Source organism: Candidatus Halocynthiibacter alkanivorans (assembly GCF_003333265.1).
Lineage (GTDB): Bacteria > Pseudomonadota > Alphaproteobacteria > Rhodobacterales > Rhodobacteraceae > Halocyntiibacter_A > Halocyntiibacter_A alkanivorans.
Window position 1 is genome coordinate 1 of record NZ_QOLB01000061.1, and the last position, 48303, is coordinate 48303.

Below are 48303 nucleotides of genomic sequence, written 5' to 3' on the forward strand. Positions count from 1 at the left end.
GCTCTCTGTTCATGAGGACGGTGGCGCAATTGTGCGCCTCAGCTGGGAGGGCGCAGAGGCTGGGGCAGGGCAGGATGACACCCCACTGCTGCGCGAGGCGGTCAGCCAGCTCGCGGCCTATTTCGACCACCGTCTGACCAACTTTGATCTTCCCCTCCGTGTGGCGGGCTCTGATTTCCAGCGCGCGGTTTGCGCCGCCATGAGCGCAATCCCCTTTGGCGAAACCCGCACCTATGGCGACATTGCCCGCGACCTTGGCCGGCCGGCGCAGCCCGTGGGCAACGCCTGTGGCGCCAATCCGATCCCGGTGATCATCCCCTGCCACCGCATTCTGGGTGCCAGCGGCCTGGGCGGGTTTTCCGGTCAGGGCGGGGTCGAAACCAAAGTCATACTCTTGCGCCATGAAGGCGCCGCCAGCCTGCTGATCTGAGAACGGTCAGGTCTCGGACTGATCGTCGTCCAGCGCACTCTGAAACAGGTTCTGGATGATGTTGTCGACATTCGCATTGCGCGCAGCCGACGTCGCCGGCCCGTCCATCGGAATATATTCGCCGCTTGCCTGTTTGGCGCTCCTGTAGTCCGCGAATTCCTGCTCCGAAATCTCACCATCCCCGTCGCTGTCCAGCTCCTGCAGCACTTGCGAAAAATCAAGCGCCGATGTGTCACCAAGCGCAAATGTTTCGGTGACGGTTTGTGACTGCGCGGCGGCGGCGGCGTTGCAGCCGGATGATCCGGTTGCCATTGATGCGGCAATATCCACTGTCTATCCTTTCTGGATTAAAACAGGGCCATTGCGCATGGGGTGGATTAACAGGGGGTTTCCGAGCCAATGCAAGTTGCATCTAATTTTAGCGATCTGTCACCGCTGGCAGATCCTGCATATTCCGCCGGGTTCACATCCGTTCCGGTTTTTGCACAACTCAGCCGGTGAATTGTGCAATTTTCATATAAGTTCTGGGCGCTTAACCGGGATTAACTGCTGCAGCATGCCGGCAAACAACAGGTAGACCGAGGTCACCGCCAGCCCCCAGATCGCCCAGCTTTGTGGGTGAAAATCACCCCAGGCTGCCCAGCCGGCAAAAAAGGTCCAGGCCAGCGCCATGGGCATCGTCACCGTCCGCCAGCGTGCCGTGCGCACCGGATGTACGAATCGCAAAGGCAGAAACATCGCCACAGCCAGTGCTGAAATCAGCGCCAGCATCACCCAGAAATTGGGCTGCAGTGCGAACAGGACCAGCACCAGCATATTCCAGCAACCTGGAAAGCCGGAAAAGCTGTTGTCCTTTGTTTTCATGCGGGAATCCGAAAAATACAGCGCCGAAGCAAAGGTGATCAGGATGATCGACACCCAGCCGGTCCAGCCTGGCAGCAACCCGGACTTAAACAGCGCGAATGCGGGAATAAACACATAGGTCAGATAGTCGATGATCAGATCAAGCAACACGCCATCAATGAGCGGAGCGTTTGTTTTTACGTTATATTTTCGCGCCAGCGGCCCATCAATGCCATCGACAGCAAAGGCCACAACCAGCCACAAAAACATCAGGGACCACTTTCCATCTACCGCTGCCAGCATTGCCAGCATCGCCAGAACCGCTCCGGTTGCAGTGAGCAGATGTACAGAATATGCGCGCATTTTTATCATCCGCCCTACATGCCTGAGCAGGGTTGGAAATGCAATTGGGTCGCCTCCGGCACGCTACGCGCGGCGGTGACTTGCCTGATAGACTTCCATCAACCGGCCAGCATCCACGCTGGTATAGATCTGGGTGGTGGACAGTGAGGCATGGCCGAGTAATTCCTGGATCGTGCGCAGATCGCCGCCGGCAGATAACAGATGAGTGGCAAAGCTGTGACGCATCGCATGTGGTGTCACAGTGGCGGGCAATCCCAACTGAGTCCGGGCCTGTTCCACCACTTTGGCAATCAGTCGCGGGTTCAGCGGCCCGCCACGTGCTCCCCGGAATAATGGCTGATCTTTCATTGGCTTATAGGGCGACAGCCGGATGTATGCCGCCACCGCATCTGCCGCGACAGGCAGCACCGGCACCAGACGTTCTTTGCCGCCTTTGCCGCGGACGCGCAGCACGTCAGACAGCGGAAAATCCTGCCCCTGCAGCGCCAGCGCTTCTGATCTGCGCAAGCCACAGCCATAAAGCAGGGTCACAACCGCCACATCGCGCGCCGAAATCCACGGCGTCTCCGATTGCAGTGCAACACAGTGCAACAAAGCCACCGCATCCACTTCACTCACCGGGCGCGGCAGTTTCGCCTGAAATTTCGGGCTGCGTGCCGACAGGATTGCGGTGGCATCAAAGCCCTGGCGTTCGGCCTGCCAGCGGGCAAACATACGCACCGCGGAGAGTGAGCGCGCCAGGGAGCGTGACGCCACGCCGCGCGCCCGTTCATGCGCCATCCAGGCCCGCATATCAGTGATCGATATATCGCCCAGCACCGCAATGCCTTTACCGCCGCCGAAATGCCCGTTGATAAAGGACAAAAATCCCAGAACATCGGTCTGATAAGCGGTGATTGTGTGCGGGCTCGCCCCGTCCAGAGCGCGGATGTGATCCAGCCAGCGCGCCACAGTGTCGCTGAGGCCAGCTGGCAACATCAGTCCAGCCAGCGGCGCATGGAACGTTCAAAGACGTCGGCGAAAAAGGACAATAAATCAGTGCCCTGGGTCGGCTGGAACTGGTGCGGGTCTTCGGCCCCCATCACCAGCATCCCCGGCAGGCGTCCGGAGCCGAAATCCAGCTTGAGACAGGCTTCCGAATGCACCCAGGACGCACGCTCGCCGTAAATCCGGTTGTTGTCGGGATGGGTCTGGCGCAGCGTCACCTGCCGCACCGGTATATTGCGCCCGCCGCTCAGATATTCGTCGATAAAACCGGGTTGCGCCGTCACCAGAACATCGCTCAACCGCGACACAACCGGATCTTCGCTGCTTTGCAGCGTCTCCAGCACCAGCTTGATTGAATCCACCCGCAGTACAGCGGCGACATCGCCACCAAGGTCACGTAAAAAGCTTTCGAAATCAGTTGGGTCCAGCATTTTCAGGATCGCACGATGCACCTGATTGGTTCCGGCAAGATTTTCATAAGCCGCTGCAATCACCCCACGATGGGTGTCTTCCAGCCGGTCCAGCCGGGTCTCCAGCCGTTCCATCGCAATGCCGCGCAGATCGACAATATTGCCGCCAAGTGCTTTTTCGTTGGCCGCAATCAGCGCCCGCATGACATCATGGTCATCCAGCACCGATTCCGGGTCGGAGATAATCCGCTCGCGCAGATCTTCTGCCATCAGGGCGATTTCGTTCATGCCTGCCTCATTTTTGCTCTTGGTTTCAATATATACACTGAAACCCGAAATTTTTCTGCAATTTCTTATCGGGGTTTTTAGAGCCAGAAGCCGTCCTGTTCAAGCCATATCAGAGCTGCGGAACGCATCGGAGATATGCGCATCAACGTAAAAAAGCAGCCCGGGCGGGCTGCTTTCCTGATGTTTCTTAACTGTTTACGCGTGACGCGCTTACAGGATTTTTTGACCGGTTTTTGCCCAGTCGGCGTTGAACGCGTCCAGACCTTTGTCGGTCAGCACGTGGTTTGCCATCGCTTTGATCACGGCAGGCGGCGCGGTCACAACATCGGCGCCGATGATCGCACAATCTTTCACGTGGTTGGCGTTGCGGATCGAAGCAGCCAGAATCTGGGTTTCGTAACCGTAGTTGTCATAGATGGTGCGGATGTCTTCGATCAGCTCCAGACCATCAAGGTTGATGTCGTCCAGACGGCCGATGAAAGGCGAGATAAAGGTCGCGCCGGCTTTGGCGGCGAGCAGCGCCTGGTTGGCCGAGAAACACAGCGTTACATTGACCATACGGCCTTCGCCGCTCAGCACTTTACAGGCTTTCAGACCGGCCCATGTCAGCGGCACTTTGATCGCAATATTGTCAGCGATTTCAGCCAGTTTACGACCTTCGGCAATCATGCCTTCTGCGTCAGAGGCAACCACTTCGGCGGAAACCGGACCGGAAACAATGGAACAGATTTCTTTGGTCACTTCGACGATGTCGCGGCCGGATTTCATAATGATCGACGGGTTGGTGGTGACCCCATCAACCATGCCCAGGTCGTTAAGTTCGCGGATGGCGTCTACGTCGGCGCTGTCGATAAAGAATTTCATGTAAGCAGTCCTTGGTTCTGGCAGGGGTTGCCGCTTCATACCCTATGGCGGCGCGGCCCGAAAGCCCCTAAGGATAAGCTATGGCAGAGCAGATGTTTTTCAACCAGGGCGATCTTGTCGGCGTGCTGACAACCCAGCCGCTGGACCGGTTACTGGACTACAAAGCGCCCGAGGGCGGCTGTGAGACCGGCGCCTTTGTCGAAGTGCCGCTGGGGCCGCGCAAAGTGTTGGGCGTGGTCTGGGGGCCGGGGCAGGGCGATTACGACCGTGCCAAAATCCGCTCTGTAATCCGCGTGCTGGACGTGGAACCAATGCGCGACGAGATGCGCCAGTTTCTCGGACGCGTCGCTGATTATACGCTGACGCCGATGTCGGCGATGCTGCGGCTGGCGACCCGCGCACCGGGTCTTGGCGGCGCGGTGTCGATGCGCAAAATCTATCGCCGCGGCAAGGGCGAGCCCGACCGTCAGACCGACGCGCGCCGCAAAGTGCTTGAAGTGCTGGAACAATATGGCGGCCTCGCGTTCACTCTGAAAGAACTGGCGGATTATGCCGGTGTCACCTCCTCGGTGATCAAAGGCCTGGTGAAACAGGGTGTGGTGCGCGAAGAAGATGCGCCGCGCGATCTGCCCTACCCATATCTGGACCCGAAATATGCTGGCAAAGAGCTGACGGAGGATCAGGCCGAAGGTGCTGAAAAACTGCGTGCCAGTGTCGCCAGCGGTAAATATGGCACCACGCTGCTGAAGGGCGTCACCGGCTCCGGCAAAACCGAAGTCTATCTGGAAGCGGTGGCCGAATGTCTGGCCCAGGGGCGTCAGGCGCTTGTTTTGCTGCCGGAAATTGCGCTGACCGCTGAGTTTCTGACCCGGCTTGAGGCCCGATTTGGCGCCCAGCCTGCTGAGTGGCATTCCGGTGTTACCATGACCGAGAGGCGGCGTTGTTTCCGTATGGTTGGGCAGGGCGCGGCTCAGGTTGTGGTCGGGGCCCGCTCGGCCCTTTTCCTGCCATTTCAAAATCTTGGCCTGATCGTGGTCGATGAGGAACACGACACATCTTATAAACAGGATGACGGGGTGCTCTATTCCGCCCGCGACATGTCGGTGATGCGGGCTCTGTGCTGTAGCGCCCAGGTGATCCTGGCCTCCGCCACCCCTTCGCTGGAAAGCTGGGCCAATGCTGAGGCCGGGAAATATGCCCGTGTCGATCTCGTGTCCCGTTATGGCGCGGCGCAGATGCCCGATATGGGCGCGATCGACATGCGCGAGGAAAAGCTGCCCTCCAACCGCTGGGTGTCTCAGCGGCTGCAACGCGAAGTGAACAAGCGCATTGAGGCCGGCGAGCAGTCGCTGTTTTTCATCAACCGCCGGGGCTATGCGCCGATGACGATCTGCCGCGCCTGTGGCCATCAGATCGCCTGCGATCACTGTGATGCGCGTATGGTGGAGCACCGGTTCCAGAAACGGCTGATGTGCCACCAGTGTGGCGAAAGCAAACCTGTGCCTGATGCTTGCCCGTCCTGTGAGGTCGAGGGTAAACTGGCGCCGGTTGGCCCGGGGGTGGAACGGTTGGCGGAAGAAATCAAAGAGTTGTTCCCGGACGCGCGCGTTGCGGTGCTGTCATCAGATCTGTTTGGCTCGGCGCGGGCGCTGAAAGAACAAATCGAAGCCATTGCGCGCGGCGAGGCTGATATCATCATCGGCACGCAACTGGTGGCAAAAGGTCATAACTTTCCGCATCTTACCCTTGTCGGGGTGATTGATGCCGACCTTGGGTTGCAGGGCTCGGATCTGCGCGCGGCAGAACGGACTTTTCAGTTGATGCGCCAGGTGGCAGGGCGTGCCGGGCGTGCAGCGAAAAAGGGCACCGCCCTGCTGCAAAGCTATCAGCCGGAACACCCGGTGATCCGCGCCATTCTGTCGGGTGATGAAGAAGGCTTCTGGCAAACGGAGGCGGCGGAACGCAAGGCCGCAGGCGTGCCGCCTTACGGGCGCATGGCCGGCATTGTGATATCCAGCCCGGACATGCAGGCGGCCTTTGATCTTGGCGCCAATATGGCACGTCAGGACCGGGTGTTGCGCGACATCGGTGCCCAGGTATTTGGCCCGGCCCCGGCGCCCATTGCACGGGTGCGCGGCCGCCACCGGGTGCGCCTGTTGGTCAAAGCCGACAAAGCGGCGCCCTTGCAGGCGGCGCTGGCACGTTGGTCCGCACAGTTCCGCATTGGGCATAATGTGCGGCTGTCGATCGACATTGATCCGCAGAGTTTTCTGTAAAATAAGCAGGTTGCTTTCAGTTTGCTAGATGCCGGAACGAAGATGCGCCCGGCGCGGACCCGGCAATGCGAGTCTGGAATCCTGGCTGATCCGGCACTTGGGGCGCGACCCCGGCCTGCCGCATCGTGGGAAACGCAGCGGCAAACACAACTGAAGCTCTGGCATTTGTGGCCGCAAAGCCTTAGCCAGAGAGCATGTTTCATATTGTTAAAACCCAGGAGGCTGCGCGCCTCCCTTTCTGGCGCCGCCCTATCGCGCTGCTGGTTGTTATGGCATTTGCTATGCCGATTGCGTTTTCCACCTGGTCTGCGCTGCTGAATAACTTCGTGATCGAGTCCGCAGGCTTTACCGGCATTGAGATCGGCTGGTTGCATACGGTGCGCGAAATTCCGGGGTTTCTGGCGGTGGGTGTTATTGCGCTGCTGATGCTGTTTCGCGAACAAGTGCTGGGCCTTGTTGCCCTGGCGATGCTGGGGGTGGCGACGGCTGTGACCGCCTATTTCCCCTCGTTCTACGGCATTCTGACCGTGACCATGCTCAGCTCGATCGGGTTTCATTATTATGAGACCGTGAACCAGTCGCTACAACTGCAATGGATCGAAAAAGACCGCGCGCCCCAGACGCTTGGCTGGCTGGTCGCCACCGCCTCTGCGGCGTCGCTGATCGCCTATGGTCTGTTGATGCTGACCTGGAAGACGCTGAACCTGTCTTATGAGATGGTGTACCTGATCTCGGGTGGTTTTACCGCTGTGGTCGCCCTGTTTTGTCTTTTTGCCTATCCCCAGTTTGAAGCGCCACATCCGCAGAAAAAGCAGTTTATACTGCGCAAACGCTATTGGCTCTATTATGCGCTGCAATTCATGTCCGGGGCGCGGCGGCAGATTTTTGTGGTTTTTGCGGCCTTTATGATGGTCGAACGCTTTGGATTTGAGGTCCAGGAAGTCACCGGGCTCTTGATGCTGAACTTTGTGGCCAACATGATATTTGCGCCAATGATGGGCGGTGCGGTCGCGAAATTTGGCGAACGCCGGGTGCTGATGTTTGAATATCTCGGGCTGATCGGCGTGTTCCTCGCTTATGGCGGTATCTATTATTTCGGCTGGGGCGTGGTGCTCGCGGCGGCGCTATATGTGATTGATCACATGTTCTTTGCGCTGGCTTTCGCATTGAAAACCTACTTTCAGAAGATCGCCGATCCGGGGGATATCGCGCCGACCGCCGCCGTGGCCTTTACCATCAATCATATTGCGGCGGTGTTTCTGCCGGCGCTGCTGGGCTATCTCTGGGTCACATCGCCCGGATCTGTCTTTGTGCTGGCGGCGGGCATGGCCGCGTTTTCGCTGTTGCTGGCAATGCTGATCCCGCGCCACCCTTGCAAGGGCAACGAAACCCGGTTTGCAGCGTTAAACCCGGTCGCGGCAGAGTGATCGCAGTTTATGACTGCGGGGCCTCGCCCTCCCGGGGCGGGCTGCCTATATGATGTGATGAATTGATCAAACAGGAGGCGCTGATGTTTGGGTTGGGCAACAAAGATAAATCGCAACTTCCGGACCTGGGCGCGGCCTTAAAGGGCCGTCCGGATCCGATTGCAACCGCTGAGCGTCACTTCCTGTCGGGACGCCCGCTTAAGTCCCGGGTGCCTGAGGGCATGCAGGAAGCCATGTTCGGCATGGGCTGTTTCTGGGGTGTCGAGCGCATGTTCTGGCAACTTGGCGACTGCATCTGGCTGTCCATGGTGGGCTATGCCGGCGGCGAGACGCCAAACCCGAGCTATGAAGAGACCTGCACCGGCAAGACTGGCCACAACGAAGTGGTGCGGGTGATCTTTGACCCTGCAGTGATCTCTTATGAGGCGCTGCTGCAAACGTTCTGGGAGGGCCACGACCCTACTCAGGGCATGCGCCAGGGCAATGACCGGGGCACCCAGTACCGTTCTGGAATCTACACGTATTCTGACGATCAGAAAGAGGCCGCTGAGGCCAGTAAGGGGCAATACGCCACCCGTCTGGCCGCTGCCGGTCTTGGCGCGGTCACCACAGAGATTCTGTCGGCACCAAAGTTTTTCTATGCTGAGGATTATCACCAGCAGTATCTTGAGAAAAACCCGTCCGGATATTGCGGCATTGGTGGCACCGGCGTGACCTGTCCGATCGGCACTGGCGCGGCCTGATGGCTGCGACACCTCTGGAGCTGATGCGCAGCGGGGGCTGGTACAGTTGCCTGCTGCCGGAACTGGATGATCTGAGGTGTGCCGCGCGGCGTGCCTGCCATGCCCATGCGACACAAGACCCGGATCAGCGCGGCCCCTTTGCAGCTGAACTGGGCGCCTTGTTTGCTGCAGTCGGCGAGAACGTATTTATAGAGGCGCCGTTCCACTGTTCTTACGGGCTGAATCTGCATCTGGGCGATGAGGTCTATATCAACGCGGGCTGCACGATCCTTGACAGCGCACCGGTGCGGATTGGGGCGCGCTCCATGCTGGGGCCGCATGTCACCCTCGCCTGTGCCGACCATAACCGGGACATCAAACAACGCGCCAGAGGCATTGAACGCGCCCTGCCCGTGACACTTGGCGAAGATGTCTGGATCGGGGCAGGGGCAACAGTGCTGCCCGGGGTGACCATCGGCGATGGCGCCATCATCGCAGCCGGGGCGGTGGTGACAAAAGACGTTGCCAGCGGTTCGCGGGTTGCAGGCGTACCAGCGCGGGCGCTATAGCGGGGCAACCCCTGTCCTGAAAGGCTACGCCATGCCCACCTTTACCGCTCTGACCTCGCTGCCAGGAAAAGCACCCGCCGAAGCGCTGGGCGAAGCGCTGGAGCGGCTGGAGCCGGCGCCGACCGGTGTGGGTGTGAGTGAGATTGAGGACGGCTCTGGCCTGTGGGAAGTCGGTGGCTATTTTATTGAGCAGCCCGATGAAGTGGCGCTGTCGTTGCTGGCAGCGGCGTTCGGGAGCAAAGATTTTGCGGTGTCTGAATTGCCCGACACCGACTGGGTCGCCCATGTGCGCCGCGAATTGTCGCCGGTCGAGGCCGGGCGCTTTTTTGTGTACGGCAGCCATGATGCGGACAAACTGCCCGAAGCCTCCATCGGCCTGCTGATCGAAGCGGCGATGGCCTTTGGCACCGGCCACCATGGCACCACGCTTGGCTGTCTGCGGGCGCTGGACCGGCTGATCGATGCGGGATTTGTGGCAGAGAGCGTTGCCGACATCGGCTGTGGCACCGCGGTGCTGGGCATGGCGGCGGCGAAAGTCTATCCCAATGTGGTGATGGCCTCTGACATCGATCAGGTCGCAGTGGATGTGGCCGAGGTCAATGTCTCCTGCAACGGGCTTGCCGGCCGGGTGAAATGCATTGAAGCCGCCGGTTTTGAGCATCCTGAACTTGCTTCTGCTGCGCCGTTTGACCTGATCTTTGCCAATATCCTCAAAGGCCCGTTGATTGATCTGGCGCCCTCAATGTCAGCCGCCTGCGCGCCGGGCGGCTATGTGATTCTCTCGGGCCTGTTGAATGAACAGGCGGCCGAGGTGATCGGGGTTTATACGCAGAACGGCTACAATCTTATTCAACATGACGAGATTGTTGAGTGGTCCACGCTGACGCTTCGCAAAAAAGAAGGTTAACCGGCGCTTAAGGTTTCGTTTCCCTTGTTTCCAGGCCTCAAGTTCAGGACACTGAAGGGGTAGTGTACAAGTGAAGATGGGAGCCAGTCATGCCGGTCACCGGGTTTCAGAGTTTTGACAACCGTATCAGACGGATCAACCGGCGGCATCGCAAAATGACGCGCGGCTGTGAAGGCCGGCTGACGCAGGACGGTCTGGTGGTGGCGGTTTCTGTGGATCCGCCCCGTCGGTTTCCCTGGGCGCCACTTCTGGCTCTTGCGCTGGTTTTCCTGCTGTTTAAATCAATGGTGTTCACCAGCCTGGGCGCCGCTGAGTATCGCAACCGGGTCGATCTGATGGCGCGCGGCACTGTGGTTGAACAGGCCGGCGCATGGCTGCTGAGCCCGGATGTCACAACGCTTTGGCTCGCAGATCAAATCCGTATCGGGCTTCCCGGTCTCACGGCCTCCCGCTGAAACCCCGTCGCGCAAACACAGGTCCGCTGGCTGTGGCCAGATCGTTCTGCTGACTGTTATGTGTTGGCAACGGAACGCGCCCGTGCCGGGACCGCTGCAAGCGCTCTCTGTTTAAGCCTGGCAAAACAAAGGCCCGGAACACACATTCAGTGTCTTCCGGGCCTGACTATTGCAACGCTCCGGCGCAACCGGTGCAGGCGTTTCAAATCCGCTTAGCGGTACAGCTTCATCGTGTCGATATCGGCGCGCGACAGGCCGATGTCTTCCAGCGCAATATCGGATAATTTGTTCAGCTCACGACGGGTGGCCGTCATCGCGCGCCAGGCGGAGAACGACACCACCAGGCGCGAGATTGCAGTTGAAATTGTAGAATGCCCGATATGGGCGTTTGCGTGTACGAGAGTTGTCATATCAGCCATCCTTGTGAGCTAATTTCAGATCTGAGTTTCTGAAAGCCGCTGTAGACGCGCCGCGGGCGGGCCGCCAGACCCCTTTTTTGCATGGCTAATATGCGCGTTTCACATGGCCAGGAGGGAATGTTCCAGCCCCGGCATCTCCGGGTCTGAAAGCGACTTTTGTGCTCTGTGGCAGGGCTGATGTGCGGGTTATCTGATGCCGGTGACGGTGACAACATGTCGCGGAGGCGCGGCAGTTTCAGGGAAATTACAGCACGGCATTGTTTGAAAGCGCCTCGCCGGCTTCGACCCTGCGGCTGTGCGCCCCTGGTGGCACAAAAAAACCCGGTGAGTCGGAAGAGACACACCGGGTTTCGTTCTGGGCCGCGTCGCAGAGGGAGGACTGCTTGCGGACCGGTCTGAACTGCCGCTTAGCGGGACAGGTTCAGAGATACGATATCGCCGCGGGTCAGACCAATGTCTTCCAGCACGGTGTCGGACAATCTGCCCAGCGCACGACGGGTGGCAACATCGGCGCGCCAGTCGGAGAACGCCACAACCATGCGGTAAAACGCTGTCGAAATTGCTGAGTTGCCAGTGTTGGCATTTGTGTAAACGAGAGTAGTCATATCAGCCATCCTTGTGAGCTAATTTCATGATTGTGTGTCTTGACCCCGATGTAGGGCCGCCGCTCTCATGGCACCAGACCCCTTTATTGCATGGCACATATGCGCTTTTTGCATAGCGATCGCGGCGTGGTCCGGATGCGTCAGGCACTGGTCTGAAAACGACGCTGCTGTAATCGCGCTGGTGGATGTTCGCGTTTCGTGCTAATCCGGAAAAAACATAACGAGCAGGAAAAACTATGCGTGTATTGGGAATCGATCCCGGGCTTCGCAATATGGGCTGGGGAATCATCGATGTTTCGGCAGGGCGGATGAAACATGTGGCCAACGGCACCTGTCATTCCGGTGCCGGTGATCTGGCGCCGCGGCTGTTGTCGCTGTTTGAGCAGCTGAGCGCAGTGGTGGCGCGTTACGCCCCGACCACGGCGGCGGTGGAACATACATTCGTGAACAAAGACGGTGCGGGCACCCTGAAACTGGGTCAGGCACGCGCAGTTGCGCTGCTGGTGCCGGCGCAGGCAGGACTCGAAATTGGCGAATACGCCCCCAACAAGGTCAAAAAGGCCATTGTTGGTGTTGGTCATGCCGATAAAAAACAAGTGGAACATATGGTGCGGTTGCAATTGCCGGGTGTGGTGCTGGACAGTGCCGATGCCACTGACGCGCTGGCCATTGCCATGTGCCACTCCCATTACGCCGCCTCAAAAGGCCGCCTTGAAGACGCATTAAGAAAGGCCGGCGCATGATTGGTAAACTGACAGGCCGGGTGGATTACCGCGGCTCCGACCATGTTCTGATCGATGTGCGCGGGGTCGGTTATATCGTGCATGTGAATGACCGCACCCTTGCCAGCCTGCCCGGGCCGGGCGAGCCGGTGACGCTTTATACCGAGATGCTGGTGCGTGAAGACCTGCTGCAGCTGTTCGGATTTACTTCGCTGCTGGAAAAAGAATGGCACCGGCTGCTGGTCTCGGTGCAGGGCATTGGCGCCAAAGCCTCGATGGCTATTCTTGGCACCCTGGGGCCCGACGCCACCAGCCGCGCCATCGCGCTGGGCGACTGGGCTGCAATCAAAGCCGCCCCGGGTGTCGGCCCAAAAATCGCCCAGCGGGTGGTGAATGAGCTGAAAGACAAAGCACCCAATGTGATGGCGATGGGGGCGGCACTTGGCGAAGTGCTTGGCACCGTGCCTGAGTTTGATGATGCGGTGATCGAAAGCCCGGCGCCCGCCGCCACAGGCGGCACTGCGCCTCCGCGCCCGCGGCGTCAGTCCAGTGCCACTGCCGAAGCGCTCTCAGCCTTGCAAAACCTGGGGTATGCGCCCTCGGAAGCCGCCTCGGCTGTGGCCGAAGCCTCCGGCAGTGATTCCGAGGCGACCACGGCGGCTCTGATCCGGGCTGCGTTGAAACTTCTGGCTCCGAAAGGCTGATCGATGCAGGATTCTGACCCCGATCTGCGCCCCGAAGTACGGCCTTCTGACCATGACCGGGCACTTCGACCCCAGGGGCTTGATGAGTTTATCGGTCAGGCCGAGGCGCGCTCCAACCTGAAGATCTTTATCGAGAGCGCCCGCATGCGTGGCGAAGCGATGGATCACACCTTGTTTCATGGTCCGCCCGGGCTGGGCAAAACCACCCTGGCTCAGATCATCGCCCGCGAACTGGGGGTGAACTTCAAAATGACCTCTGGTCCGGTGCTGGCCAGGGCCGGTGACCTGGCGGCGATCCTGACCAACCTGGAAGCGCGCGACGTGTTGTTCATCGACGAGATCCACCGGCTCAACCCGGTGGTCGAAGAGGTGCTTTATCCGGCGCTGGAGGACTTTGAGCTTGATCTGGTGATCGGCGAAGGCCCGGCGGCGCGCACCGTGCGCATTGAATTGCAGCCTTTCACCCTGGTGGGTGCCACAACCCGGATGGGGCTGCTGACCACACCTCTGCGCGACCGCTTTGGCATTCCGATCCGGCTGCAGTTTTATACCGTTGAAGAGCTGAACGAGATCGTTACCCGCGGCGCCCGCCTGCTTGGGGTGCCGGCGGATGCCGGTGGCGCGCTGGAAATCGCCCGGCGCGCCCGTGGCACGCCGCGTATTGCCGGGCGCTTGCTGCGCCGGGTGGTGGATTTTGCCGTGGTCGAAGGTGACGGCAGCATCACCCGGGAAATCGCCGACAATGCTCTGACCCGGCTCGGGGTGGATCATCTGGGGCTGGACGGTGCCGACCGCCGCTATCTGCGCTTGATTGCAGAAAACTACCAGGGCGGGCCGGTGGGGGCGGAAACCCTGTCGGCAGCGCTGTCGGAAAGCCGCGATTCGATTGAGGATGTGATCGAGCCCTTTTTGTTGCAGCAGGGGCTGATCCAACGCACCCCGCGCGGCCGCACCCTGGCGCAAAAGGCCTGGAGCCATCTGGGGCTGGCGGCGCCGGTGCCACCGGGGCAGGGCAATATGTTCGACGGCTGAGACTTGTTCCTGAGCAAAGATCCGGGTTAAGTCCTGCACAAGTGAGAAACCTGGAAAATTCCTCTCTCGCAGACCACGAAAACAGAAAGACATGTCGTGACCCCAGAGCAGACAGAAGCCCATTTCACCGGCGCCTCCGGCTATGCGTTTTCGCGCTGGGGGCGGCCGATCGCGCCGATTGTGTTTGGGGTCGATGACGCCACGCTGCAGGTGGTCAAAAGCGCAATTGAAGCAGTGGTGGCCATCGCAGGCCACCAGATGACCGATCTGGACCCGGAACTGGGTGGCAATCTGATGATCTTTTTCCTGCGCGACTGGGACGAACTTCGCGCGGTGTCGGATCTGGGCGAAATGATCCCGGAGCTGGACGCGACGGTTGCCCGGCTTCAGGCGGCGGACGCCAGCCAGTACCGTGCGTTCCGCTTTGATGGCAACGACGCGATTCAGGCCTGTTTTTCTTTTGTGCGCATGGATGACGCGATGGCCGCGCTGCCAGCGGAAACCATCGCTTTTGGTCAGGCGGTGCAGGCGATCCTGCTCTGGGCCGAGGGCGCTTTTGCACAGCAGTCGCCGCTGGAGGAGCTGCCCGACGGGCAGGGCACCATCGTGCGCGGTGACATCGCCAATCTGATCCGCGCTGCTTATGATCCGATGATGCCGGTGGCCGCGTCAGACCCCAGCCACGCGCTGCGCCTGTTTGCCCGGAGCCAAATTAAGTGAGCCAGATCACATGAGCCATACGTTTTCGCTGCGGGTCTATTATGAGGACACTGATCTCGCCGGTATCGTCTATTATGCCAACTATCTGAAATTCATCGAACGCGCCCGCACTGAATACGTGCGCGCGCTTGGCATCGACCAGGTGGCGCTGAAAGAGGAGGGCATCGTCTTTGCGGTGCGCCGGGTCGAAGCGGATTACCTGGCCCCGGCGCGGTTTGATGATGAGCTGGTGGTGGAAACCACACTGCTGGCGGTCACCGGAGCGCGTATCATCTTGCAACAAAAGGTGAATCGCGGCGAAATCGTGCTGTTTTCAGCCGAAGTCACGGTGATTGCACTGCAGGATTCCGGCCAGCCAGCGCGACTTCCGGCAAATATTCGCCTGCTTTTACACTAACGCGCTCATTTTTTTGCCGATCACGCGCATTTGTTGGATTTTTTCCTGATCATCCGTTAGCTTCTCGTTAAAGAGAGCCGCGATGACGTGGCCAACATGGATGAGCAGGCATATGGAAACCGAAACCCTTGCACTGGCACAGGAGATTGATTTCTCCTTTCTGGCGCTTTTTATGCGTGCAACCCTGACGGTGAAACTCGTCATGGGCTTGCTGATCGTGGCCTCCTTCTGGTCCTGGTCAATCATAATTCAGAAACATATCACTTATCGCAAATCCCGGCGTTCGGCAGAGGTGTTTGACCGCTCTTTCTGGTCGGGCGACCCGCTGGACACGCTGTTTGACAAAATTGGCAATGAGCCCAAGGGACCGTCAGAAACCGTATTTGTCGCCGGCATGCAGGAATGGAAGCGCTCGCACCGCCAGGATGGTGGTCTGATTGCCGGGGCCCATGCCCGCATCGACCGCACCATGGATGTGGCCATCGCCAAGGAATCCGAGGTTCTGAACCGGGGACTGTCCTTCCTCGCCACCGTGGGCTCCACCGCGCCGTTTGTCGGGCTGTTTGGTACGGTCTGGGGCATCAAAAACGCCTTTGAACAGATCGCCATGCAGCAATCCAGCAATCTCGCCGTTGTGGCCCCTGGTATTGCCGAAGCACTGCTGGCCACCGGGCTGGGCCTGCTGGCGGCGATCCCGGCGGTGGTGTTCTACAATAAATTGTCCGCCGACAGTGACCGCATTCTGGGCGGGTATGAATCTTTTGCCGACGAGTTCTCCACCATCCTCAGCCGTCAGTTGGACAGCTGACATGGGGGCAGGTGTAGCGCAAAGATCTGGTGGCAGACGGCGCGGACGGCGCGGCGGTAAATCGCGCCCGATGGCCGAAATCAACATCACCCCCTTTGTGGATGTGATGCTGGTGCTGTTGATTATCTTTATGGTGGCCGCACCGCTGATGACGGTTGGCGTGCCGGTCGAACTGCCAAAAACCGCCGCCACCGCGCTTGATTCGCCGGACGAAGACCCGCTGTCGATTACGCTGACTGCTGACGGGCGGGTGTTGCTGATGGACAATGATACGCCAGAGGTCGATCTGATCGGCAAGCTGCGCGCCATCGCCAGTGAACGTTCGGACGACAAGGTGTTTCTGCGCGCCGACGGGGCGATTGCCTATGAGCGGGTGGTCCAGGTCATGGGCGCACTCAATGCCGGCGGGTTTAACAATATCGGTCTCGTGACGGACACTGGTGGTCCGACACTTGATGGCCGGGACGGATAAGGCCGCGGCCGTGAATACGGGCACCTTCATATCTGGCGCAGCACATGGCGGGCTGGTGCTGTGGGTTCTTGTCGGCGGGGTGTTCCTGCGCGCCGAGGATCCGCTGCCGGTGCAGTCCAGTGACGTCTCGCTGATTTCAGAGCAGGAATTTGCCGCGCTGATGTCGCAACAACCCCAAGTCATCCCGCTGCAACAAGCGCCGCTTGCGCCTCAGCCTGAGACCGCTGCACTGGTGGCGCCGACGGTAGAAGCAACGCCACCGCTGCTGCGCCCGCAACTGCTGCAACCCGAAGCGCCACAGCCGGAGATGGCGCCGGAGCCGCCACAGCCGCTGGCGGCGATCCCCGACGAGGTGGTGGATACCGCGCCCGTGCTGCCGCAGCCGCCGGCCATTGATGCAGGCGCAATGGAACGCCCCAAACCGGACGCGGAAGCCAAACCGGCGCCTGCCCCCCGGGTGGCGCCGGTCCCGGTGATGGAAAAACCTCCCAGCAGCGAAATCGCTGAAACCGCAACACCCGAGGTCCGGCCTGATGAACTGGCCACAGAGCAGTTGCCCGAACGCCCGGCAGCTGCGCCGGAGCAGGCCAGTACGGAAATCGTCACCGAAGCGGAGCAACCGGCCGGTCTGATGGCAACGCCGCGGCCGCGCCTGCGTCCCAACCGGCCAAAACCGGTGCAGAAAGTCGCCGAGGCGCCCAAACCTGAGCCCAAGCCCAAACCGGTTCCAAAACCCGAGCCGGAACAGGTCGCGGCTGATCCGGCAGCGAATGCCGCCGCAGACATTCTGGCCGCACTGAGCAGCCCCGACACCGCTGTGGAAACACCCGTCGCCGTGCCCTCCGGTCCACCTTTGACCCGGGGTGAAAAAGACGCGCTGCGGGTGGCGGTGCAGCAATGCTGGAACGTCGGTTCGCTGTCCTCCGAGGCCTTGCGTGTCACCGTGACCGTTGGCGTGCGCATGGCGGAGACCGGCCGTCCCGAAAACGGCTCGATCACGCTGCTTGGCTTTCGGGGTGGCAATGACGCCGCCGCGCAAAAAGCCTTTGCCGCTGCGCGCCGGGCGGTGATCCGTTGTGGTCAGCGCGGCTTTAATCTGCCAGCGGAAAAATATGCCCGCTGGCGCGACATCGAAATGACCTTCAATCCCGAGAATATGAGGATCAAATGAGAATATTTCAGGCCCTGACCCTTGCCTCGACCCTGGCGCTGGCGGCGCTCATCCAGCCCGTTTCCGCCCAGGAAAACCGAGGCCCTCTGCGGATTGAAATCACCGAAGGGGTAATCGAACCGCTACCCTTTGCGGTGGCTTCTTTTGTGGCGGAAAATGCGGCGGCAGCGGAATTTGCCAGCCAGATCAGCCAGGTGGTGGCTGCCGATCTGACCGGCACCGGTCTTTTCCGCGAAATTCCAGCCGATGCTTTTGTCACCCAGATCACCAATTTCGCGTCGCCGGTGGAATATGCCAACTGGAAGGCGATCAAAGCCCAGGCGCTGATTTCCGGGTCGGTCTCTGCCGGGGTCAACGGTGCGCTGACGGTGAAATTCCGGGTGTTTGACGTCTATGCCGAAGCCCAGCTTGGCGACGGGTTGCAGCTGGGCGGTTCCGCGCGCAGCTGGCGGCGCATCGCGCATAAAGTTGCGGATGTGGTCTACAGCCGCATCACTGGCGAAGGCGGCTATTTTGACAGCCGCGTGGTCTATGTGGCGGAAACCGGTCCCAAGGATGACCGGCGCAAGCGACTGGCCGTGATGGATTATGACGGCGCCAATGTGCAATATCTGACTGACAGTTCAGCGATCGTGCTGGCGCCGCGCTTCTCGCCCAAAGGCGACCGGATCCTCTATACTAGCTATGAAACCGGCTTCCCCCAGATCATGGCGCTGGATGTGGGCTCGGTGCAGCGCCGGGCGCTGCCGGTGCCGGCAGAAACCATGACTTTCGCACCTCGCTTTTCGCCCGACGGTCAGACAGTGGTGTTTTCACTGTCGCGCGGCGGCAATACCGACATCTACAAAATGGCGCTGAACGGCGGAACGCCCCAGCGTCTGACCTCGACAACGGCGATTGAAACCGCGCCCAGCTATTCGCCGGACGGCAGCCAGATCGTGTTTGAATCTGACCGTTCCGGCGGCCAGCAGCTCTATATAATGCCGGCCGGTGGCGGCGAAGCGCGGCGTATTTCCTTTGGCCAGGGTCGCTATGGCACCCCGGTGTGGTCGCCGCGTGGTGATCTGATCGCCTTTACCAAACAAAGCAAAGGCCGCTTCCACATCGGGGTGATGCGCACCGACGGGTCGGAAGAACGGCTGCTGACCGCCTCTTTCCTGGATGAGGGACCAAGCTGGTCTCCCAATGGCCGTGTGATCATGTTCACCCGCGAAACCCAGGGCGCCAGCGGCGCGCCGTCGTTGTATACGGTTGATATCACCGGGCGAAATCTGCGCCGTCTGCGTACCGAGGGCGCTGCGTCAGATCCCGCCTGGTCGCCTTTGTTAAAATAGGTCGCATTCACATGCGGTAATTGAAATGATAATGTCAGGCCAATCGAGCCAAAAAACAGGACAGACAGCAATGAAACATCTTTTCAAAATCTTTCTACTGGTGTCGGCCCTCGGGGTCAGCGCCTGTACCAATCCCGGTCGTTTTGACAATGGCGGTGCCGCCGGTGCCGACACTTTGAACGGCGCGGTGTCTGATCCTGCCTCCCCTGCTTATTTCCAGCAGGTCGTCGGCGACCGGATTCTGTTCCTGGTGAATCAGTCGACGGTGAACGAATCTGCCCGCGCAGTGCTGGTGACCCAGGCCCGCTGGATGCTGCAAAACCCTGAATATACCGCCATCATCGAAGGCCATGCCGATGAGCGCGGCACCCGTGAATATAACCTCGCGCTCGGGGCGCGGCGGGCCAATTCGGTGCAGGAATTCCTGATTTCCCAGGGCATCAGCGCCAGCCGGCTGCGCACTGTGACCTTTGGCAAAGAACGTCCGGTTGAAATCTGCTCAGCGGAATCCTGTTACAACCAGAACCGCCGCGCAGTGACTGTACTCGCCGCCGGCGGGCTGAGCTGAGGACGTGCCGGTGGTGTTCCGTAGCATATTCAGCGGTACAGCAGGGGCTGTCGCTCTCGGGCTGATGTCTGGCATGCCTCTGGCCGCCCAGGAGCAGCCGCCGGCCGTCGAGCTTTCAACACAGCAGGCGCCACTGGAGATGGTCGCGCCGCTTCCAGTGCTGACGCCGGAGCAACAGCAGGCGCAGACCCTGGCCGATATCCGCCAGGAAATGGCCGTACTGTTTGTCGAGGTGCAGCGACTGCAGCGGGAACTCTCTACCACCGGCGCGCCCAATACGGCGATTGGCGGCGGTGGAATGCTGGAGCGAGTCGACCTTATTGAGATCGAACTGATGCGGCTGACTGCCAAAATCGAAGAGCTGGATTTCCGCATCACCCGGGTGGCGCTGGACGGCAGCAACCAGCTGGGCGATCTGAATTTCCGCCTCTGCGAGCTGGAGCCAGGCTGTGATATCGGCGCGCTGCCGGAGCTTGTACCGCTTGGTGGCGTGGCGGCGAACAGGCCCAATGTTGCGGTCGAGCCCGATACCGGCGCCGAACTGGCGGTGAGCGAGCAGTCAGATTTCGAACGGGCTGTGACCACGCTTACCGATGGCAACCCCGTCTCAGCGCGAGATCAGTTCAACGCTTTTGTTGAAAATTACCCCGGTGGCCCGCTGACCGCTGAAGCGCATTTCTGGCGCGGTGAATCCCTGTCTCAACTGGGCGAGACCTCCTCTGCTGCGCGGGCCTATCTGACCAGTTTTTCGGATGCGCCCAATGGGGCTAAAGCGGCGGATGCGCTGTTTAAACTGGGCACATCTCTGGGTGCGCTTGGCCAGTTGAATGAAGCCTGCGTGACCCTTGGAGAAGTCGGGCTGCGCTATCCCGGCGCCGGAGTGGTGCTTGAAGCGCAGTCAGCGATGCTCAATCTGGGCTGTTCGTGACACCGCCTGAAACACCGCCCGCAACATTGTCTGATGATTTTGCCGGCTCAATGGGGGCGCTGTTTGCAGACAGCGCCCCTTCTGCCATTGGCGTGGCTGTTTCCGGTGGCGGTGATTCGATGGCGCTGCTGTTGCTGTTGCACCGCTGGGCACAGGCCCGGGGCCTGGCGCTGCATGTGGTGACGGTCAATCACGGGCTGCGCGTGGAGGCGGCAGCAGAAGCCGCGCTGGCCGGTGCACTGGCGCAAAGGCTCGGTCACAGCCACGACATCGTGAGCTGGACTGGCTGGCAGGGGCAGGGCAATCTGCAGGACGCCGCACGCCAGGCCCGCCGCCGCCTGATCGCGGCCTGGGCCGCTTCAAAACAGATTGAATATGTGGCGCTGGGGCACACAGAGGGCGACCAGGCAGAAACGGTTCTGATGCGTCTGGCGCGCGGGTCCGGCGTGGACGGTCTGTCGGCGATGAGTGCGCGCACAGAGGCGACAGAGGACTCCGAAGGCACCGGGGACACGGCAGGCACCCCGACCACGCCAGTGATCCTGCGGCCGCTGCTTGGCCTGTCGCGCGCCGCCCTGCGGGACTTTTTGCGCAGCGAAAATCAGAGCTGGGCCGATGATCCGTCCAATGAGGACCTCCGTTTTGACCGGATCAAAGCGCGTCAGATCCTGCCGCAGCTGGCGCCACTCGGTATTGATGCCGCCCGGCTGGCGGATGTGGCGGAAAACATGCAGGACGCACGCGCAGCACTTTCTTTCTTTGCCCATGAGGCGGCCCGGGACATGGCGCGGCTGGATCTGGGCGACGTGATTTTTGAACGCCGCGCGCTGGCGTCATTGCCGGCCGAGACCCGCCGGCGGTTGCTGGCCCATGCGCTGCGCTGGATCTCGTCTGCGCGCTATGCGCCGCGTCGCGCCAAACTAGCAACCCTGCTTGAGGCCTTGCAGAACGGGCAGGGCGCAACCTTGCATGGTTGCCTCTGTCTCGCCGGTGAAAAAGAGATCCGCATCTGCCGCGAATACCGCGCTGTCGAAAAATTGATCACCCCGGCCGCGTCGTCGGCGCAGCAGCCCTGGGATCAGCGCTGGCTGGCCGCAGGCAGCGACACAGCCGGGGCCGAATTGCGCGCTCTGGGCGCGGCGGGCCTGGCTCAATGCCCCGACTGGCGTCAAACCGGACGTCCGAGAGCCGCATTGCTGCCAGCCGCGTCATTGTGGCAGGGCGACCGGGTGATCTGCTGCCCCGCCACGCAAATCGGCGAGAAATCAGGCATAACCCCGCGCAAATCGGACATTGATTTCTTTGCGGCCCTTTTATCGCATTGAACTATGGCGCGGGTTCCCTATTTTATGCAGTGACCGCTTTGTTGGCGGAGACCCTGTGACTTTCGAGGAGAATTCCCTTGGGCAACGCGCGAAGTATCGCATTCTGGGTGGTGCTGCTGCTACTCATCCTGGCGCTTTTTAATCTGTTTTCCGGCGGTCAGACGTCGATGACGTCGTCGTCAGTCAGTTATTCTGACTTTGTAAATTCGGTGAACAAAGGGGATATTTCCCAGGTCACGCTGGATGGTGAAGACGTCACCTTCCGTGGCCGCGACGGAAAAACCTATACCACGATCAAGCCGTCGGGCACCGATCTCACCGAGACATTGATTTCGCGTGGCGTTTCGGTGACGGCCAAGTCGCAGAAACAATCTGGTTTCTCGTCTCTGATCACTCTGCTGCTGCCGGTGGTGCTGCTGATTGGCTTCTGGTTCTTTATGATGAACCGGATGCAGGGCGGCGGCAAAGGTGGCGCGATGGGCTTTGGCAAATCCAAAGCCAAGCTGCTGACCGAAAAAGCCGGCCGGGTGACCTTTGATGATGTCGCCGGTATTGATGAGGCCAAAGAAGAGCTGGAAGAGATCGTCGAATTCCTGCGCAACCCGCAGAAATATTCCCGCCTTGGCGGTAAGATCCCCAAAGGCGCACTGCTGGTGGGCCCTCCGGGCACCGGTAAAACCTTGCTGGCGCGTGCGATTGCCGGCGAAGCTGGTGTGCCGTTCTTCACCATTTCGGGCTCTGACTTTGTTGAAATGTTTGTGGGTGTTGGTGCAAGCCGCGTTCGCGACATGTTTGAACAGGCTAAGAAAAACGCCCCCTGTATCGTCTTTATCGATGAAATTGACGCGGTGGGCCGCTCGCGCGGCGCCGGTTATGGCGGCGGTAATGATGAGCGCGAACAGACGCTGAACCAGCTGCTGGTGGAAATGGACGGGTTTGAGGCCAATGAGGGTGTTATCATCCTCGCCGCCACCAACCGTCGTGACGTGCTGGATCCGGCGCTGCTGCGTCCGGGCCGTTTTGACCGTCAGGTCACCGTGCCCAACCCCGACATCAAAGGCCGTGAAAAGATTCTCGTGGTGCATGCGCGCAAAGTGCCGCAGGGCCCGGATGTGGATCTGCGTATCATCGCCCGTGGCTCGCCCGGTTTTTCCGGCGCGGATCTGGCCAACCTGGTCAATGAAGCGGCGCTGCATGCGGCACGTGTCGGCCGTCGTTTCGTGACGATGGAAGATTTTGAAATGGCCAAGGACAAAATCATGATGGGTGCGGAACGCCGCTCCATGGTGCTGACGCCTGAGCAAAAAGAAATGACCGCCTACCACGAAGCCGGCCACGCCATCGTTGGCATGACGCTGCCCAAATGTGATCCGGTCTATAAAGCCACGATCATCCCACGTGGTCAGGCGCTTGGCATGGTGATGAGCCTGCCGGAAATGGACCGTCTGAACTACTTTAAAGACGAATGTGAGCAGAAACTGGCAATGACTATGGCCGGCAAAGCCGCGGAAATCTTCAAATGGGGCGAGGACCGGGTGTCCAACGGTCCGGCCGGGGATATTCAGCAGGCGTCAGGGCTGGCGCGGGCGATGGTGATGCAATGGGGCATGTCGGACAAGATCGGCAACCTTGATTACCGCGAAGCCGCTGAAGGCTACAGCGGTGGTGGGGCTGGCGGGTTCTCGGTTTCGGCCGGTACCAAAGAGCTGATCGAACAGGAAGTCAAAGACCTGATCGATACTGGTTATGCCAGAGCAATGGAAATCCTGATTGAGCGTTCGGATGAGTTCGAACTGCTGGCTCAGGGGCTGCTGGAATATGAATCACTGACCGGCGAAGAGCTGGAACGTGTGATCAAAGGCCAGTCGCCGCAGAAGGATGAGGATGAGGATGACGATGCCGGGGCGGCTGCTTCGGTCACCGCTGTACCCAAAACCAAACCCAAGGCCAAACCGTCCGGCGACGGCGCGCCTGAACCGGCCAATTGAGCCGCAAAACCTCAACAAACTGGGATCCCGGGACCTATAACAGGTTCCGGGATTTTCGTTTGCGCCCGGCGCTGGATCTTCTGGCCGCCCTCGGGCCGTTGCCGCAGGCGGAAGTGCAGGGTCCGGAGCAGAGGGCAGGCACCGTGCTGGATCTCGGCTGCGGCAGTGGCAATGCTGCGCCGGCGCTGAAGTCACGCTTTCCCACGGCTATGCTTCTCGGGCTCGACAGCTCGGCCCGGATGCTGGAAGGCGCGCGCACGACCGGCTGTTATGATGCACTGCACGAGGGTGATATCGCCAGCTGGACACCGGACAGGACGTTTTCCGTGATCTTTTCCAACGCGGCGCTGAACTGGCTGCCGGATCACGCCCGTCTTCTGCCCGCCCTGGTACAGTGGCTGCGGCCCGGTGGGGTGCTGGCGGTGCAGGTGCCCGATCAGGCCCAGGCGCCGTCGCATCAGCTCTGGCACCAGCTGTCAGAGTCGCTGTGGCCTGAGCGCTTTGACTGGTCCGGTGAAGTGCCGCATGTGCTGGCCCCGGAAGATTACGTCTCGATTCTGTCGCCTCTGGGGGATCTGTCGCTGTGGCGCAGCGAATATTTTCAGATCCTGCCGCCGGAGGGTGCCGCCCATCCGGTGCGCCGGTTCACCCAGTCCACCTTTGCCCGCCCGGTGCTCGAGGCGCTCAATGCGGCGGAGCAGGCGCAGATTTGCGCCGGCTATGACGCGGCGGTGGGTGCAGAGTATCCGCTGCGCGCGGACGGGTCTGTGCTGTTCCCGTTCCGCCGGTTGTTTTTCACCCTGACCCGCCCGGCACCGGTCTGAGTGTTGCACCGGGCACCGCGCTGAGGCAGAGTGCCTCAAACCGCCAAAGGAGGCCCGGATGCCCGCATTGCTGCCCACAGAGTTCACCGCTGAAACCACCTGGATCGGGCGTGTCGGCGACCGGGAGGCCACATTGAATTCCGAGCCGTTACAATCGGTTGAGATGACCTGGGCCGGGATTGACGGCGAACATCATGGCGGCGTGACCAAAGGCTCCTGCGTGCGTATGCGGGCCCAGCACCCGGAAGGCACCGAGATCCGCAATGTGCGGCAGTTGACCATCCTGTCGGCAGAAGAGCTGGATCTGACCGCGGCGGATATGGGGCTGGAGGCGCTGGATCCGGCGCTGACCGGCGCGTCGCTGGTCTTGCGCGGCATCCCGGACTTCACCCATGTGCCACCCGGCTCGCGTCTGCAGAATCAGCACGGCACCACCCTGGTGGTGGATATGGAAAACCGCCCCTGCACGCTGCCGGCGCGCGGCATTGAAAATGTGCATGCCGGCGCAGGCAAACTGTTCAAACCCGCCGCGAAAGGCCGCCGCGGCGTCACCGCCTGGGTCGAGAGACCCGGTCCCTGGAGCCTTGGCGACACCGTCACGCTGCATATCCCGGATCAGCGGGCCTGGGCGCACATGGCGGAGGTTTCTGATAAGAGATAATTTCCCGGATTTGCACCGATATTTGGTCTGTTTTTTTGGCCTGTGGCGATATTGAGCATGGAATGGTCGCGAACGTGTCTACCCCGGTGGGGTCCGGGGGCCTAAATTCCAGCGATATGGCTGCGGCCAAAATTAACCAGAGGACCTTGGCGATGAGCTTCAAGACCGATATCGAAATTGCCCGTGAGGCAAACAAACGCCCGATTCAGGAAATTGGCGCCAAGCTTGGCATCGATGCAAAGCACCTGGTCCCTTATGGCCATGACAAAGCGAAAATCGGTCAGGAATTTATCAATTCTGTTCAGGACCGCAAAGATGGCAAACTGATCCTGGTGACTGCGATCAACCCGACACCTGCGGGCGAAGGCAAGACCACCACCACAGTGGGTCTGGGCGACGGTCTGAACCGGATCGGCAAAAACGCTGCGGTCTGTATCCGCGAAGCATCGCTGGGCCCGTGTTTTGGTATGAAGGGCGGCGCTGCAGGCGGCGGCTACGCTCAGATCATCCCAATGGAAGACATGAACCTGCACTTCACAGGCGATTTCCACGCGATTACCTCCGCGCACAACCTTCTGTCAGCAATGATCGACAACCACATCTACTGGGGCAACGCGCTGCAGATCGATGACCGTCGTGTGGTATGGCGCCGGGTTCTGGACATGAACGACCGTGCGCTGCGTGACACTGTGACGTCGCTCGGTGGTGTGGCCAACGGCTTCCCGCGTCAGACCGGTTTTGACATCACTGTGGCGTCTGAAGTGATGGCGATCCTCTGCCTCGCAAACAACCTCGAAGATCTGCAGAAACGTCTCGGCGACATTATCGTGGCTTACACCCGCGACAAGAAGGCGATTTATGCCCGCGACATCAAAGCGGACGGCGCGATGACCGTTCTGCTGAAAGACGCGATGCAGCCAAACCTGGTGCAGACCCTGGAAAACAACCCGGCATTTGTACACGGCGGCCCGTTCGCCAACATCGCCCATGGTTGTAACTCGGTGATCGCCACCACAACCGCACTGAAACTGGCCGACTATGTGGTGACTGAGGCTGGCTTTGGTGCCGATCTTGGTGCCGAAAAGTTCATGAACATCAAATGCCGTAAAGCGGGCCTGGCGCCTTCTGCGGTTGTGGTTGTGGCCACTGTACGTGCGATGAAAATGAACGGCGGCGTTGCCAAGGCTGATCTGGGCACCGATTCTGTCGAAGCCGTCAACAGCGGTTGCGCCAACCTGGGCCGTCACATCGAAAACCTGAAAAGCTTTGGTGTGCCGGTTGTGGTTGCGATCAACCACTTTGTCACCGACACCGATGCCGAAGTTCAGGCGATCAAAGACTATGTTACCACCCAGGGCTCCGAAGCAATCCTGTGTAAACATTGGGCCAAAGGCTCTGAAGGCACCGTTGAGCTGGCCACACGTATCGCCGAAATCGCCGATGCGGACATGGCAAACTTTGCACCGCTCTACCCGGATGACATGGGTCTGTTTGAGAAAATCGAAACAGTCGCCAAACGCATCTACCGGGCGGACGAAGTTCTGGCGGACGCCAAAGTGCGCAACCAGTTGCACGAGTGGGAAGCGGCTGGCTACGGCCATCTGCCGGTCTGTATGGCCAAAACCCAGTACTCCTTCACCACTGATCCGACCCAGCGCGGTGCGCCGGTTGGTCACTCGGTGCCGGTACGTGAAGTGCGTCTGTCTGCCGGTGCTGGTTTCATCGTCGCGATCTGCGGTGAAATCATGACCATGCCTGGTCTGCCACGGGTTCCTTCTGCGGAAGTGATCATGCTAGACGAGACCGGCAATATTGAAGGGTTGTTCTAACAACCCGGGGCCGTGCCTTGGGGGCATCGAGCCCCCGCGGCACGCGCCCGACCCTTTGGGGACGGGCGGGTGCGGAAAGGAAGGCCATGGGACGCAAATCCCCTGCTGAGATCGGTACGATGGCTGAACTCAGAGACGAAATTGATACGCTGGACCGCGCACTGGTCCGGATGTTGGCAGAACGGGCTGGCTATATTGACCGCGCAGCCCAGTTGAAACCTGGCGAAGGCCTGCCGGCCCGGATTGAAGATCGGGTTCAGCAAGTGCTTGATAATGCCAGCGCAAATGCGCGCGACCTGGGGCTTGATCCTGATCTGGCCCGGGCGCTTTGGCAGCAGATGATTGAATGGTCCATCGCCCGCGAAGAACGCGCCATGGACAGCAATGGAGAGACTCTATGACTGCAGATATTATTGACGGCAAAGCCTTTGCTGCGACCATGCGTGAGAAAATTGCCGCCCATGTGGCACGGCTGAAGGCCGAGCATGACCTGACCCCTGGCCTTGCTGTTGTACTGGTCGGTGAAGATCCTGCCAGCCAGGTCTATGTGCGCGCCAAAGGCCGTCAGACCACTGAAGTCGGCATGAACTCCTATGAGCACAAACTGCCTGCAGACGTGTCGCAAGAAGAGCTTTATGCGCTGCTCGACAAGCTGAACGCGGATCCGGCTGTGCATGGCATCCTGTGCCAGTTCCCGGTGCCGGCGCATCTGAGCGAGACCGAGATTGTTGCCCGTATTGACCCGGCCAAAGACGTCGACGGGCTGCATGTGGTCAACGCCGGCCTGCTGGCCTCTGGTCAGCGCGGCATGGTGTCCTGCACGCCGCTGGGCTGTCTGATGCTGCTGCGCGACAAGCTGGGCTCTCTGTCCGGTCTGAACGCGGTTGTGATCGGCCGTTCCAACCTGGTGGGCAAACCGCTGGCAGCGCTGTTGCTGGGCGACAGCTGCACCGTCACCATCGCCCATTCCCGCACCAAAGACATCGCCGATGTTGTGCGCGGCGCTGACATCGTTGTTGCCGCTGTCGGGCGTCCGGAAATGGTGCCGGGTTCCTGGCTCAAAGAGGGGGCCACCGTGATTGACGTGGGCATCAACCGCATCGACGTGGAAGGCGGCAAGACCCGCCTGGTCGGCGATGTTGATTTCGCTTCCGCCTCGCAAGTGGCCGGCGCGATCACCCCGGTTCCCGGTGGTGTTGGCCCGATGACCATCGCCTGCCTGCTGGGAAATACGGTCACCGCGTGTTGTCGTGCCAATGGTCTGGCGGAACCCGAAGGGCTGACCGCCTGATCCGCAGCACTGCTGGTGTGACTGAATGAAAGGGGGCGTGTCGCGAGGGCGGCGCGCCCTTTTCCGTCTCTGGGGGGCGCCGGATTACGGCTGACGTCTCACCTGATGACGGATGCCAGTGCGCTCCACCTGACGCGGGTCCCAGGGCCTGACACAGGCGCTCTGACCCCATGACAGTGACCTGCACGCGAAAGCGGGGCAGGGTGCCAAAGCGTGTCGAACAAACTATGCATCATAGCCAGGTCTGCGCCGCTCGGTTCTGTGAGCCGGGCGGCGCCCGTCCCATCCCCTGGGCGCGCGCAGTCCCAGCCACGCCGTGACGAGCGCATTTTCAGTCGGTGGAAATCACAGCAAAGGTACACGCTTCTCATCGGCTCAATTTGCCTTAGCGGGCGATTTTTTCGTCACGTACAAACATGTTGGCCCAGGCGCGGTCCACCAGATCCGGAGTCATCTGATAGGGAATGCCCTCAAACTCGCAGATCGCAATCACCTGATCGATCAGGAACACCGGTTGATAATTGGCGAAATTATTCTCAATCGTCGGGTATTTCACCTCCAGCAGATGCATCAGAGACCCTTCATCCAGCGGCATCTTTTTCTTGCGCGCCACCAGAGCAAAGATTTTGAGGAAGTTCTCCTGGTCCGGCCCGTCAATCTTGATCTTGAAGAAAATCCGCCGCAGCGCCGCGCCATCAAAGATTTCATTGGGGTGGAAGTTGGTCGAAAAGATCACCAGCGTGTCAAACGGCACGGTGAATTTTTCACCCGACTGCAGCGCCAGGATGTCTTTGCTTTCTTCCAGCGGCACGATCCAGCGGTTGACCAGAGCCTGGGGCGATTCTTCCTGGCGGCCAAGGTCATCGACGATGAAAATGCCCCCGGAGGCCTTCAGCTGCAGCGGCGCCTGATAGGTGCGCGCGGTCGGGTTATAGACCAGATCCAGCATCGACAGCGTCAGCTCGCCACCGGTGATCACCGTCGGGCGTTCACAATAGACGTATCGGCGGTCATAGCGGCGCGCGGTGCGGCGCAGCGCATTGGGATCGTCCACCTCGGCTGCGGCGGCCGTGTGCACAATCGGGTCATACACAGTGATGACCTGGCCGGAATATTCAATTGCCATAGGCACATAGATCTTGTCGCCGAGCGCGTCGCGGATGCCGTTGGAGATCGAGGATTTACCGTTGCCGGGCGGGCCATACATCAGGATCGAACGTCCGGCCCCCACCGCAGGCCCCAGCTGGCCCAACAGATCATCGGGCAGGATCAGATGGCCCATAGCAGCGGTCAGCTGGTCGCGGGTGATCTGGATATTCTTGATTGACTGGCGTTTCATCTGCTCGGAATAACGCTCAAGCGGCACCGGCATGGCGCCGTAATATTCCGACTGTGACAGCGCATCCAGCGCCCGCGCCTTGCCGCTTTCGGTCAGCCGGTAGCCCATTTCGCTGCCAGAGTTCGCATGCAGGTTGCCGGTGGCTTCCACCAGTTTCTGCTCGCGCGTCAGGTCCATCAGCATCTGGGTGACGGTGACCGGCAGACAGAGGGATCCCGACAAGGTTGAGACCAGATCCAGACTTTGCCGGAACATAGTTTTCAGAAGAATGTCCCGCATCATCACCGTGGTCAGACCGGTGTCTTCCAGGGATTTCGGCGCGGGCGGCGCCAGCACGTTGGCTGTTTCCATGTTCATGGGGATACCTGTGTTCTGTTCTTGCTGCGCGCTTTGTTTTTCTTTGATTCTACCGCGTGTTCGGCAAAACCGCCAATAAAAACGGCAATAAATGTTACTGAGACAAAGGTGACGCGGGAGTGTTACTGAAATCTGAACGGCAGGCCGTATTGCGCCGGGCAAATCCGGTCATTTTTGCGGAGATTTTAGCGGAGCATCGTACCCCGGGCGGCGCGGCGACCCGGCTGCAGCGGGCGGTTGTCCAAAGCCCGGCGCCTGAGCCCGGAGACAGCGCCCCGGGCTCAGGCGCCAAACACTGTGCCGAGCATCAGATAAAACGCCAGTGTGCTGCCTAGTGCCAGCCCCATGGGAAAGTCTTTGCGCTGCCAGGATTGCCAGTCAGCCGTATTGCGCCGCACAGCGGGGATGGCGCGAAACAGCCGGTGGGTGGCAAAAGCGCCCAGCAGCACCGCGGCAAACAGGATCAGCATCAGCCGCATATCGCTCAGCGGCACAAACATCGCCATTGGCGCGGCAAATTTTGCATCCCCCGCGCCCACCAGCCCGGCCATATTGGCGACAAACCCGATCGCCAGTACCACCGCAAAATGGCTGAGCCGCCAGGGGTACTCGGCCAGCGGCAGCGCAATGAGCCCAATCAGCAGAAAAACTGCCGTCAGCGTCAGCACCGCCTGATTGGGAATCTTCATGTATTTCATGTCGTTCCACGCCACCCAGATCGTAACCGGAAGGGCAAACGGCAGGAACACCAAAGCCGAAAACGCGGTGAGTTCCATCAGTTGGTCACATTGGCTTCCAGCGCATCCAGGCTGCGCACCGCGACCTCAAAATACTGAGGATGGGTTTCAATGGCGTCGCTCAACAGCCCTTTGCCGATGGAAACATCGTTCTGTTTGATCGCCGTCAGCGCCAGGGTGTGCAGCAGTTGCGCGCGTTCAGTCTGGCTCATCTGGATGATCGGCAGCACATAATTGCGCTGCGCCCCACGCGCCAGCACCAGGTTGTTTTTCGCAGTGAACAGGCTGGGATCATACCTCAGCGCACGCAGAAACAGTTTTTCCGCCTCCTGGTAATCACCGCGGGTCAATCTGGAAAACCCCCAGTTGTTATAGACGCCGGAGGGTTTTGTGGTCAGCCCCGAGGCGGTTTCATAAAAACTGTCGGCCTTTTTCCATTGTTGGTTGCTGTCGGCAACCATGGCGGCTAGCCGGTAGCGTTTGGCAGTCTCATAGGTGGGCGGCACCGCCTGCAGCACCGATTCTGCCTGGTCCCATTTGCCGGCCCTGATCAGGGTGCCGCCATAGTTGACCTGATCCTCGTTGGTGACGTCGTCGTGCGCGACCACGATTTTCCACGACCGCAGCGCATCTTCAGGGCGCCCGGCGCGCACCAGTGAAAGCGCCAGGCCACGTTGCAGGTCAATCCGGTCCGGATCTGTCGCGACGCTGCGGCTGAAATAGGACACCGCTTCATTCGGGTCAGTGGCCGCCAGCATAATGTCGTTCAGATTGTTCTCATCGATAACATTCACCGAAGTATTGCGGGCTTCGGCATCCAGAAACTGCTCGCCACAAGCAGACAGGGCCAGCATGCTGGCGAGACTCAGAGTGATCATAATGGGATGGCGCATGCTGCGTCCTTTACCTGCTCGATCGCTATTTTTACTGCGACAGAAGCTGGTATTCCCCGGTTCCGCGTCGCTGCAGTGCGAATGAATTCTGCTCAGGTTCAGCGTAGCCATCCTTTTGGAGATTTGCGAGGGCCAGCCTTAAATTCTCGCGAATTTCGGCACTTTCGCCACTGTCGAGCGCAAAGGCGGTGCGAAACACCCGTTCCGCCTCAGCATATTTGCGCTGTTCCATCAGCACCACACCGAGATTGTTCCAGGCCGCCGGGAAGGTCTCGTCCGTGCTGACCGCACGGCGCAGCAGGGTTTCCGCCTGGCCCAGCCGCCCCAGTTGCAGGTTGGCAGAGCCGAGCGACGAGAGAACTTCGGCATTCAGACCCTGGGTCACTGCGGCGCGCAGATAGGATTTAAGCGCCAGTTCATATTGTTCCGCTGCCATCAGCCGGTGGCCGACAAGCAAACCGTCGACAGCTGGCGCGGACGGATCCACGCCTGCCGGAGCGTAAGCCCCGGCGGCCGGCGTGAAAAAGCCGGCTGTTGAAGCACAGCCGGCGAGCAGGAGAAAACTCCCTAATATTGCGGTCAGCCTGGCGACCACGTCAGAAATTGGCTGTGTTCAGCAAAGTCGTAATCCCATAGACCGACGGTCCGATCAGAATGATCAGCAGCGGTGGTACCGTGAGCATCATTGTGGCGAGCGTCATCTTTGTTGGCAAGGTGTTTGCCTTTTCTTCCGCCCGCATCACCCGTTTGTCGCGCATTTCACTGGCATAGACCCGCAATGCATCGGCAATTGAGGTGCCGAACGTGGCCGACTGAATCAGCACGGTGACAAAACTGGACACATCCGCAACGCCGCAGCGTTCCGACATGTCGCGCAACACGGTGACCCGGTCTTTGCCGGCTTTCATTTCAAAACTGACCGTGGCAAATTCTTCCGCCAGCGCCGGATAGCTGGTTTCGATTTCATGGGCGACCCGCACGATAGACTGGTCGAGCGACTGGCCGGCCTCGACACAGACCAGCATCAGGTCAAGCGAATCCGGGAAGCCGTAAATGATCTGTTCTTTGCGTTCTTCCTGGCGCCGCGTGACCCAGTATTTTGGCAGCATATAACCGGCGCCACCCGGGATCAGGATATACATCATCATAACCTGGGTGGTAATTTCCGCATTGGCAGACTTCACCAGCGCCAGCACAACCCCCACCGCCAGCAGGCCGATGCCGAGGATAAACTGGCTGAAGTGATACATGCGCACCGCATTGGGTGACCGGTAACCCGCCTGCACCAGTTTCAGGCGCACGGCGGAGTATTCTTCCACGTCCTGGGGCTCCAGAAAGCTGGAGTATTTCTGCAATTTGTCGTTTTTGCCGCCCTGGCGTAAGCCCTGGATTTTTTCTTTGTCTTTGCCGGCAGGGGCGACGCCGCGACGTTCCGCCTTCAGCCGGTCCAGCGGGTCATTGCGTTTGCGCAGCAACAGCGGCAGCATGAACAAGACCAGCATAAGCCCCAATATGCCTACGAGGATAATGGGGCCAAACGGGCCAAGCTGATCGCCCAGGATCGTATTAAACAACTCATTCATCGGGGCACCTCACACTTTGATATTCACCAGGGATTTCATCACCACGATATTGACCACCAGGAAGGCGGCCACCACCATCGCGGCGGGGATGAAGGCGCCGGTTTCTTTGACTTCATCATAATAGTCGGGCTGCAGCAGAGTGATCATCAACAGGGCCAGCAGCGGAAACACCGACAGGAACATGCCGGACCATTTGGCCTCGGCGGTGATCGCTTTCACCCGGCGGAACAGTTTAAAGCGCGAGCGGATCACCTTGGCGAGCCCATCGAGGATTTCGGCCAGGTTGCCGCCGGATTGTTGTTGAATCGTAACGGCAACGGCGAGGAAACGCAGATCCTGCATGTCCAGCCGTTCCGCCATGTTCTTGAGCGCTTCGCCGACATCCCGCCCATAGGCGCTTTCATCCGAAATCACCCCCATCTCGGTGCCCAGAGGGTCCGGGACTTCCTGGGATACGATCTGCAGCGATGAGCTGAACGGATGGCCGACACGCAGGCTGCGCACCATCAGCTCCACCGCGTCAGGCAACTGTTCTTCGATCATCGCCATGCGTTTTTTGGCCTTGCCATTGATCCAGACAAAGACCCCGACCACACCCATGACAACCGAGATCAGCGCCCGTATCGACGGTTCGGTCTGGGTGCCGATGGTCAGGCCCAGAAAGGCCACCACGCTGAGTCCGCCCATCAGCATGATCAGCTGCGGCGGGGTAAAGGCGATGTTGGCTTTTTGCGCCTTGGAGGCCAGAATCGAATAAAGCGGGATCCGACGGGACTTCATATGCTGGCTCATCTCCTTGCGGAGCTGCTCCAGAACCTGTTCCCGGCCCTTGCCTTTTTCCAACAATTCAAGCCGCCGGTTGACCCGGCTGTTCAGGCTGATGGATTTGCCAAAAACCGTCAGGTACAGCCCTTCCACAAGGACCAGAACCGCGACAAAGATAAGCCCGTAAATCAGGGGTTCGGCACTGATGACCATGGTTTACTCCGGCACAAAAGGTTCAAAGAGCGAGGGCGGCATATCAAAGCCCCACATGCGGAACCGTTCGGAAAAATGGCTGCGCACGCCGGTGGCGGTGAAATGTCCGATGATTTTATTGTCCGGTGTCAGCCCGGTGCGCTGATAGCGGAACACTTCCTGCATGGAGATGACTTCGCCCTCCATGCCGGTGATCTCAGTGATCGAAGTCATCCGCCTTGAGCCGTCCTGCAGCCGGGAGACCTGAACGATCAGATTGACCGCCGAGGATATCTGCGAGCGCATCGCTTTCAGCGGCATCTCAATCCCGGCCATGGCGATCATGTTCTCCAGCCGGCTGACCCCGTCGCGCGCCGAGTTGGCGTGAATGGTGGTCATAGAGCCGTCATGGCCGGTGTTCATGGCCTGCAGCATGTCGATCACCTCTTCGCCGCGGGTCTCGCCCACGATGATGCGGTCCGGCCGCATGCGCAGCGCGTTTTTCAGACAATCCCGCTGGCTCACCGCACCTTTGCCTTCCACATTGGCCGGGCGGCTTTCCATCCGGCCGATATGGGTCTGCTGCAACTGCAGCTCGGCGGTGTCTTCAATGGTCAGGATGCGTTCGGCATCATCAATGAAGGAGGACAGCGCGTTCAGGGTGGTGGTTTTGCCCGAGCCGGTGCCGCCGGAGACGATGATGTTCAGCCGGGTCGACACGGCCGCTTGCAAATAGACCGCCATTTCCTCGGTAAATGCGCCAAAATTGACCAGGTCGTCGATCGCCAGCTTTTCTTTTTTGAATTTGCGGATCGACACCAGCGAGCCGTCCACCGCGATGGGCGAGACCATGGCGTTAAAGCGTGACCCGTCAGCGAGACGCGCATCCACATAGGGGTTGGATTCATCGACCCGGCGCCCCACGGCGGAGACAATTTTGTCGATGATGCGCAGCAGATGTTTTTCGTCCTTGAACGTCACATCGGTCAGCTGCAGTTTGCCGTCGCGTTCCACGAAAATCTGCTGTGGTCCGTTGACCAGAATGTCGTTCACCGTGTCGTCTTTGAGCAGCGTTTCCAGCGGACCCAGCCCGCGCACCTCATCATAAAGATCCTGGTTCAGCGTGCTGCGCTCATCCCGGTTCAGAACCACCCCCAACTCTTCCAGCGCTTCGCCGGTGATATTGGAAATCTCGGTCTTCAGATCACTTTCGGTGGCGGTTTCCAGAGCACTCAGATTCAGATCTTCCAGCAGCCGCATGTGCATCTTGGTCTTGATGTCATTCATCCGGTCTTTGCGTTTTTTATCTTTGTCCTGGGGTGCGGGCTGTGCGGCGGATTTGGGCTGAACCCGGCGCTGCACGGTCTTTTCGGCTTTGGACGGTTCCACCTTGGGTTCCGGCGCGGCGACCGGGGTGGCACCTTTGCCGGCGGGAGATTTTTTATACCGTGAAAACATGGGTGTAATTCCTCAAATCAACCGTTGGCCGCGACCTGATTGTGCTGATGTACTGATACTGCCAGTTTGCTGATTTCTTTGCGCAGCGGATTTTTGGCGGAACTCTGTGACAGGGGCAGCCCGTGGTCGGCGGATTGTGACACCTGTTTGCCGCCGTCGGGCAATTGCAGCTCGATGTCGATGTCGAGACTTTCCGCCAGCCGTTTGGCGCGGGATTTGCCCTGCAGATCGGTGCGGCGCGGCGCCCGGTTCAGCACAAAACGCAGCTTCTCAGTGGGCAGGTCTTCTGCTTTCAGCGCCCGGATCATGCGCAGGGTGTTCTGAGCCGAGCGCATGTCCAGCTCGAGCGTTACAAAATACACACTGGCGGCCGACAGCACGGTCTCCGTCCACTGCACGATAGTCGAGGGCATATCGATGATGACATAGTCGAAATTGACCCGCGCCGCTTCAAGAATGCGGCTGATATCTTCGCTGGTGACAATGTCCAGCGGCAGGATCTCGGAGGGTGCGGTAAACACATGCAGACGCTCATTATAGTTCAGCAGCGACTGCATGAAACTGTCGCTGTCCATCGATTCGGTGTCCGAGAGCAGTTCAAAAATGGATTCGCGGCGCGGCAGGTCGAGGAAGGTCGCCACCGATCCAAACTGCAGATCGAAATCCAGAATACAGACCCGCGGCGGGTTTTTCTTGTCGCTGTTGGCCAGTTCCCAGGCCAGGTTCACCGCCAGCGTGGTGGCACCGGTGCCGCCCGCCATGCCCTGAACCGGCAGAACCACACCGTTGCAGTCGTTGGTTGCTTTTGCCTTGCTTTGCAGCTCAGCCGGCAACTCGCGCGCCTGCGGGGTTTCCGGTGCGCGCAGCCGGTCGATGGCGTCATGCAATGCGCCATCGGGAAGCGGGTAGGGGACAAATTCTTCAGCACCCTGTTTCAGCAGCTGATGCAGGACAATCGGGCTGACATCTTCGGCGATCAGAATAACCCGCACGTCCTGCGCCTTGGCGGCGTCGATCAAGGCGCTGATTTCGGCCAGCTGGTCCTCGTCACCGTCATCCAGCGCCACGGCGATAAACTCCAGCGTCGCAGCTTCAGGCTGGTCCAGAAAAACACGGGCGTCTTCAAAGCTGAGATCGCCCCAGCTTTCTCCAAGCGCGGCTTCCATATCTTCGATCAGCAGACCAAAGTTCTGCACGTCGCGGGACACGGTACATGCCACGATCGGTGCGGGTTCCGGATGCAATGCAACACTGCTCGTCATTGCGACTCGTCCTTTTCTTACAAGAACGCCGCAGAGTCTGCCATTATCTGGTTGTCAGCCAGAATGCTCTACCGGCGCTCATATGCACGACTCACTATCGTGCATACTGATCCCAATAGAGTTAATTTGCCTTTCAATCTGGGCAACATTGGGGCCGAATTCGCGTAATTATCCGCTTTTTCGATACGGTCCCTGTTTTTCAGGTCTATTCGGCAGATATTGAGCCATACAGGGCCAGATCCGAAGCCGGCGCGCCACTGGCGATGTATTCGCGGAACACAACTTCGGCGTATTTACCGTTAAGAAGTTGCGGTGCGTTTTTCACGAATCCGGACACTTCGGTGATGGTGCGGCGGTTGCGCCGTTCCCGCGTTTCGGTGGCCACAACCGGGCGGCTCTCGCCATAAGAGACCACGGCTTCAAGCCGCGAGCGGCTGATGCCCTGCGATACCAGGAAATTCACCGCCGCACGGGCGCGGCGCAAACCCAGTCTTTTGTTGTAACTGTTGCTGCCGACCAGATCGGTATGACCGAACACTTTAAAGCGCACTTCCGGGAACTGTTTGATCCAGTCCGCCTGCAGACGCAATGTGCTCTGTGCCGCCACATCCAGCACCGAGGAGTTGAACTCAAAGTTGATATTGGGCTGAATCTCGCGGGAGAATCTCTCATTCAGGCTGATGACATAGCTTTTCTGACCGGTCTGAACCAACAAGTTGTTCATTGTCGGGTTGCCAAAGCTCCCCTCATCCAGAAAGGAACCCGCCTCACTGAACGTCCAGGACTCGATGGTGCCTTTTTCACAGGCCCCCAGTGCCAGCATTGCGGAAACGCCAAGAATAATTTTGATCTGCCCACGCATGAGTCTTACTCCATCACATAACCATAGGAGCCGCTGAAGTCTTGTTTGGCGACTTCGGCGGCCGGACCGGATTTCGGACGTCCGCCCGAAACTTTGCCGAACAGGAAGAATTCGCTTTCGCTGGGAATGCGGATCCGGTCGGTTGGCAGCGCCAGCGCTTCGCCCCGGGTCGGGGATACAAGATAAGGTGTCACGATGATCACCAGCTCGGACTGGCTGCGTTCATATTCCGCGCTGCGGAACAGGGCGCCCAGCACCGGGATATCCCCCAACCAGGGCACCTGACCGGCCAGATCCTGAAAATCATCCTGCAACAGGCCGGCAATGGCAAAGCTTTCGCCATCGCGCATCTCCACCGTGGTGGAGGTTTCCCGGCGCCGGAAGGCGTTCACGGTAAAGCCGCCGTTGTTGTACGACACGCTTGAATCCAGCCCCGATACCGCGGCTTTCAGTTCCAGATTGATCACACCCTTGTCAACCACCCGGGGGACAAAGGCCATTTCCACCCCAAAGGGTTTATATTCGATACTGACATTGCCGTTGTCGCCCAGCACGGGGATCGGATATTCGCCACCAGCAAGGAATGTCGCCTGCTGCCCGGACAGGGCAATCAGGTTCGGTTCGGCCAGCGAACGTACGACGCCTTTGCTCTCCAGCGCTTCCAGAGCGATCGCCAGTTCCAGCCCGCCGGCGGTAAAGCCAAAGGTGAAACGTCCCTCGGGGTCAGTGGTCGTAACCGGGTTGGTCGACGCATCGCCGTCAAACAAGCTGGCCGCGTTCGAGGCGTCGGTAAAAGCACCGCTGCCGCCGACCAGACCTGTGGAATTGTTGAAAATCGAACCAGTTGCGGCAAAAGACGAAGACAGGTTCTTGGTCACGGAGCGCTGCATCTCGGCAAAGCGGATCTTCAGCAATACCTGCTGGGTTCCGCCGACGCTCATAAGGTTGGACACACGTTCGGGTGCATAGCGTCTGGCCAGGTCCAGTGCCCGGTCCAGCTGTGCGATTGACGACACCACACCGGACAGCACGATGCCATCATTGGCGGTGCGCACTTCGATCTGCTCATTGGGCAGAATCTGGCGCAGCCGCTCTTTGAATTCTGTAATATCAGGGGTGACTATGACCTGCACATTGGTGATCAGCGATCCGTCCGGTGCCAGAATGGTCATCGTCGTGGTGCCCGGTGATTTGCCGAGAACGTAAATTGTCCGGTCCGACAGAGTCGAAATATCCGCAATCGCCGGGTTGGCGATCGACAGTTCTGCAAAGGGTTCGTCACTCTCAACAACCACTGCGCGGTTCATTGGAATATTAAGCGAACCGGATGTGGAACCTGTCAGTACCTGTAATTTGTCAGCCATGCCCACAGGGGCGCTGGTGATTGTTACAGCACAGGATACCAGTGCTGCCTGGAAAATTCTTTTCATGTTCATTGTGATCCTGCCTCTCCGACCACGCCACGCGACAAGGCGGCTTTCCGCCATAGGTACGAGCATGGTGCAAATGAGTTTTTTTTGCAAGAATCAATAGTTTGCGCTGTCTGTTATATGTGGGACATGAGCAACATATCCTTGCAAACCCCTGATAAGACAGGGGCCTCCTCAAAAGGAAGCCCCGGGCCGCTCATAGCAACATGTTTAATTTGTGCAAGGAATCGGGGTTTTGATGATTTCAGAGCCCCTGCGCGTGGTAATGGTGCATACCCGCTCCGTCACAACCTGTGCGGGAGCTTCGTAGATGACACCGAGTAAGGAATTCTGGTCCACTTCAACGGCGCTGGCCAGGTTCACTTCCCGGGCCCCCACCAGCGACAGTGACAGACTGCCCGAAGATTGCGCCTGGGCCAGAACCGCCACCTGTGCAGGTGTCACCTCTGTTGTCACCGTGCGTGCAATAGTGGGGGTGATCCTGTCCATATCCGCGACCTGGTCCACCGCCAGCAGCGTCACACTGGTTTCGATCAGTTTGGTCACATTGCCGCTCGGGGTGCGGCCGGACCAGTAGACATCCACCCGGTCCCCCGGGCGCAGAAAGCCCGAAACGCCGGTCGAGACATCAACCCGGATGGTAAAAGCCCGCATACCGGGGCTCAGCCGTGAAGACACACCGGCGTTTTCGCCCGGTTCCGTGACTTTGATTTTCAGAATGGTCTCATTGGGTTCCATCATGCGCAAAACCGTGCGTGGCACGTCGCGCCCCAGCGGAAACAGCTCTTCTTCAGTGAAAAAGACCCCCTCAGGCAAGGCCGCTTCGGGCCATTGCAGGATCGCCAGGTCTTCCGGCAACAGATATTCGCCGTAGCCGATCTTCCGGGTGACAATAAAGACGTCCCGGGTGGGCACCACCGCTGCTTTTGTGGCGCGCTCCTGCGCCAGCTGGGCCTGATAAGACCCGATATAGCCCCGGGCCATGTAGACGGCAAACCCTGCCAGGCCAAGCCCAAGTATTAAAACGAAGCCAAATACCAAGCGCATCCCATGCCCCTTCACCCAATGCCCGCAGCGGGCGCATTCCATTGTTAACAATATCGCCGGTAATTGTGGCGAAACCGGGGGGATTTGAAGCCGCTCACGCGGTAATCAACGCCACTTGCTGACCCGCGGTGTCTGTGCTGCAGGGCGCGGCTCCGGCCGGCGCTGCGGTATCAGACACCAGAAGGCCGCGTCCCCGACGGGGCGCGACCTTGGTGTTCAATCCCGACTAATCTGGATTACTCGGTGGCGACAGTTGTGCCGATGGTGGTGTCTGTCAGACCGGTGGCAATATTGGTGCCAAGAGTTTCAACGCCACCTTTTACGGTTGCCAGAACGGCGACGCCCAGGCCCACAATCGCGGCTGTCAGTACAACCCAGTCAACGGTGACCGCGCCATCTTCGTCGGACTTGAATGTTTTTGCGAGTTTGAAAAATTTCATAGTGTTTTCTCCGGTGTTCCATTTTGCATTTAATCTGAGCCGCATCTGCTGAGGTCACTTGCCCTGGCCTCATTGCCGCTTTCGTAAAGTTATATAGCCCCCGGAATGGGGCGAGATTGGGGCAGGGGCGGTACAATTTTGAAGCCGTTAATTTTGAATGATAAGTTTTAGGTAAGTTTTTGTTTTTAAAAGGTTTAAAGGTTAATTTAAATTTTAATTGATGCCAGATCAGGGCAACGCCATGGCAGGTTGGGCACAATGGGCCGCCATTAAGGCAGCGATGGCTGGATTTTGCGCCGCAAAGCTGCAAAACTCGGGATATTCACATCCTGAGCTGGGCAGCACCCGCATGAAGCGCCGCGTCGTTAGCAGTATATTCATCCTTTCATGTGCCGTCGCAGGCGCGGTTTTAGCAGATTCGCCAGCACCTTTTGCCGATTTCACCTTCCGGCGCGTGAAGATTCCCGAAACAGGAACGAATCAACGCATCACAGTGCAGATCGCCCCGGTGGCACCAGCCGCGCCCGCCCCCCCGCATGAGGTCGCAGCACCGCCCGAAACACCGGAAATTCCGGAACCGGCCGCGGCCCCGACAGCGGACGCGGCTTTTGCCTGGTTCTGGCGCACCGTGCCGGCCACCTTGCAGGGCGCAGGTCCCGGGCGGCTGTTGCCGGCGCTGGCCGGGCTGCGCCAGTCGCCGCCGGATCAGCCGGTTGCCGCCCCACGCCTGCAGGACATGCGCGATGTCGCCGCCCGCCATGGCCGCGCTATTCTGACCGCAACGCTGGGCACACGGGTGTCCCCGGCAATGGTTCTGGCGGTGATCGGGGTGGAATCTTCTGGTCGGGCTAATGCCACCAGCAGCGCCGGTGCGCGCGGGCTGATGCAGTTGATGCCCGCCACGGCCGAACGCTTTGGCGTCACTGACATCACCGACCCGGTACAGAACATTTCTGGCGGCACCCGCTATCTTGACTGGCTTTATGGTGAGTTCAGCGGCGACCCGGTGCTGATGCTTGCTGCCTATAACGCCGGCGAAAACGCGGTCAGATATTATGCCGGTGTGCCGCCGTTTTCCGAAACCCGCGCCTATGTGCCCAAAGTGCTCTCTGCCTGGCTGGTGGCGCGCGCGCTCTGTGTCAGTGAGCCGGAACTGATGTCAGACGGCTGCGTCTTTGATACCAAAACAAGCACCTCAGACGGTTGATCTCATCCGTCCGTCGGTTTTTTGTATTCCGGGTTGCACTTGGAGCAATCTCAGAAGCTTCTGCAAAGACCTGTGGCAGGTAATTAGGTGTTTGGCATTGATTGAACTATTTCCCTTTATTCAGCCAGAAATATTTTACAATTCCCAAAACCAGCATACCGGCAACAAAAACCGTCAGATCGAGTGAGAGATATCCGTCTGCTCGAAATCGCCAGAACGCAAACAGGCTAAGTAAAACGATATATATCCCAATTACCCTTGGTACTTTCACGCTGAACCTCACCAATCCGCTCTATCAGGCACATTCAGATTGATCTTACGTCACAACGTCAAACTACACGAATCTTTGAGCTTCTGGAGTAAAATCTGCGGTCAGTAAGTCGGGCCGGGAATAAGCATAAATCTGGAAATAGGTACAAGCTACAAAAAAGGGGCAAACTACCGGCTTGCCCCTTTCGAAATTACAGATCCGGTGGCCGGTTCAGTCGACGATTGTCGCCTCGGTGGCGCTGCGCAGCTCGTCTTCCGTGACACCTTCGGCCAGCTCAACGATTTTCAAACCGCCCTCGACCACATCCAGCACACCCAGGTTAGTGATGACACGATCGACCACGCCCTTGCCGGTCAACGGCAGGGTACAGGCCGGGATCAGTTTGCTGACGCCGTGTTTGTTGGTGTGGTCCATCACCACCACAACCCGGCCGACACCAGCGACCAGATCCATCGCGCCGCCCATGCCTTTGACAAGCTTGCCGGGGATCATCCAGTTGGCCAGATCGCCGTTTTGAGCCACTTCCATCGCGCCCAGTATAGCCATGGCGATCTTGCCGCCGCGGATCATGCCGAACGAGGTGGCTGAGTCGAAATAGGCGGTCTCAGCCACTTCAGTGATGGTCTGTTTGCCGGCGTTGATCAGATCGGCATCTTCTTCACCGGCGATCGGGAACGGGCCCATGCCCAGCATGCCGTTTTCCGATTGCAGCGTGACAGTAACGCCCTCGGGAATGAAATTCGGTACCAGCGTCGGAATGCCGATGCCAAGGTTCACATAGGTGCCGTCTTCCAGCTCCATTGCGGCGCGTGCCGCCATTTGATTGCGATCCCACATATCTCTGCCCCCTTATGCTGCGCGCGTTGTGCGCTGTTCGATGCGTTTTTCGTGATCGCCCTGAATGATGCGATGCACATAAACGCCGGGCAGATGAATGCTGTCGGGATCCAGGCTGCCGGTGGGAACAATTTCTTCGACCTCAACCACACAGACCTTGCCACACATTGCGGCTGGCGGGTTGAAATTGCGCGCGGTCTTGCGGAACACGAGATTGCCGCTTTCATCCGCTTTCCAGGCTTTGACGATGGAAAGATCGGCATAAATGCCTTCTTCCAGAATGTAGGTCTCGCCGTTGAAGACCTTTTCTTCTTTGCCCTCGGCAATCACCGTGCCAACACCGGTGCGGGTGTAGAAACCGGGGATGCCGCAGCCAGCAGAGCGCATACGTTCAGCCAGGGTGCCCTGAGGGGTGAATTCAAGCTCCAGTTCACCAGACAGGTACTGGCGCATGAATTCCGCGTTTTCACCCACATAGGAGGAAATCATCTTTTTCACCTGGCGGGTCTGCAGCAGGATGCCGATGCCAAAATCATCCACACCGGCGTTGTTGGACGCAAAGGTAAGTTCTTTGGTGCCCGCATCGCGGATTGCCGCCAGCAGCAATTCGGGAATGCCACAAAGGCCAAAACCGCCGGCAGCGATCTTCATCCCGTCAAACAAAATCCCGTCCAGCGCCTCAGACGCGGAGCCGTATATCTTCTTCATCTTTTCCTCCCCAGAGTGGATCTTCTGCGCAAGCGGCGGCGGGGTCAGCGCACGCCGCAGTGCGGCATGGCGTCACCCTAGCGACAGAATCACGGCGGGGAAAGAATATTTCGTCGCCAATTATTCCCCGGCGTCATCTGCCACGGCTTTGTCGGCCTTTTTCGCCGCCGGTTTCTTTGCCGCCGCCTTTTTGGCCGCCGGTTTTTTCGCGGTGGCCTTCTTGGCAGCTGGCTTTTTAGCAGCGGCTTTTTTCTTCGCCGGTTTCTTTTTACCGGCTTTCTCGGTGATCAGTTCGACCGCCTGTTCCATGGTCAGATCCGCCGGTTCCACGCCCTTGGGCAGGGTGGCATTGATCTTTTCCCATTTCACATAGGGACCATAACGTCCCTCCATCACATTGACGGCGCCGCCCTGATCCGGGTGTTCGCCCAGTTCTTTCAGCGGGGTCGCCGCAGCACGCCCGCCGCCACGTTTGGACAGTTTCTCCGCCAGCACTTCCACCGCGCGGTTCATGCCAATGATGAACACTTCATCCACATCGGGCAGATTGGCATAGAGTTTGCCATGTTTCACGAACGGCCCGTAACGCCCGATGCCGGCTTCCACCAGCTCGCCATCTTCGGGATGCGGGCCCACGGGGCGCGGCAGGCTCAGCAGCAACAGCCCCTTCTCAAGATCGATGTCATCGACCGACCAACCGCGTGGCAAAGAGGCCCGTGGTGGTTTTTTCACCTCTTCAGTGGCTTCGCCGCGCTGCACATAGGGGCCAAAACGACCCGAACGCAGGCTGATCACATCTTCGCCGTCTTCGCCCAGAATCTTATCGCCATTGGGCGCTTCGGGATCGCCGTTGATCGGCCGGGTGTAGCGGCATTCCGGATAGTTGCCGCAGCCGACAAAACCGCCGGTCTTTGAGGTTTTCAGATGCAGCTGACCATTGCCGCACTTCGGGCAGATGCGCGGGTCAGACCCGTCCGCACGTGGCGGGTACAGCTGCGGCGCCAGAGCGGCGTCCAGCTTGTCCAGCACTTCGGAAATCCGCAGATCAGACGTCTCGGAAATCGCCGCCGAGAAGTCGCGCCAGAACCGGTCCAGCACGTGTTTGTAATTGCGCTCCCCGGCGGACACATCATCCAGCTCGCGCTCCAGGTCGGCGGTGAATTCATAGCCGACATATTTGCGGAAGAAGTTCAGCAGGAAGATCGTCACGATCCGCCCTTTGTCCTCGGGGATCAGCCGGTTCTTGTCCTTGGTGACATATTCGCGGTCCTGAATGGTGGTCACGATCGACGCATAGGTAGAGGGGCGGCCAATGCCGAGCTCTTCCATGCGTTTCACCAGCGTGGCTTCAGTGAAGCGGGGCGGTGGCTGGGTGAAATGTTGCGCACCCAGTACGCCGCCATCTTCCGAGAGCACTGCGGATGCGACTTTCTGCATGCCGCCGGTGGTCGCAGTTTCGATCACAGAAGCAGAGCCTTCCGCCTTGGCGAAATCGGCGCTCAGCCCGCCGGCAAACAATGCCGCCGGTTCGCCCTGCATGATCTGGGGCAGCCGTTTGTCATCTTCAGAGGCGACATCGTCGCGCCCCTCTTCATAGACGCGCATAAAACCGTCAAACAGCACCACCTGACCGGTGGCCCGCAGCACGACCTGCTGATCGTCGGAGCCGATATCCACCGTGGTGCGCTCCAGACGCGCCGCTTCCATCTGCGAGGCAATGGTGCGTTTCCAGATCAGATCATACAGCTTGCGCTGATCGGCGTCGGTGATTTTCAGCTGATCGGTGGCCCGCGCCAGCTCGGTCGGGCGAATACATTCGTGCGCTTCCTGAGCGTTCTTGGCTTTGTTTTTGTACATGCGCGGCGACTTGGGCACATACTCGGCACCGTAACGGTCCTTGATCGCATCGCGCGCAGCCGCAATCGCTTCGGGCGCCATGTCGATACCGTCGGTCCGCATATAGGTGATGTAACCGGCCTCATAGAGCCGCTGGGCGGTGCTCATGGTCTGGCGCGCACCCATGCCGAATTTGCGGCTGGCTTCCTGCTGCAGTGTCGATGTCATGAACGGGGCAGACGGGTTGCGGCTGCCAGGTTTGGCCTCCACTGAGGTGACCGACAGCGCGCGGGAGGTGACCGCCTGAACCGCCAACTCGGCTGCAGTGGCGTTATCAATGTCGAACTTGTCGAGCTTCTGGCCGCCGAGCACGGTGAGGCGCGCTTCAAAATTCTTGCCGCGTGGCGTCGAAAATGCCGCTTTCACCGACCAGTATTCCCGGGCGTTGAAGGCTTCGATCTCCATCTCGCGTTCCACGATCAGACGCAGACAGACCGACTGCACCCGGCCGGCGGATTTGGCGCCGGGCAATTTGCGCCACAGCACCGGTGAGAGGTTAAAGCCCACCAGATAGTCCAGCGCCCGGCGGGCCAGATAGGCCTCCACCAGCGGCGCATCCACTTCGCGCGGGTTTTTCATCGCCTCGGTGACGGCCGATTTGGTGATCGCATTGAACACCACCCGGCTGACGGGCGTCGATTTGTTGATCGCCTTGCGCTTGGTCAGGGTTTCCACCAGATGCCAGCTGATCGCTTCTCCTTCGCGATCCGGATCGGTCGCGAGGATCAGTTCGTTGTCGTCTTTCAGCGCGTCGACAATGGCTTTGACATGCTTGCGGCTGTCGTAACCGACTTCCCATTTCATCTCGAATTCGTTGTCGGTATCGACCGATCCGTCTTTTGCCGGCAGGTCACGTACATGCCCATAAGAGGCCAGAACGGTATAATCGCTGCCGAGATAATTATTGATCGTTTTGGCTTTGGCCGGAGATTCGACGACGACGACGGGCATGAAAGGTCCTTTCGCTATGCGCGAGCGTTATGGCGCTGCAAAACAGATTTGGGAAGGGTGGAATGTAAATGATCACTATTATCTAGGGGAGAGTAGCCGCATATTACAAGTTGTTTCAGGCGTATAGGTGGGAGATTGTTAAAGTATGCTAAATTTATTTATTGCGATTAATGTCCTCTTTGCAGGCCAGGTCAGCGCTCAGAGCTGGGTAGAGCCGGCGCGGGGAAGCACCGGGCGGGCCGCGCTGATGGATGCGTTGCGCCCTCATGCGGAGTGGGCTCTGGGCGCGCCGGTACAATTTGTGGTGGGTGAATCGCGCATGAGTGGCGACGTTGCTTTTGCGTCTGTGAACGCCCAGCGACCGGGCGGCGGGGCCATTGACCTCACCCATACACCGATGGTGCTGCGGGACGGCTGGGATCCCCATGACGGGGACGGCACCGCGCTCCAGGCGTTGTATCGAAAATCCGGCGCCACCTGGGTTGCGGTGCATCATGAGGTCGGCGCTACGGACGCGTGGTTCCTGTGGCAGCCGCTTTGTGAGGAATATGATGCGGTGATCGGCGATTACTGCGATTTCAACTGAGCAGATCAACTGCGCGACAACAGTCCGCCCGGCTGGCGGGTGATTTTGCCTTCCAATTCCAGGTTCAGCAGTTCCGGCGCAATGTCGCGGGCGCTGACCTCCAGGTCCCGGATCAGCTGGTCTTCGGCCATCGGGCTGGGCGACAGCCGGTTCAGAATGACCGTATGCAGCGCCGCGGTCTGTTTCAGGCTGCGTTCTTGCGGTGGCGCGGCGGGGCCGGAAACATCGGAGGTGGCTGCTGGCAGGGTCGGGGCAGGGGCGTTTTCGGCCAGATCCTCGATCACCACCGGGTAAGTGCCGCCGGCCAGCACCTCAAGCACATCTGCGGGGCCGCGCACCAGGGTGGCGCCGTCGCGCAGCAACATATTGCATCCCGAAGCACGGGCATCAAACGGGTGGCCCGGCACCGCCAGCACGTCGCGGCCCTGGTCCAGCGCATTGCGCGCGGTGGTCAGGCTGCCCGACCGTGCCGCCGCCTCAACCACCACAACCGCGCGGCTGAACCCGGAAATGATCCGGTTGCGTACGGGGAAATGGCGGGCAAAGGGTTTCATCCCCATTGGTTGCTCTGACAGGCGCAGACCTCTTTCCGCGATCTCCTGGGCGAGTGACGCATTTTCGGCCGGGTAGACCACATCAACGCCGCCGGCCAGCACAGCGATTGTGCCGGTCTCCAGCGCCGCCAGATGCGCGGCGGTGTCGATGCCGCGCGCCAGTCCCGAGACCACCACAGTGCCACTTTCCCCGACACCCGCAGCCAGCGATTTTGCCATCCTCAAACCAAGAGAGGACGCATTTCGCGCCCCCACAATGGATACCGTTTCCCGGCCGGTTAATGTCAGATCGCCAATCGCCCATAGCAGCGGCGGCGCATCGGCAATATCGGCAAGCTCAGACGGGTAATGGGGGCTGCCAATGGCGATCAGCTCAGCCCCGGCCAGCGCGCCGGCCTGCAGTTCAGCCTCGGCGGCCTCCACAGAAAAAGGGGAATAGTCGCGTACACCGGCGGCTTTGGCAATTTTGGGTAATTCTTTTAACGCCTCTGCGGCGCTGCCATGTTCAGCCATCAAGCGGTAGAATGTCGCGATGCCAACACGGCGTGAACGCAAGAGGCGGAGCCAGGATAAACGATAATCCTCGGGG

The 48303-nt window shown here is 59.5% G+C and carries 50 protein-coding genes; 27 read left to right on the forward strand and 23 right to left on the reverse strand.

Going from position 1 to position 48303, the window contains the following annotated elements:
• Positions 1-430, forward strand: a 430-nt coding sequence (locus tag DWA01_RS05465; protein WP_136057675.1) for a methylated-DNA--[protein]-cysteine S-methyltransferase, incomplete at its 5' end; no start/stop codon positions are given.
• Positions 431-436: 6 nt separating this feature from the next.
• Here the strand turns inward: DWA01_RS05465 and DWA01_RS05470 are convergent.
• The 5 genes from DWA01_RS05470 to fsa form a co-directional block, all read right to left on the reverse strand.
• Positions 437-760 (reverse strand): EF-hand domain-containing protein, encoded by a 324-nt coding sequence (locus tag DWA01_RS05470; protein ID WP_114284819.1) that lies wholly within the window; start codon positions 758-760, stop codon positions 437-439.
• Positions 761-943: 183 nt separating this feature from the next.
• Positions 944-1636, reverse strand: a complete 693-nt coding sequence (locus DWA01_RS05475) for a CDP-alcohol phosphatidyltransferase family protein (RefSeq protein ID WP_114284875.1) — start codon at positions 1634-1636, stop codon at positions 944-946.
• Between the two features lie 63 nt (positions 1637-1699).
• A complete protein-coding gene (locus tag DWA01_RS05480; protein WP_114284820.1) occupies positions 1700-2614 on the reverse strand; it encodes a tyrosine recombinase XerC in 915 nt (304 codons plus the stop codon).
• On the reverse strand, positions 2614-3321 hold the full coding sequence (locus DWA01_RS05485; RefSeq protein WP_114284821.1) for a DUF484 family protein: 708 nt from the start codon (positions 3319-3321) through the stop codon (positions 2614-2616). Before DWA01_RS05485 ends, DWA01_RS05480 begins: the two co-directional genes overlap by 1 nt.
• Positions 3322-3531: 210 nt before the next feature.
• Positions 3532-4185 (reverse strand): fructose-6-phosphate aldolase, encoded by a 654-nt coding sequence (gene fsa, locus DWA01_RS05490; protein ID WP_114284822.1) that lies wholly within the window; start codon positions 4183-4185, stop codon positions 3532-3534.
• A gap of 80 nt (positions 4186-4265) precedes the next feature.
• On the opposite strand from fsa, the gene DWA01_RS05495 reads away from it, so the two are divergent.
• From DWA01_RS05495 to DWA01_RS05520, 6 genes are all read left to right on the forward strand, one after another.
• Positions 4266-6461: a primosomal protein N' gene (locus DWA01_RS05495; RefSeq protein ID WP_114284823.1), complete on the forward strand. Its 2196-nt coding sequence runs from the start codon at positions 4266-4268 to the stop codon at positions 6459-6461.
• Between the two features lie 194 nt (positions 6462-6655).
• Positions 6656-7888: an MFS transporter gene (locus tag DWA01_RS05500; protein WP_114284824.1), complete on the forward strand. Its 1233-nt coding sequence runs from the start codon at positions 6656-6658 to the stop codon at positions 7886-7888.
• A gap of 83 nt (positions 7889-7971) precedes the next feature.
• On the forward strand, positions 7972-8631 hold the full coding sequence (msrA, locus tag DWA01_RS05505) for a peptide-methionine (S)-S-oxide reductase MsrA (RefSeq protein WP_114284876.1): 660 nt from the start codon (positions 7972-7974) through the stop codon (positions 8629-8631).
• The gene (locus DWA01_RS05510; RefSeq protein WP_114284825.1) at positions 8631-9179 is read left to right on the forward strand and encodes a sugar O-acetyltransferase; all 549 of its coding nucleotides are present in this window, start codon (positions 8631-8633) and stop codon (positions 9177-9179) included. The genes msrA and DWA01_RS05510 overlap by 1 nt, the downstream gene beginning before the upstream one ends.
• Before the next feature lie 31 nt (positions 9180-9210).
• A complete protein-coding gene (locus tag DWA01_RS05515) occupies positions 9211-10086 on the forward strand; it encodes a 50S ribosomal protein L11 methyltransferase (RefSeq protein ID WP_114284826.1) in 876 nt (291 codons plus the stop codon).
• 89 nt (positions 10087-10175) lie between these two features.
• Positions 10176-10541, forward strand: a complete 366-nt coding sequence (locus tag DWA01_RS05520) for a hypothetical protein (protein WP_114284827.1) — start codon at positions 10176-10178, stop codon at positions 10539-10541.
• 212 nt (positions 10542-10753) lie between these two features.
• On the opposite strand, the gene DWA01_RS05525 is transcribed toward DWA01_RS05520, so the two are convergent.
• Positions 10754-10951, reverse strand: coding sequence for a DUF1127 domain-containing protein (locus DWA01_RS05525; RefSeq protein WP_114284877.1), 198 nt, complete (start codon positions 10949-10951; stop codon positions 10754-10756).
• Between the two features lie 416 nt (positions 10952-11367).
• Positions 11368-11565: a DUF1127 domain-containing protein gene (locus tag DWA01_RS05530; RefSeq protein ID WP_235008431.1), complete on the reverse strand. Its 198-nt coding sequence runs from the start codon at positions 11563-11565 to the stop codon at positions 11368-11370.
• Between the two features lie 236 nt (positions 11566-11801).
• Here DWA01_RS05530 and ruvC point away from each other — a divergent pair, with 236 nt between their 5' ends.
• From ruvC to folD, 18 genes are all read left to right on the forward strand, one after another.
• Positions 11802-12308, forward strand: a complete 507-nt coding sequence (ruvC, locus tag DWA01_RS05535) for a crossover junction endodeoxyribonuclease RuvC (protein ID WP_114284831.1) — start codon at positions 11802-11804, stop codon at positions 12306-12308.
• Positions 12305-12991, forward strand: a complete 687-nt coding sequence (ruvA, locus tag DWA01_RS05540; protein WP_114284833.1) for a Holliday junction branch migration protein RuvA — start codon at positions 12305-12307, stop codon at positions 12989-12991. Before ruvC ends, ruvA begins: the two co-directional genes overlap by 4 nt.
• Positions 12992-12994: 3 nt before the next feature.
• Positions 12995-14023: a Holliday junction branch migration DNA helicase RuvB gene (gene ruvB / locus DWA01_RS05545; RefSeq protein ID WP_114284835.1), complete on the forward strand. Its 1029-nt coding sequence runs from the start codon at positions 12995-12997 to the stop codon at positions 14021-14023.
• Between the two features lie 96 nt (positions 14024-14119).
• Positions 14120-14743 (forward strand): hypothetical protein, encoded by a 624-nt coding sequence (locus DWA01_RS05550; protein ID WP_114284837.1) that lies wholly within the window; start codon positions 14120-14122, stop codon positions 14741-14743.
• Positions 14744-14753: 10 nt separating this feature from the next.
• Complete coding sequence (gene ybgC, locus DWA01_RS05555; RefSeq protein WP_114284839.1) at positions 14754-15140, forward strand: tol-pal system-associated acyl-CoA thioesterase; 387 nt, start codon at positions 14754-14756, stop codon at positions 15138-15140.
• A gap of 112 nt (positions 15141-15252) precedes the next feature.
• On the forward strand, positions 15253-15948 hold the full coding sequence (gene tolQ / locus DWA01_RS05560; RefSeq protein ID WP_114284841.1) for a protein TolQ: 696 nt from the start codon (positions 15253-15255) through the stop codon (positions 15946-15948).
• A 1-nt stretch (position 15949) separates the two neighbouring features.
• On the forward strand, positions 15950-16420 hold the full coding sequence (gene tolR / locus DWA01_RS05565; protein ID WP_114284843.1) for a protein TolR: 471 nt from the start codon (positions 15950-15952) through the stop codon (positions 16418-16420).
• 10 nt (positions 16421-16430) lie between these two features.
• The gene (locus DWA01_RS05570) at positions 16431-17591 is read left to right on the forward strand and encodes an energy transducer TonB (protein WP_114284878.1); all 1161 of its coding nucleotides are present in this window, start codon (positions 16431-16433) and stop codon (positions 17589-17591) included.
• A complete protein-coding gene (tolB, locus tag DWA01_RS05575) occupies positions 17588-18925 on the forward strand; it encodes a Tol-Pal system beta propeller repeat protein TolB (protein WP_114284845.1) in 1338 nt (445 codons plus the stop codon). The genes DWA01_RS05570 and tolB overlap by 4 nt, the downstream gene beginning before the upstream one ends.
• A 70-nt stretch (positions 18926-18995) precedes the next feature.
• Positions 18996-19493: a peptidoglycan-associated lipoprotein Pal gene (gene pal, locus DWA01_RS05580; protein ID WP_114284847.1), complete on the forward strand. Its 498-nt coding sequence runs from the start codon at positions 18996-18998 to the stop codon at positions 19491-19493.
• 13 nt (positions 19494-19506) lie between these two features.
• Positions 19507-20421, forward strand: coding sequence for a tol-pal system protein YbgF (ybgF, locus tag DWA01_RS05585; RefSeq protein ID WP_235008432.1), 915 nt, complete (start codon positions 19507-19509; stop codon positions 20419-20421).
• On the forward strand, positions 20418-21746 hold the full coding sequence (gene tilS, locus DWA01_RS05590; RefSeq protein ID WP_114284849.1) for a tRNA lysidine(34) synthetase TilS: 1329 nt from the start codon (positions 20418-20420) through the stop codon (positions 21744-21746). Before ybgF ends, tilS begins: the two co-directional genes overlap by 4 nt.
• 77 nt (positions 21747-21823) lie before the next feature.
• Complete coding sequence (ftsH, locus tag DWA01_RS05595) at positions 21824-23734, forward strand: ATP-dependent zinc metalloprotease FtsH (RefSeq protein WP_114284850.1); 1911 nt, start codon at positions 21824-21826, stop codon at positions 23732-23734.
• The gene (locus tag DWA01_RS05600) at positions 23731-24558 is read left to right on the forward strand and encodes a methyltransferase domain-containing protein (RefSeq protein WP_235008433.1); all 828 of its coding nucleotides are present in this window, start codon (positions 23731-23733) and stop codon (positions 24556-24558) included. Before ftsH ends, DWA01_RS05600 begins: the two co-directional genes overlap by 4 nt.
• A gap of 58 nt (positions 24559-24616) precedes the next feature.
• Positions 24617-25219 (forward strand): MOSC domain-containing protein, encoded by a 603-nt coding sequence (locus DWA01_RS05605; RefSeq protein ID WP_114284851.1) that lies wholly within the window; start codon positions 24617-24619, stop codon positions 25217-25219.
• Positions 25220-25371: 152 nt separating this feature from the next.
• A complete protein-coding gene (locus tag DWA01_RS05610; protein ID WP_114284881.1) occupies positions 25372-27048 on the forward strand; it encodes a formate--tetrahydrofolate ligase in 1677 nt (558 codons plus the stop codon).
• A gap of 86 nt (positions 27049-27134) precedes the next feature.
• Positions 27135-27449 carry a chorismate mutase gene (locus DWA01_RS05615; RefSeq protein WP_114284852.1) on the forward strand — a complete coding sequence of 105 codons (315 nt, stop codon included), beginning with the start codon at positions 27135-27137 and terminating at the stop codon, positions 27447-27449.
• The gene (folD, locus tag DWA01_RS05620; RefSeq protein WP_114284853.1) at positions 27446-28339 is read left to right on the forward strand and encodes a bifunctional methylenetetrahydrofolate dehydrogenase/methenyltetrahydrofolate cyclohydrolase FolD; all 894 of its coding nucleotides are present in this window, start codon (positions 27446-27448) and stop codon (positions 28337-28339) included. Before DWA01_RS05615 ends, folD begins: the two co-directional genes overlap by 4 nt.
• Positions 28340-28724: 385 nt before the next feature.
• On the opposite strand, the gene DWA01_RS05625 is transcribed toward folD, so the two are convergent.
• From DWA01_RS05625 to DWA01_RS05680, 12 genes are all read right to left on the reverse strand, one after another.
• Positions 28725-30035 (reverse strand): ATPase, encoded by a 1311-nt coding sequence (locus DWA01_RS05625; RefSeq protein WP_114284854.1) that lies wholly within the window; start codon positions 30033-30035, stop codon positions 28725-28727.
• A 281-nt stretch (positions 30036-30316) separates the two neighbouring features.
• Positions 30317-30811, reverse strand: a complete 495-nt coding sequence (locus DWA01_RS05630; protein WP_114284855.1) for a prepilin peptidase — start codon at positions 30809-30811, stop codon at positions 30317-30319.
• Complete coding sequence (locus DWA01_RS05635) at positions 30811-31665, reverse strand: tetratricopeptide repeat protein (RefSeq protein ID WP_114284856.1); 855 nt, start codon at positions 31663-31665, stop codon at positions 30811-30813. The genes DWA01_RS05630 and DWA01_RS05635 overlap by 1 nt, the downstream gene beginning before the upstream one ends.
• A 31-nt stretch (positions 31666-31696) precedes the next feature.
• Positions 31697-32101, reverse strand: a complete 405-nt coding sequence (locus DWA01_RS05640; RefSeq protein WP_114284882.1) for a tetratricopeptide repeat protein — start codon at positions 32099-32101, stop codon at positions 31697-31699.
• Positions 32102-32261: 160 nt separating this feature from the next.
• Complete coding sequence (locus tag DWA01_RS05645) at positions 32262-33248, reverse strand: type II secretion system F family protein (RefSeq protein ID WP_114284858.1); 987 nt, start codon at positions 33246-33248, stop codon at positions 32262-32264.
• A 9-nt stretch (positions 33249-33257) separates the two neighbouring features.
• On the reverse strand, positions 33258-34226 hold the full coding sequence (locus tag DWA01_RS05650; RefSeq protein WP_114284860.1) for a type II secretion system F family protein: 969 nt from the start codon (positions 34224-34226) through the stop codon (positions 33258-33260).
• 3 nt (positions 34227-34229) lie between these two features.
• On the reverse strand, positions 34230-35663 hold the full coding sequence (locus DWA01_RS05655) for a TadA family conjugal transfer-associated ATPase (protein WP_114284861.1): 1434 nt from the start codon (positions 35661-35663) through the stop codon (positions 34230-34232).
• Positions 35664-35680: 17 nt separating this feature from the next.
• Positions 35681-36925 (reverse strand): CpaE/TadZ family protein, encoded by a 1245-nt coding sequence (locus tag DWA01_RS05660; protein WP_114284862.1) that lies wholly within the window; start codon positions 36923-36925, stop codon positions 35681-35683.
• A gap of 205 nt (positions 36926-37130) precedes the next feature.
• Positions 37131-37787, reverse strand: a complete 657-nt coding sequence (locus DWA01_RS05665) for an OmpA family protein (RefSeq protein ID WP_114284863.1) — start codon at positions 37785-37787, stop codon at positions 37131-37133.
• A gap of 5 nt (positions 37788-37792) precedes the next feature.
• Positions 37793-39223, reverse strand: a complete 1431-nt coding sequence (locus tag DWA01_RS05670) for a type II and III secretion system protein family protein (protein WP_114284864.1) — start codon at positions 39221-39223, stop codon at positions 37793-37795.
• A 204-nt stretch (positions 39224-39427) separates the two neighbouring features.
• Entirely contained in the window at positions 39428-40264 is an 837-nt protein-coding gene (cpaB, locus tag DWA01_RS05675; protein WP_114284866.1) for a Flp pilus assembly protein CpaB, read from the reverse strand.
• A 236-nt stretch (positions 40265-40500) separates the two neighbouring features.
• Positions 40501-40704, reverse strand: coding sequence for a pilus assembly protein (locus DWA01_RS05680; protein ID WP_114284868.1), 204 nt, complete (start codon positions 40702-40704; stop codon positions 40501-40503).
• Positions 40705-41053: 349 nt separating this feature from the next.
• Here DWA01_RS05680 and DWA01_RS05685 point away from each other — a divergent pair, with 349 nt between their 5' ends.
• Positions 41054-41911 carry a lytic transglycosylase domain-containing protein gene (locus tag DWA01_RS05685; protein WP_114284883.1) on the forward strand — a complete coding sequence of 286 codons (858 nt, stop codon included), beginning with the start codon at positions 41054-41056 and terminating at the stop codon, positions 41909-41911.
• Between the two features lie 481 nt (positions 41912-42392).
• On the opposite strand, the gene DWA01_RS05690 is transcribed toward DWA01_RS05685, so the two are convergent.
• The 3 genes from DWA01_RS05690 to topA all read right to left on the reverse strand — a co-directional run bounded on the left by DWA01_RS05690 (position 42393) and on the right by topA (position 46574).
• Positions 42393-43019, reverse strand: coding sequence for a 3-oxoacid CoA-transferase subunit B (locus tag DWA01_RS05690; RefSeq protein ID WP_114284870.1), 627 nt, complete (start codon positions 43017-43019; stop codon positions 42393-42395).
• A 12-nt stretch (positions 43020-43031) separates the two neighbouring features.
• Positions 43032-43727, reverse strand: coding sequence for a CoA transferase subunit A (locus DWA01_RS05695; RefSeq protein WP_114284872.1), 696 nt, complete (start codon positions 43725-43727; stop codon positions 43032-43034).
• Between the two features lie 120 nt (positions 43728-43847).
• A complete protein-coding gene (gene topA, locus DWA01_RS05700; RefSeq protein WP_114284873.1) occupies positions 43848-46574 on the reverse strand; it encodes a type I DNA topoisomerase in 2727 nt (908 codons plus the stop codon).
• Positions 46575-46719: 145 nt separating this feature from the next.
• Here topA and DWA01_RS05705 point away from each other — a divergent pair, with 145 nt between their 5' ends.
• The gene (locus DWA01_RS05705; RefSeq protein ID WP_114284874.1) at positions 46720-47160 is read left to right on the forward strand and encodes a hypothetical protein; all 441 of its coding nucleotides are present in this window, start codon (positions 46720-46722) and stop codon (positions 47158-47160) included.
• A gap of 5 nt (positions 47161-47165) precedes the next feature.
• On the opposite strand, the gene dprA is transcribed toward DWA01_RS05705, so the two are convergent.
• The coding region (gene dprA, locus DWA01_RS05710; protein WP_235008434.1) for a DNA-processing protein DprA at positions 47166-48303 on the reverse strand (1138 nt) is incomplete at its 5' end.

Excerpts from the sequence above, each read along its gene's own strand:
- DWA01_RS05475 (WP_114284875.1), bottom strand. The coding sequence starts at position 1,636 with ATGCGCGCATATTCTGTACATCTGCTCACTGCAACCGGAGCGGTTCTG.
- DWA01_RS05480 (WP_114284820.1), bottom strand. The coding sequence starts at position 2,614 with ATGTTGCCAGCTGGCCTCAGCGACACTGTGGCGCGCTGGCTGGATCAC.
- DWA01_RS05485 (WP_114284821.1), bottom strand. The coding sequence starts at position 3,321 with ATGAACGAAATCGCCCTGATGGCAGAAGATCTGCGCGAGCGGATTATC.
- fsa (WP_114284822.1), bottom strand. The coding sequence starts at position 4,185 with ATGAAATTCTTTATCGACAGCGCCGACGTAGACGCCATCCGCGAACTT.
- DWA01_RS05495 (WP_114284823.1), top strand. The coding sequence starts at position 4,266 with ATGGCAGAGCAGATGTTTTTCAACCAGGGCGATCTTGTCGGCGTGCTG.
- DWA01_RS05500 (WP_114284824.1), top strand. The coding sequence starts at position 6,656 with ATGTTTCATATTGTTAAAACCCAGGAGGCTGCGCGCCTCCCTTTCTGG.
- msrA (WP_114284876.1), top strand. The coding sequence starts at position 7,972 with ATGTTTGGGTTGGGCAACAAAGATAAATCGCAACTTCCGGACCTGGGC.
- DWA01_RS05510 (WP_114284825.1), top strand. The coding sequence starts at position 8,631 with ATGGCTGCGACACCTCTGGAGCTGATGCGCAGCGGGGGCTGGTACAGT.
- DWA01_RS05515 (WP_114284826.1), top strand. The coding sequence starts at position 9,211 with ATGCCCACCTTTACCGCTCTGACCTCGCTGCCAGGAAAAGCACCCGCC.
- DWA01_RS05520 (WP_114284827.1), top strand. The coding sequence starts at position 10,176 with ATGCCGGTCACCGGGTTTCAGAGTTTTGACAACCGTATCAGACGGATC.
- DWA01_RS05525 (WP_114284877.1), bottom strand. The coding sequence starts at position 10,951 with ATGACAACTCTCGTACACGCAAACGCCCATATCGGGCATTCTACAATT.
- DWA01_RS05530 (WP_235008431.1), bottom strand. The coding sequence starts at position 11,565 with ATGACTACTCTCGTTTACACAAATGCCAACACTGGCAACTCAGCAATT.
- ruvC (WP_114284831.1), top strand. The coding sequence starts at position 11,802 with ATGCGTGTATTGGGAATCGATCCCGGGCTTCGCAATATGGGCTGGGGA.
- ruvA (WP_114284833.1), top strand. The coding sequence starts at position 12,305 with ATGATTGGTAAACTGACAGGCCGGGTGGATTACCGCGGCTCCGACCAT.
- ruvB (WP_114284835.1), top strand. The coding sequence starts at position 12,995 with ATGCAGGATTCTGACCCCGATCTGCGCCCCGAAGTACGGCCTTCTGAC.
- ybgC (WP_114284839.1), top strand. The coding sequence starts at position 14,754 with ATGAGCCATACGTTTTCGCTGCGGGTCTATTATGAGGACACTGATCTC.
- tolQ (WP_114284841.1), top strand. The coding sequence starts at position 15,253 with ATGGAAACCGAAACCCTTGCACTGGCACAGGAGATTGATTTCTCCTTT.
- tolR (WP_114284843.1), top strand. The coding sequence starts at position 15,950 with ATGGGGGCAGGTGTAGCGCAAAGATCTGGTGGCAGACGGCGCGGACGG.
- tolB (WP_114284845.1), top strand. The coding sequence starts at position 17,588 with ATGAGAATATTTCAGGCCCTGACCCTTGCCTCGACCCTGGCGCTGGCG.
- pal (WP_114284847.1), top strand. The coding sequence starts at position 18,996 with ATGAAACATCTTTTCAAAATCTTTCTACTGGTGTCGGCCCTCGGGGTC.
- DWA01_RS05605 (WP_114284851.1), top strand. The coding sequence starts at position 24,617 with ATGCCCGCATTGCTGCCCACAGAGTTCACCGCTGAAACCACCTGGATC.
- DWA01_RS05610 (WP_114284881.1), top strand. The coding sequence starts at position 25,372 with ATGAGCTTCAAGACCGATATCGAAATTGCCCGTGAGGCAAACAAACGC.
- DWA01_RS05615 (WP_114284852.1), top strand. The coding sequence starts at position 27,135 with ATGGGACGCAAATCCCCTGCTGAGATCGGTACGATGGCTGAACTCAGA.
- folD (WP_114284853.1), top strand. The coding sequence starts at position 27,446 with ATGACTGCAGATATTATTGACGGCAAAGCCTTTGCTGCGACCATGCGT.
- DWA01_RS05625 (WP_114284854.1), bottom strand. The coding sequence starts at position 30,035 with ATGAACATGGAAACAGCCAACGTGCTGGCGCCGCCCGCGCCGAAATCC.
- DWA01_RS05630 (WP_114284855.1), bottom strand. The coding sequence starts at position 30,811 with ATGGAACTCACCGCGTTTTCGGCTTTGGTGTTCCTGCCGTTTGCCCTT.
- DWA01_RS05635 (WP_114284856.1), bottom strand. The coding sequence starts at position 31,665 with ATGCGCCATCCCATTATGATCACTCTGAGTCTCGCCAGCATGCTGGCC.
- DWA01_RS05640 (WP_114284882.1), bottom strand. The coding sequence starts at position 32,101 with ATGGCAGCGGAACAATATGAACTGGCGCTTAAATCCTATCTGCGCGCC.
- DWA01_RS05645 (WP_114284858.1), bottom strand. The coding sequence starts at position 33,248 with ATGAATGAGTTGTTTAATACGATCCTGGGCGATCAGCTTGGCCCGTTT.
- DWA01_RS05650 (WP_114284860.1), bottom strand. The coding sequence starts at position 34,226 with ATGGTCATCAGTGCCGAACCCCTGATTTACGGGCTTATCTTTGTCGCG.
- DWA01_RS05655 (WP_114284861.1), bottom strand. The coding sequence starts at position 35,663 with ATGTTTTCACGGTATAAAAAATCTCCCGCCGGCAAAGGTGCCACCCCG.
- DWA01_RS05660 (WP_114284862.1), bottom strand. The coding sequence starts at position 36,925 with ATGACGAGCAGTGTTGCATTGCATCCGGAACCCGCACCGATCGTGGCA.
- DWA01_RS05665 (WP_114284863.1), bottom strand. The coding sequence starts at position 37,787 with ATGCGTGGGCAGATCAAAATTATTCTTGGCGTTTCCGCAATGCTGGCA.
- DWA01_RS05670 (WP_114284864.1), bottom strand. The coding sequence starts at position 39,223 with ATGAACATGAAAAGAATTTTCCAGGCAGCACTGGTATCCTGTGCTGTA.
- cpaB (WP_114284866.1), bottom strand. The coding sequence starts at position 40,264 with ATGCGCTTGGTATTTGGCTTCGTTTTAATACTTGGGCTTGGCCTGGCA.
- DWA01_RS05680 (WP_114284868.1), bottom strand. The coding sequence starts at position 40,704 with ATGAAATTTTTCAAACTCGCAAAAACATTCAAGTCCGACGAAGATGGC.
- DWA01_RS05685 (WP_114284883.1), top strand. The coding sequence starts at position 41,054 with ATGAAGCGCCGCGTCGTTAGCAGTATATTCATCCTTTCATGTGCCGTC.
- DWA01_RS05690 (WP_114284870.1), bottom strand. The coding sequence starts at position 43,019 with ATGTGGGATCGCAATCAAATGGCGGCACGCGCCGCAATGGAGCTGGAA.
- DWA01_RS05695 (WP_114284872.1), bottom strand. The coding sequence starts at position 43,727 with ATGAAGAAGATATACGGCTCCGCGTCTGAGGCGCTGGACGGGATTTTG.
- topA (WP_114284873.1), bottom strand. The coding sequence starts at position 46,574 with ATGCCCGTCGTCGTCGTCGAATCTCCGGCCAAAGCCAAAACGATCAAT.
- DWA01_RS05705 (WP_114284874.1), top strand. The coding sequence starts at position 46,720 with ATGCTAAATTTATTTATTGCGATTAATGTCCTCTTTGCAGGCCAGGTC.